Origin of the sequence: Mycobacterium sp. (assembly GCF_046091765.1) — a bacterium.
In the GTDB taxonomy this organism is placed as follows: domain Bacteria; phylum Actinomycetota; class Actinomycetes; order Mycobacteriales; family Mycobacteriaceae; genus Mycobacterium.
This window is the reverse complement of record NZ_JBJTCF010000135.1, coordinates 1-54,159: the sequence shown is the minus strand read 5'-3', so window position 1 is coordinate 54,159 and position 54,159 is coordinate 1. Positions and strand designations below refer to the sequence as shown.

At 69.3% G+C, this 54,159-nt stretch carries 65 protein-coding genes and 1 pseudogene (1 of these 66 only partly in view); 18 read left to right on the top strand and 48 right to left on the bottom strand.

The window, feature by feature from the left end; translation table 11 throughout:
• Positions 1-120: the 5' end (the start) of a hypothetical protein gene (locus ACKOB8_RS15660; RefSeq protein WP_526378899.1), read on the bottom strand. It extends 129 nt beyond the left edge of the window; 120 of the gene's 249 nt are visible here — the first part of the coding sequence; its start codon is at positions 118-120; its stop codon lies off the left edge, out of view.
• Positions 121-226: 106 nt separating this feature from the next.
• Positions 227-1,357 (bottom strand): nitronate monooxygenase, encoded by a 1,131-nt coding sequence (locus ACKOB8_RS15655; protein WP_526378897.1) that lies wholly within the window; start codon positions 1,355-1,357, stop codon positions 227-229.
• 134 nt (positions 1,358-1,491) lie between these two features.
• Here ACKOB8_RS15655 and ACKOB8_RS15650 point away from each other — a divergent pair, with 134 nt between their 5' ends.
• Both ACKOB8_RS15650 and ACKOB8_RS15645 read left to right on the top strand, forming a co-directional pair.
• Complete coding sequence (locus ACKOB8_RS15650; RefSeq protein ID WP_526378895.1) at positions 1,492-1,761, top strand: hypothetical protein; 270 nt, start codon at positions 1,492-1,494, stop codon at positions 1,759-1,761.
• A 29-nt stretch (positions 1,762-1,790) separates the two neighbouring features.
• Entirely contained in the window at positions 1,791-2,663 is an 873-nt protein-coding gene (locus tag ACKOB8_RS15645; RefSeq protein WP_526378893.1) for a 1,4-dihydroxy-2-naphthoate polyprenyltransferase, read from the top strand.
• On the opposite strand, the gene ACKOB8_RS15640 is transcribed toward ACKOB8_RS15645, so the two are convergent.
• On the bottom strand, positions 2,660-2,953 hold the full coding sequence (locus tag ACKOB8_RS15640) for a DUF4229 domain-containing protein (protein ID WP_526378935.1): 294 nt from the start codon (positions 2,951-2,953) through the stop codon (positions 2,660-2,662). The genes ACKOB8_RS15645 and ACKOB8_RS15640 overlap by 4 nt on opposite strands.
• A 99-nt stretch (positions 2,954-3,052) precedes the next feature.
• On the opposite strand from ACKOB8_RS15640, the gene ACKOB8_RS15635 reads away from it, so the two are divergent.
• The gene (locus ACKOB8_RS15635) at positions 3,053-3,211 is read left to right on the top strand and encodes a hypothetical protein (RefSeq protein WP_526378891.1); all 159 of its coding nucleotides are present in this window, start codon (positions 3,053-3,055) and stop codon (positions 3,209-3,211) included.
• A gap of 16 nt (positions 3,212-3,227) precedes the next feature.
• On the opposite strand, the gene ccsB is transcribed toward ACKOB8_RS15635, so the two are convergent.
• From ccsB to hemL, 6 genes are read right to left on the bottom strand one after another with little or no spacing between them, the layout of a single operon-like run.
• The gene (gene ccsB / locus ACKOB8_RS15630; protein ID WP_526378889.1) at positions 3,228-4,232 is read right to left on the bottom strand and encodes a c-type cytochrome biogenesis protein CcsB; all 1,005 of its coding nucleotides are present in this window, start codon (positions 4,230-4,232) and stop codon (positions 3,228-3,230) included.
• Positions 4,229-5,770, bottom strand: coding sequence for a cytochrome c biogenesis protein ResB (gene resB / locus ACKOB8_RS15625; protein ID WP_526378887.1), 1,542 nt, complete (start codon positions 5,768-5,770; stop codon positions 4,229-4,231). The genes ccsB and resB overlap by 4 nt, the downstream gene beginning before the upstream one ends.
• The gene (locus ACKOB8_RS15620; RefSeq protein WP_526378884.1) at positions 5,767-6,522 is read right to left on the bottom strand and encodes a cytochrome c biogenesis CcdA family protein; all 756 of its coding nucleotides are present in this window, start codon (positions 6,520-6,522) and stop codon (positions 5,767-5,769) included. Before ACKOB8_RS15620 ends, resB begins: the two co-directional genes overlap by 4 nt.
• Complete coding sequence (locus ACKOB8_RS15615; RefSeq protein WP_526378882.1) at positions 6,519-7,109, bottom strand: TlpA disulfide reductase family protein; 591 nt, start codon at positions 7,107-7,109, stop codon at positions 6,519-6,521. The genes ACKOB8_RS15620 and ACKOB8_RS15615 overlap by 4 nt, the downstream gene beginning before the upstream one ends.
• An 11-nt stretch (positions 7,110-7,120) precedes the next feature.
• On the bottom strand, positions 7,121-7,711 hold the full coding sequence (locus ACKOB8_RS15610) for a histidine phosphatase family protein (protein ID WP_526378933.1): 591 nt from the start codon (positions 7,709-7,711) through the stop codon (positions 7,121-7,123).
• Between the two features lie 35 nt (positions 7,712-7,746).
• Positions 7,747-9,054, bottom strand: a complete 1,308-nt coding sequence (gene hemL / locus ACKOB8_RS15605; RefSeq protein ID WP_526378880.1) for a glutamate-1-semialdehyde 2,1-aminomutase — start codon at positions 9,052-9,054, stop codon at positions 7,747-7,749.
• Positions 9,055-9,150: 96 nt separating this feature from the next.
• Here hemL and ACKOB8_RS15600 point away from each other — a divergent pair, with 96 nt between their 5' ends.
• The 3 genes from ACKOB8_RS15600 to ACKOB8_RS15590 are packed head-to-tail and all read left to right on the top strand — an operon-like array spanning position 9,151 to position 11,953.
• Positions 9,151-9,453, top strand: a complete 303-nt coding sequence (locus tag ACKOB8_RS15600; RefSeq protein ID WP_526378878.1) for a FeoA family protein — start codon at positions 9,151-9,153, stop codon at positions 9,451-9,453.
• Positions 9,450-11,408, top strand: coding sequence for a ferrous iron transporter B (feoB, locus tag ACKOB8_RS15595; protein ID WP_526378876.1), 1,959 nt, complete (start codon positions 9,450-9,452; stop codon positions 11,406-11,408). Before ACKOB8_RS15600 ends, feoB begins: the two co-directional genes overlap by 4 nt.
• A complete protein-coding gene (locus ACKOB8_RS15590) occupies positions 11,405-11,953 on the top strand; it encodes a NifU family protein (protein WP_526378874.1) in 549 nt (182 codons plus the stop codon). The genes feoB and ACKOB8_RS15590 overlap by 4 nt, the downstream gene beginning before the upstream one ends.
• Positions 11,954-11,957: 4 nt before the next feature.
• Here ACKOB8_RS15590 and ACKOB8_RS15585 read toward each other — a convergent pair whose 3' ends face one another.
• From ACKOB8_RS15585 to ACKOB8_RS15540, 10 genes are all read right to left on the bottom strand, one after another.
• The gene (locus tag ACKOB8_RS15585) at positions 11,958-14,087 is read right to left on the bottom strand and encodes a heavy metal translocating P-type ATPase (protein ID WP_526378872.1); all 2,130 of its coding nucleotides are present in this window, start codon (positions 14,085-14,087) and stop codon (positions 11,958-11,960) included.
• 16 nt (positions 14,088-14,103) lie between these two features.
• A complete protein-coding gene (locus ACKOB8_RS15580; protein WP_526378870.1) occupies positions 14,104-14,361 on the bottom strand; it encodes a hypothetical protein in 258 nt (85 codons plus the stop codon).
• A 4-nt stretch (positions 14,362-14,365) separates the two neighbouring features.
• Complete coding sequence (gene mce1N, locus ACKOB8_RS15575) at positions 14,366-14,851, bottom strand: transport-regulating membrane protein Mce1N (protein WP_526378868.1); 486 nt, start codon at positions 14,849-14,851, stop codon at positions 14,366-14,368.
• Positions 14,844-15,302 (bottom strand): hypothetical protein, encoded by a 459-nt coding sequence (locus ACKOB8_RS15570; RefSeq protein ID WP_526378866.1) that lies wholly within the window; start codon positions 15,300-15,302, stop codon positions 14,844-14,846. The genes mce1N and ACKOB8_RS15570 overlap by 8 nt, the downstream gene beginning before the upstream one ends.
• 19 nt (positions 15,303-15,321) lie before the next feature.
• A complete protein-coding gene (locus ACKOB8_RS15565; protein WP_526378864.1) occupies positions 15,322-15,741 on the bottom strand; it encodes a hypothetical protein in 420 nt (139 codons plus the stop codon).
• Positions 15,738-16,715 (bottom strand): porphobilinogen synthase, encoded by a 978-nt coding sequence (gene hemB, locus ACKOB8_RS15560; RefSeq protein WP_526378862.1) that lies wholly within the window; start codon positions 16,713-16,715, stop codon positions 15,738-15,740. Before hemB ends, ACKOB8_RS15565 begins: the two co-directional genes overlap by 4 nt.
• 6 nt (positions 16,716-16,721) lie before the next feature.
• A complete protein-coding gene (locus tag ACKOB8_RS15555; protein WP_526378931.1) occupies positions 16,722-18,362 on the bottom strand; it encodes a bifunctional uroporphyrinogen-III C-methyltransferase/uroporphyrinogen-III synthase in 1,641 nt (546 codons plus the stop codon).
• Between the two features lie 13 nt (positions 18,363-18,375).
• A complete protein-coding gene (gene hemC / locus ACKOB8_RS15550; protein ID WP_526378860.1) occupies positions 18,376-19,335 on the bottom strand; it encodes a hydroxymethylbilane synthase in 960 nt (319 codons plus the stop codon).
• Positions 19,336-19,340: 5 nt separating this feature from the next.
• Positions 19,341-20,702 (bottom strand): glutamyl-tRNA reductase, encoded by a 1,362-nt coding sequence (locus ACKOB8_RS15545; protein WP_526378858.1) that lies wholly within the window; start codon positions 20,700-20,702, stop codon positions 19,341-19,343.
• Positions 20,703-20,800: 98 nt separating this feature from the next.
• Positions 20,801-21,061 (bottom strand): glutaredoxin family protein, encoded by a 261-nt coding sequence (locus tag ACKOB8_RS15540; RefSeq protein WP_526378856.1) that lies wholly within the window; start codon positions 21,059-21,061, stop codon positions 20,801-20,803.
• A gap of 38 nt (positions 21,062-21,099) precedes the next feature.
• On the opposite strand from ACKOB8_RS15540, the gene ACKOB8_RS15535 reads away from it, so the two are divergent.
• Both ACKOB8_RS15535 and ACKOB8_RS15530 read left to right on the top strand, forming a co-directional pair.
• Positions 21,100-22,035 carry an HAD family hydrolase gene (locus ACKOB8_RS15535; RefSeq protein WP_526378854.1) on the top strand — a complete coding sequence of 312 codons (936 nt, stop codon included), beginning with the start codon at positions 21,100-21,102 and terminating at the stop codon, positions 22,033-22,035.
• Positions 22,036-22,078: 43 nt separating this feature from the next.
• On the top strand, positions 22,079-22,594 hold the full coding sequence (locus tag ACKOB8_RS15530; protein ID WP_526378852.1) for an FAS1-like dehydratase domain-containing protein: 516 nt from the start codon (positions 22,079-22,081) through the stop codon (positions 22,592-22,594).
• Between the two features lie 11 nt (positions 22,595-22,605).
• Here the strand turns inward: ACKOB8_RS15530 and ACKOB8_RS15525 are convergent, their stop codons facing one another.
• The 9 genes from ACKOB8_RS15525 to ACKOB8_RS15485 form a co-directional block, all read right to left on the bottom strand.
• Complete coding sequence (locus tag ACKOB8_RS15525; protein ID WP_526378850.1) at positions 22,606-23,664, bottom strand: lysophospholipid acyltransferase family protein; 1,059 nt, start codon at positions 23,662-23,664, stop codon at positions 22,606-22,608.
• Positions 23,654-24,772 (bottom strand): SDR family oxidoreductase, encoded by a 1,119-nt coding sequence (locus ACKOB8_RS15520; protein ID WP_526378848.1) that lies wholly within the window; start codon positions 24,770-24,772, stop codon positions 23,654-23,656. The genes ACKOB8_RS15525 and ACKOB8_RS15520 overlap by 11 nt, the downstream gene beginning before the upstream one ends.
• An 87-nt stretch (positions 24,773-24,859) precedes the next feature.
• Complete coding sequence (locus tag ACKOB8_RS15515) at positions 24,860-24,961, bottom strand: 30S ribosomal protein bS22 (protein WP_003402602.1); 102 nt, start codon at positions 24,959-24,961, stop codon at positions 24,860-24,862.
• A gap of 113 nt (positions 24,962-25,074) precedes the next feature.
• On the bottom strand, positions 25,075-25,338 hold the full coding sequence (locus tag ACKOB8_RS15510; protein ID WP_526378846.1) for a helix-turn-helix domain-containing protein: 264 nt from the start codon (positions 25,336-25,338) through the stop codon (positions 25,075-25,077).
• A gap of 139 nt (positions 25,339-25,477) precedes the next feature.
• Positions 25,478-26,347 carry a pyrroline-5-carboxylate reductase gene (gene proC, locus ACKOB8_RS15505; RefSeq protein WP_526378844.1) on the bottom strand — a complete coding sequence of 290 codons (870 nt, stop codon included), beginning with the start codon at positions 26,345-26,347 and terminating at the stop codon, positions 25,478-25,480.
• Positions 26,348-26,356: 9 nt separating this feature from the next.
• Positions 26,357-27,181: an acyl-CoA thioesterase gene (locus ACKOB8_RS15500; RefSeq protein WP_526378929.1), complete on the bottom strand. Its 825-nt coding sequence runs from the start codon at positions 27,179-27,181 to the stop codon at positions 26,357-26,359.
• A gap of 5 nt (positions 27,182-27,186) precedes the next feature.
• On the bottom strand, positions 27,187-28,032 hold the full coding sequence (locus ACKOB8_RS15495) for a sugar phosphate isomerase/epimerase family protein (RefSeq protein WP_526378841.1): 846 nt from the start codon (positions 28,030-28,032) through the stop codon (positions 27,187-27,189).
• Between the two features lie 15 nt (positions 28,033-28,047).
• Entirely contained in the window at positions 28,048-29,286 is a 1,239-nt protein-coding gene (locus ACKOB8_RS15490) for an Rv0497 family membrane protein (protein WP_526378839.1), read from the bottom strand.
• Positions 29,283-30,290: a Ppx/GppA family phosphatase gene (locus ACKOB8_RS15485; RefSeq protein WP_526378837.1), complete on the bottom strand. Its 1,008-nt coding sequence runs from the start codon at positions 30,288-30,290 to the stop codon at positions 29,283-29,285. The genes ACKOB8_RS15490 and ACKOB8_RS15485 overlap by 4 nt, the downstream gene beginning before the upstream one ends.
• A 33-nt stretch (positions 30,291-30,323) precedes the next feature.
• Between ACKOB8_RS15485 and ACKOB8_RS15480 the strand changes: the two genes are divergently transcribed.
• Positions 30,324-31,103: a DUF3109 family protein gene (locus ACKOB8_RS15480; RefSeq protein ID WP_526378835.1), complete on the top strand. Its 780-nt coding sequence runs from the start codon at positions 30,324-30,326 to the stop codon at positions 31,101-31,103.
• A gap of 33 nt (positions 31,104-31,136) precedes the next feature.
• Here ACKOB8_RS15480 and ACKOB8_RS15475 read toward each other — a convergent pair whose 3' ends face one another.
• From ACKOB8_RS15475 to mshA, 5 genes are all read right to left on the bottom strand, one after another.
• Complete coding sequence (locus ACKOB8_RS15475; RefSeq protein WP_526378833.1) at positions 31,137-31,820, bottom strand: winged helix-turn-helix domain-containing protein; 684 nt, start codon at positions 31,818-31,820, stop codon at positions 31,137-31,139.
• Entirely contained in the window at positions 31,817-33,010 is a 1,194-nt protein-coding gene (locus ACKOB8_RS15470) for a sensor histidine kinase (RefSeq protein ID WP_526378831.1), read from the bottom strand. Before ACKOB8_RS15470 ends, ACKOB8_RS15475 begins: the two co-directional genes overlap by 4 nt.
• A 131-nt stretch (positions 33,011-33,141) precedes the next feature.
• Positions 33,142-33,906, bottom strand: a complete 765-nt coding sequence (locus ACKOB8_RS15465; RefSeq protein ID WP_526378829.1) for a phosphoglyceromutase — start codon at positions 33,904-33,906, stop codon at positions 33,142-33,144.
• A gap of 12 nt (positions 33,907-33,918) precedes the next feature.
• Positions 33,919-34,503 carry a YbjN domain-containing protein gene (locus ACKOB8_RS15460; RefSeq protein ID WP_526378827.1) on the bottom strand — a complete coding sequence of 195 codons (585 nt, stop codon included), beginning with the start codon at positions 34,501-34,503 and terminating at the stop codon, positions 33,919-33,921.
• Positions 34,500-35,846: a D-inositol-3-phosphate glycosyltransferase gene (gene mshA, locus ACKOB8_RS15455; RefSeq protein ID WP_526378825.1), complete on the bottom strand. Its 1,347-nt coding sequence runs from the start codon at positions 35,844-35,846 to the stop codon at positions 34,500-34,502. Before mshA ends, ACKOB8_RS15460 begins: the two co-directional genes overlap by 4 nt.
• 37 nt (positions 35,847-35,883) lie before the next feature.
• Between mshA and ACKOB8_RS15450 the strand changes: the two genes are divergently transcribed.
• Positions 35,884-36,642 (top strand): SDR family NAD(P)-dependent oxidoreductase, encoded by a 759-nt coding sequence (locus ACKOB8_RS15450; RefSeq protein WP_526378823.1) that lies wholly within the window; start codon positions 35,884-35,886, stop codon positions 36,640-36,642.
• A gap of 19 nt (positions 36,643-36,661) precedes the next feature.
• Here the strand turns inward: ACKOB8_RS15450 and ACKOB8_RS15445 are convergent, their stop codons facing one another.
• The gene (locus ACKOB8_RS15445; RefSeq protein ID WP_526378821.1) at positions 36,662-37,738 is read right to left on the bottom strand and encodes a UDP-N-acetylmuramate dehydrogenase; all 1,077 of its coding nucleotides are present in this window, start codon (positions 37,736-37,738) and stop codon (positions 36,662-36,664) included.
• Between the two features lie 5 nt (positions 37,739-37,743).
• Here ACKOB8_RS15445 and ACKOB8_RS15440 point away from each other — a divergent pair, with 5 nt between their 5' ends.
• From ACKOB8_RS15440 to ACKOB8_RS15420, 5 genes and pseudogenes are all read left to right on the top strand, one after another.
• Positions 37,744-38,250 (top strand): DUF2505 family protein, encoded by a 507-nt coding sequence (locus tag ACKOB8_RS15440; protein WP_526378819.1) that lies wholly within the window; start codon positions 37,744-37,746, stop codon positions 38,248-38,250.
• Positions 38,251-38,271: 21 nt separating this feature from the next.
• Positions 38,272-38,787 carry a DUF2505 family protein gene (locus tag ACKOB8_RS15435; protein ID WP_526378817.1) on the top strand — a complete coding sequence of 172 codons (516 nt, stop codon included), beginning with the start codon at positions 38,272-38,274 and terminating at the stop codon, positions 38,785-38,787.
• Positions 38,788-38,818: 31 nt separating this feature from the next.
• A pseudogene (locus ACKOB8_RS15430) lies at positions 38,819-39,581 on the top strand (class I SAM-dependent methyltransferase).
• 10 nt (positions 39,582-39,591) lie between these two features.
• Entirely contained in the window at positions 39,592-40,419 is an 828-nt protein-coding gene (locus ACKOB8_RS15425; protein WP_526378814.1) for a carbon-nitrogen hydrolase family protein, read from the top strand.
• Positions 40,416-41,195, top strand: coding sequence for an LmeA family phospholipid-binding protein (locus ACKOB8_RS15420; RefSeq protein WP_526378812.1), 780 nt, complete (start codon positions 40,416-40,418; stop codon positions 41,193-41,195). Before ACKOB8_RS15425 ends, ACKOB8_RS15420 begins: the two co-directional genes overlap by 4 nt.
• 20 nt (positions 41,196-41,215) lie before the next feature.
• Here ACKOB8_RS15420 and ACKOB8_RS15415 read toward each other — a convergent pair whose 3' ends face one another.
• The 5 genes from ACKOB8_RS15415 to ACKOB8_RS15395 all read right to left on the bottom strand — a co-directional run bounded on the left by ACKOB8_RS15415 (position 41,216) and on the right by ACKOB8_RS15395 (position 44,511).
• The gene (locus ACKOB8_RS15415) at positions 41,216-41,608 is read right to left on the bottom strand and encodes a DUF2599 domain-containing protein (RefSeq protein ID WP_526378810.1); all 393 of its coding nucleotides are present in this window, start codon (positions 41,606-41,608) and stop codon (positions 41,216-41,218) included.
• A gap of 20 nt (positions 41,609-41,628) precedes the next feature.
• The gene (locus tag ACKOB8_RS15410; RefSeq protein ID WP_526378808.1) at positions 41,629-41,910 is read right to left on the bottom strand and encodes a DUF2516 family protein; all 282 of its coding nucleotides are present in this window, start codon (positions 41,908-41,910) and stop codon (positions 41,629-41,631) included.
• Positions 41,911-42,115: 205 nt separating this feature from the next.
• Positions 42,116-42,643 (bottom strand): heparin-binding hemagglutinin, encoded by a 528-nt coding sequence (locus ACKOB8_RS15405; protein WP_526378806.1) that lies wholly within the window; start codon positions 42,641-42,643, stop codon positions 42,116-42,118.
• A 73-nt stretch (positions 42,644-42,716) separates the two neighbouring features.
• Positions 42,717-43,109, bottom strand: coding sequence for a helix-turn-helix domain-containing protein (locus ACKOB8_RS15400; protein WP_526378804.1), 393 nt, complete (start codon positions 43,107-43,109; stop codon positions 42,717-42,719).
• Between the two features lie 52 nt (positions 43,110-43,161).
• On the bottom strand, positions 43,162-44,511 hold the full coding sequence (locus ACKOB8_RS15395) for a DUF445 domain-containing protein (RefSeq protein WP_526378802.1): 1,350 nt from the start codon (positions 44,509-44,511) through the stop codon (positions 43,162-43,164).
• 80 nt (positions 44,512-44,591) lie between these two features.
• Here ACKOB8_RS15395 and ACKOB8_RS15390 point away from each other — a divergent pair, with 80 nt between their 5' ends.
• A complete protein-coding gene (locus ACKOB8_RS15390) occupies positions 44,592-45,293 on the top strand; it encodes a TetR/AcrR family transcriptional regulator (protein ID WP_526378927.1) in 702 nt (233 codons plus the stop codon).
• 23 nt (positions 45,294-45,316) lie between these two features.
• Positions 45,317-46,174 (top strand): polyphosphate kinase 2 family protein, encoded by an 858-nt coding sequence (locus ACKOB8_RS15385; RefSeq protein ID WP_526378800.1) that lies wholly within the window; start codon positions 45,317-45,319, stop codon positions 46,172-46,174.
• A 15-nt stretch (positions 46,175-46,189) separates the two neighbouring features.
• Here ACKOB8_RS15385 and ACKOB8_RS15380 read toward each other — a convergent pair whose 3' ends face one another.
• The 3 genes from ACKOB8_RS15380 to ACKOB8_RS15370 form a co-directional block, all read right to left on the bottom strand.
• On the bottom strand, positions 46,190-47,065 hold the full coding sequence (locus ACKOB8_RS15380) for a cyclopropane mycolic acid synthase family methyltransferase (RefSeq protein ID WP_526378798.1): 876 nt from the start codon (positions 47,063-47,065) through the stop codon (positions 46,190-46,192).
• A 70-nt stretch (positions 47,066-47,135) separates the two neighbouring features.
• A complete protein-coding gene (locus tag ACKOB8_RS15375) occupies positions 47,136-47,993 on the bottom strand; it encodes a 3-hydroxyacyl-CoA dehydrogenase family protein (protein WP_526378796.1) in 858 nt (285 codons plus the stop codon).
• An 11-nt stretch (positions 47,994-48,004) separates the two neighbouring features.
• Positions 48,005-48,823 carry an acyl-[acyl-carrier-protein] thioesterase gene (locus tag ACKOB8_RS15370; RefSeq protein ID WP_526378794.1) on the bottom strand — a complete coding sequence of 273 codons (819 nt, stop codon included), beginning with the start codon at positions 48,821-48,823 and terminating at the stop codon, positions 48,005-48,007.
• 75 nt (positions 48,824-48,898) lie between these two features.
• Here ACKOB8_RS15370 and ACKOB8_RS15365 point away from each other — a divergent pair, with 75 nt between their 5' ends.
• Positions 48,899-49,441: a carboxymuconolactone decarboxylase family protein gene (locus ACKOB8_RS15365; RefSeq protein WP_526378791.1), complete on the top strand. Its 543-nt coding sequence runs from the start codon at positions 48,899-48,901 to the stop codon at positions 49,439-49,441.
• A gap of 15 nt (positions 49,442-49,456) precedes the next feature.
• Here ACKOB8_RS15365 and ACKOB8_RS15360 read toward each other — a convergent pair whose 3' ends face one another.
• From ACKOB8_RS15360 to exaC, 6 genes are all read right to left on the bottom strand, one after another.
• The gene (locus ACKOB8_RS15360) at positions 49,457-49,732 is read right to left on the bottom strand and encodes a hypothetical protein (protein WP_526378789.1); all 276 of its coding nucleotides are present in this window, start codon (positions 49,730-49,732) and stop codon (positions 49,457-49,459) included.
• Between the two features lie 16 nt (positions 49,733-49,748).
• The gene (gene lpdA / locus ACKOB8_RS15355) at positions 49,749-51,143 is read right to left on the bottom strand and encodes a dihydrolipoyl dehydrogenase (RefSeq protein WP_526378787.1); all 1,395 of its coding nucleotides are present in this window, start codon (positions 51,141-51,143) and stop codon (positions 49,749-49,751) included.
• Between the two features lie 14 nt (positions 51,144-51,157).
• Positions 51,158-51,724, bottom strand: coding sequence for a hypothetical protein (locus ACKOB8_RS15350; protein WP_526378785.1), 567 nt, complete (start codon positions 51,722-51,724; stop codon positions 51,158-51,160).
• Positions 51,717-51,995, bottom strand: coding sequence for a putative holin (locus tag ACKOB8_RS15345; RefSeq protein ID WP_526378783.1), 279 nt, complete (start codon positions 51,993-51,995; stop codon positions 51,717-51,719). Before ACKOB8_RS15345 ends, ACKOB8_RS15350 begins: the two co-directional genes overlap by 8 nt.
• 103 nt (positions 51,996-52,098) lie before the next feature.
• The gene (locus ACKOB8_RS15340) at positions 52,099-52,524 is read right to left on the bottom strand and encodes a DUF779 domain-containing protein (protein ID WP_526378781.1); all 426 of its coding nucleotides are present in this window, start codon (positions 52,522-52,524) and stop codon (positions 52,099-52,101) included.
• Between the two features lie 5 nt (positions 52,525-52,529).
• Positions 52,530-54,053 carry an acetaldehyde dehydrogenase ExaC gene (gene exaC, locus ACKOB8_RS15335; protein ID WP_526378779.1) on the bottom strand — a complete coding sequence of 508 codons (1,524 nt, stop codon included), beginning with the start codon at positions 54,051-54,053 and terminating at the stop codon, positions 52,530-52,532.
• Between the last annotated feature and the right edge of the window lie 106 nt (positions 54,054-54,159).

Below are 54,159 nucleotides of genomic sequence, written 5' to 3'. Positions count from 1 at the left end.
GTTGCCGTCGACCTGCACTGAGTCGGCGGCGGCGATGCCGATTCCCGGGCCGATTCCCAGGCCTAAACCCGACGCCAGCAGTGCGCCCAGTAGACCGGTGCCCGCGATTGATTTGCGCATGAAGAACTCCTTTCCACAGCCTGTGTCCGCCCAGTAGTAGCGAAACGCGACTGACTGCATTGCCGAATGGGGAAATCGTTATCTCGGGGCCGGGGCCCGCGACCATTCAGTCTTCGAGTGTTCGGCACAGCCGTTCGGCCGCGGCGACGTAGTCCTCGATGAATTCCAGGACGACGTCGCGCGCGGGCTTGATCTTGTTCATCAGGCCGACGCCCTGGCCGACGAAATAGGTGGACAGCGCCTGGGCACCGGGGTGTCCGCCCTGGGCGAGTTTGTCGATGCGCCGCAGCGCCGGTTCGGCGACCATGGCCTGCAGCGGGAGCGGAAGGGGCTGGCGTCCGCCGGGGCTGGGCGCCCACGCGTCGGTCCAGTCCGAGCGCAGCTGGCGTGACGGTTTGCCGGTGCGACCCGCCGAGCGCACCGTGTCGCGCGAGGAGGCGGCCAGCATCTTCTGCTTGGTGTGCGGGGCGGTCTCGGCCTCCTCGGTCGTCAGCCACACCGAACCCGTCCAGGCGCCTGCCGCTCCCATCGCGACCGCGGCCGCCATCTGGCGTCCGGTCACGATTCCGCCGGCCGCCAACACCGGCACCTCACTGCCGCCGGGGATCTGTGCAATCGCGTCCAGCACCTCGGGAATCAGGACCAGGGTGGTGACCTCACCACAGTGCCCACCCGCCTCGGTACCCTGCGCGACGATGAGGTCGACACCGGCGTGCACCTGTTTGATCGCATGCTCTTTGGCGCCCACCAGGGCCGCAACCGGGATACCGCGTTGCTTGCCGGCCTCGATCATGTAGTCCGGCGGGACACCCAGCGCGTTGGCCATCAGCGCGATCGGATGATTCAGCGAGACCTCCAGCAGGCTCTCGCCGGTGTCGCCGGCCAGCGCCGAGGAGCCGACCCGAATCTCCTCGGTCTCGATGTCGTGGTCGGCCAGCAGGGCGTTGATGAAGTCCCGATGCTCTCCGGGTATGCGGTCAGCGAGCTGGTCGAAGGTCAGGTTCTCCCCCTTCCCCTCGTACTTCGCGGGCACGATGATGTCGACCCCGTACGGCCTCCCGTTGACGTGGTCGTCGATCCAGCTCAACTCCTGCTCGAGTTGGTCGGGCCGGAAGGCCACGCCGCCGAGCACGCCGAATCCACCGGCATTGGTCACCGCGGCGACGACGTCGCGGCAGTGGCTGAAGGCGAACAGGGGAAACTCGATGCCGAAGCGCTCGCAGATCTCTGTTTTCACCCCGCCAGTATGCGCCGTTGGCGGCTGGCCCTCACCGTCCGCTCCCACCGCCTGGTAACAGCCGGGAACCGGCCGGCGATAGCACCCTAGGATCGGTATCAGCCGGGGGCAGACCGGCGGGAAAGGAACCCACAATGAGCATGACGATCGTACGACGAAGCGCCCCGGCTGTCGCGGGCGCAGCCCTCGGGCTGATGGCCCTGATCGGGCTGACTCCCGCCGGGACAGCGGATAGCGGGTTCACCCCGCTCACGCCGCCGACTACCAGCGGTGCGCCCAGTTACGCGCCGGCGAACCCGGTGGACTGCACCGACCCCAACAATGCGGTCAACTGCCAGTCTCCCCCGATCGACTCGCCGCTGGTCGTCGGGACCGCCGAACCCGGCTCCCCCTACCGGGACTGACGCCGGTCGGCCTGACCGGCCCCGCCACCATGGCCAGCTTCGCCCAATGGATGGAAGGCGCACGCCCGCGCACCCTTCCCACCGCGCTCGCCCCGGTGATCGCCGGGACCGGGGCAGCGGCGTGGCTGCACGCGGCCGTCTGGTGGAAGGCGTTGCTGGCTCTGGTTGTGGCGTCGGCCCTGGTGGTCGGGGTCAATTACGCCAACGACTACTCCGACGGCATCCGCGGCACCGACGACGTGCGAGCCGGTCCGGTGCGACTCGTGGGCGCCCGCCTGGCCGCCCCGCGCGCCGTGCTGGCCGCGGCGGTGATCAGCTTCGGAATCGGATCGGTTGCCGGCCTGGTACTGGCCCTGGCCAGCGCACCGTGGTTGATCGGGGTCGGGGCGCTGTGCATCGCGGCGGCATGGCTGTACACCGGGGGTTCGCGTCCGTACGGCTACGCCGGTTTCGGCGAGGTCGCGGTGTTCTGGTTCTTCGGACCGCTCGCGGTGCTGGGCACGCAGTTCACCCAGGCGCTGCGTGTCGACTGGGTGGGGGCGGCGCTGGCGGTCGCCGTCGGCGCGATGTCGACGGCGGTGCTGGTGGCCAACAACCTGCGGGACATCCCGACCGATGAGTCGGCGGGCAAGATCACCCTGGCGGTGCGGCTCGGCGACGGCCGGACCCGGGTGCTCTACCGGACACTGTTGGCGCTGGCCGCAGTCGTCACCGCGGTCGTGTCGGCCGCGACGCCCTGGTGTGCGGCGGGCTTTCTTGCCGCACCGCTCGCCCTCCGGGCAGCGGGTCCGGTGCGGCGCGGCCTCGGCGGTCCCGACCTGATACCGGTGCTGCGCGACACCGGCCTGACCCTGCTGGTGTGGTCGGTGGCCGTCGCGGCCGGCCTGACGTTGGGCGCCTAGCGGCCGGCCGACTGCCCGGGTGGGTCTTCGCCGCTCAGCCTGGCCCGCAGTTGTTCGCGTTCACGGCGGCGGCGCTGATCGACCTCGGCGATACCCGTGGAGGCGCGACGGCGCAGCGGGGCCAGCAGCCACACCCCCAGCGGCAGCGAGATCACGATGCCGAACAGCAGGGCGACCACCAGGGGCATCTCGCCGACCCCGATGAGCCGGGCCACCAGCAGGATCGCCACGGTCAGCACAGCCACCATCACCAGCCGGGCAAGGGTGTAGAGCGCGATGTCGCGCAGCATCCGGCCGACGGATGCGCCGTCGGCGCCGGGACCCTGCTCGACCACGGAACCGAGCCTACCGACACGCGCGTATATTCGATCTGTAGGAGGTTTGTTCCCGTGCTCTACCTGCTGATCATCGTGTTCTTCGTCGCGCTGGCCTACGTCGGCTGGCGGCTGGTGCGCACCCAGAACGAGCAGCCCTCCCGTCGGGTGATCGGGCCGGACGACGACCCGGACTTCCTTCGTCGGCTCGGCCGCGGCGACAAGCCGCGCTAGCCGCTCTTCCCGGTCCTCAGCCGACTCCGGCGTAGGAGTGCAGACCCACCGTCACCAGGTTGATGAAGAACAGGTTGAACACCATCGCGACGAACCCGACGACGTTGATCCACGCCGCCCTGCGATCGCGCCAGCCTGCTGTCGACCGCGCGTGCAGGTAGGCGGCGTAGATCACCCAGGCCACGAAGGACACCGTCTCCTTGGGGTCCCACCCCCAGTAGCGGCCCCAGGCCTCCTCGGCCCAGATCGCGCCGAAGATGACCCCGAAGCCGAAGACCGGGAACGCGAAGATCGTCGTGCGGTAGGCGATCCGGTCCAACGTCTGAGCGTCCGGAAGCCGGGCGGCGATCCGCGCCAGCGGACCGGTCGCCTCGGAGCCGGGATCGCCGGCGCGCATCTTGATCAGGAACAGGATGCTGGCCACCCCCGAAACCAGGAACACCCCTGATCCCAGGCTGACGACTGAGACGTGGATGGGGAGCCAGTAGGACTGCAGGGCGGGCATCACCGGAGCGGCGTGGGTGTAGAGCCAGCGGCCCGAAACCGTCAGCAGGATGAGCACCGGTACCAGCACGAAGACCCACAGGCTGCGGAACTGCTCCTTGCGCAGCACGACGGCGGCGGCGACCAGGCCGCAGAAACTCGTCAGGTTGATGAACTCGTACATGTTGCCCCAGGGCACTCGGCTGGTGGCCAGCCCACGCAGCACGATGCAGGCGAACAGCAGCGCGATGCCGACGTACACCAGCGCCAGGCCGGCTCGCCCGATGCGCTGCACGAGCGGGGTCGCCGGGGTCTCGACGACGACACCCGGCCGGTCACCGTCGGTCCTCACTGCCTCGGTCGCCGCCCCGGTCGCTGAGCCGGCCGCGACGAGTTGACGCCGTTCGGATCGCCGCACGCGGCTGGACGCCAACTCCACCGACAGCAGGACCAGCGCCAGCACGAGCACGATGACCGAGGCGGTGAAGGTCGCGTCGGAGTACCGGGCCAGGCCGATATCGATGTGCTCGGTGTTCATTCGACCTCCGCGACTCGCCGGGCCAACCGGTCGAACTCGCCCCCCCAACCGGAGTTGTCGGTGCGGGCCAGCCCACCCAGTTCAACCTTCACCGTACCGGGCTGGCCGGGGGCGATCCGAGCCCACACCCGACGGCGGCGAACGGTCAGCGACACCAGCAGACCGCCCATCATCGTCAGCGCCGACACCAGCACCCAGACCTGAGCCGGATCGTGGGAGACCTGAATGTTGACGAACGGCGTGGCGCCGTCGAAGCGCACGACGGTGCCGTCGTCGAGTCGCACCTGCTGACCGAGTGCGAGGTTGATCCGCTTGACCTTGTTGAGCCGCTTCTGCTCGATGAGCCGGTGGTCCAGGGCGAACAGCGACTGCGGGCGACCGGTGTCCAGACCCGCGTCGCCGCGGTAGATGTCGATGGCGACGGCAGGGTCGCGCAGTTCGGGAAAGCTCGACGAGAGCAGCGTGCCGTCGAGCTGCTGGGTCGGCGCGAGCAGCCCGGTGACGGCGATCTGGTGTTTGCGGCGCTGGTCTGCGGGATAGAGACCGGGCGGCGGATCGAAACGAACCACCCCCGACGACAGCAGTGTCTGGGCGTCTTCGGGCTGCCACTGGACGGTCTGCGTCCGGGTTTCGCCATTGGGGAAAACCACGGTGAACGACGGCGCGTAGCCGTGGCCCTGCAGATAAACCCGGTCTCCACCGACGCGCAGCGGCCGATTCACCTCCAGCCGGTAGGGACGCCAGGTCGCCGACGCGAGATCCGCTCCTGCCTGGTAGTCGATGTCGGCCGCGAACGAGGTCGCCTGGCCGGTCGGCAGATAGCGGGCCGCAAAGTCGTTGACGCGCACACAGATCGGATAGAGGTTGGTCCCGTCGACGGTGTTGCCGGCCCGAAACGAGTCGAAGGCCGCCGGAGATGCCGAACAGAAGCCGGGGCCGCTGTTGGCGATCACGACGACATTGCCCTCGTAACCGAACAGCTTGCCCGCGGCGACCGCGACGAGCAGGCCCAGCAGCGAGAAGTGGAAGACGATATTGCCGAATTCACGGAGGTAGCCCCGCTCGGCGGAGATCTCGGTGACACCGTCAGTGGTGCGAACGGCCTGCCGCCAGCCGCGCAGATCGGTCACCACCCGCGCTGACACTGTCTGCACCGAGCCGGCCACCTCGGCGTGTGCGTGTTTGGGCATCCGGCCCAGGTTGCGCGGCGCCGGCACCGGACTGGCCCGCAGACTGCGCAGGTGCTCAATCGTGCGCGGAGTCAGGCAGCCGACCAGGGATATGAAGAGTAAGACGTAGATCGCGGTGAACCAGCTACTGGAAAACACGTCGAAGAACTGCAGGCGGTCCAGCCACGGGCCGAGGACCGGGTGCTCGGCGAGGTAGGCGGCCACCTTGGTCTCGTTGAGACTGCGCTGGGGCAGCAGCGCTCCCGGCACCGCGGCCAGCGCCAGCAGGAACAGCAGCGCCAGTGCGGTCCCCATCGACGTCAGGGCGCGCCAGGCGGTACGCGCCCGGGCCACCACGGCGTTCGTCATATCGGCAGCCTGACATCACTGACGAAGGCGTCGCGCACCCAGGAGAGGAAATCACCCCATAACCCGGTCAGCAACGCCGCACCGACAGCGACCAGCAGCACACCGCCGGTGACCTGGATCGCCCGGCTGTGGCGGCGCAGCCAGTCCAGTGCCCCGACCGCCCAGCCCGAGCCGATCGCCAACAGCACGAACGGGATGCCCAGCCCCAGGCAGTAGGCGACGACCAGGGCGACTCCGCGCGCGACACTGGCGCCGTCGGTCGCGGATGCCACGGCGATCACCCCGGTCAGAGTCGGGCCCAGGCACGGCGTCCATCCCAGCGCGAACACCGCGCCGAGCAGCGGGGCACCGGCCAAGCCCGCGATCCGCACCGGCGCGAAGCGGGCCTGGCGCTGCAGTGCCGGGACGAAACCGATGAACACCACACCCATCAGAATTGTCAGCACACCCCCGACTCGCTGCAAGACCAGCTGGTTGGTGATCAGCGACGTGGTCATACCGAGCACCGCCACGGTACCGAGCAGGAAGACGACGGTGAAGCCGGTCACGAACAGAATCGCCGAACCGGCGACGCGCCACCGGCGGCGCGTTTCGCCTCCGGAGTCACCGACGACCGCCGCCAGATAGGACAGGTAGCCCGGCACCAGCGGGACGACGCAGGGCGACGCGAAGGACACCAGTCCCGCCAATGCGCACAGGCCGAGCGCCAGCAGCATCGGACCGGCGGCGGCGGTCTCGGCGAAGCCGGTCACGTCGGTTGCGGCTTCGGCGCCGGCTCGGCCGCCAGGCGTCGAACCAGCGGCAGCAGATCCTCGGCGAGCAGTTCGCGCAGGAACACGGCCGCCACCCGGTGTTCGCGATCGAGCACCACCGTCGAGGGGATGACGGTGGTCGGGTACTTACCGCCGAAGGCGATCATGGTGCGCATCGCGGGGTCGTAGAGCGAGGGAAAGCTGATCCCGCGATCGGTGACGAAGTCACGCGGGGCGTCAATATCGTTGTCGCGCACATTGATTCCGAGAAATGCGACGCCGGAGTCGCGGGTCTCGTCGTACGCCTTCTGCAGCTGGATCATCTCCGAACGGCATGGCCCGCACCACTGCCCCCAGATGTTGATGACCACGACCTGATCAGTGAAGTTCTCGAGTGAGATCGTGCGCCCGGTATCCATCAGGTCGGGTCCGGACAGCGGACCCGGCCTGCCTCGATCGGCCGGCGGGTCGTAGACGATGTCGGTCCTGCCGCCGGGAGAGACGAATTCGAAGGTGCCCCCCTGCGCCACGGCGTCGTCACCGGTGGAGCAGCCGGCAAGCAGCACCGCCGTAACGGCCAGCAGCACTGAATATGACCTCACCGCCCGGCGAGCTCCGCGTATCCCCAGCCGACGTACTGGTCGCCCTCGTCGCCGCCGAAGTAGAACGACGTCAGCGAGGCCAGGTTGCACATTCTTCTGGTCGGGAAGTGATGCAGCGGCTCAGCGTTCATCGCACGCCGCAAAGTCTCGACCGGCAACTGGTGGCTGACGCAGACCGCCTCGCGACCGGCGGCCTTGACCCGGGCCCGCTCCAGGGCGGCCGACATGCGTGCGGCGACCTCCCGGTAGGGCTCCCCCCACGACGGGGCGCGCGGATTCCGCAAATGCCACCAGTTGCGAGGGTCGCGCAGGGCGCCGTCGCCCGGTGAGATCCGCTCGCCCTGGAAAACGTTGTGGGATTCGATCAGTGACTCGTCGGTGTCGATCGCCAGGCCGTGGCGGGCGGCGATCGGGGCTGCGGTCTCCTGGGCCCGCTCCAGCGGAGAGGCGACCACGTAGGCCACATCGCGCTTGGCCAGCCAGTCTGCGACCGCTTCCGCCTGGGCGAGGCCCCGCTCGGAGAGGTGGTAGTCGGGCAGTCGCCCGTAGAGGATCCCCTCGGGGTTGTGCACCTCGCCGTGGCGCATCACATGGACGACGGTCCGCAGGTCTGGGCGATCCGTCACGACGGCCTCGCCTGCGCCGCCGCCCGTGCGGCACCGGGCAGCGCGGTCGCGATCCGATCGAAGGCGGCATCATCGAGCACCGCCGAGACGAACCAGGTCTCGAAGGCACTCGGGGGCGGGTACACCCCGGCATCCAGCAGGGCGTGGAAGAACGCCGGGAAACGCCACGTTTCGCTCGCGCGTGCCGCGGAGAAGTCGGTGACCGGTTCGTCGGCGAAGAACACCGACAGGAAGTTTCCGGCGCGGGGAACCTGGTGCGGCACACCGGCTCCGGTGAGCGCTTCGGTCAGCAGCGCGGCGAGGCGTTCGGCGTTGGCGTCGAGGGCGGCGTAGATCGCGTCGTCGGCGTGGCGCAGGGTGGCCAGCCCGGCCGCCACCGCCACCGGGTTACCGGACAGCGTCCCGGCCTGATACACCGGTCCGAGCGGGGCCAGTCGCTCCATGACCTCGGCGCGGCCGCCGAATGCCGCGGCCGGCAAGCCGCCGCTCATCACCTTGCCGAAGGTGAACAGGTCGGCATCCACCGGATCGAGTCCGTACCAGCCCGACCTGCTGACCCGGAATCCGGTCATCACCTCGTCGATGATCAGCAGCGCCCCGTGGTCGGCGGTGATCCGCCGCAGCGCGGCGTTGAATCCGGGCGCCGGCGCCACCGTGCCCATGTTCCCCGGGCAGGATTCGGTGATCACCGCCGCGATGGACTCGCCGAAGCGGCTGAAGGACTCCTCGACCGCGGCGACGTCGTTGTAGCCCAGGACGATCGTGTCGGCGGCGGTGGCACCGGTCACGCCTGGCGAGGACGGCAGACCCAGGGTGGCCACTCCCGAGCCGGCGTCGGCCAGCAGGGCGTCGACGTGGCCGTGGTAGCACCCGGAGAATTTCACGATTTTGGACCGGCCGGTGAAACCGCGGGCCAACCGCACCGCGCTCATCGTCGCCTCGGTTCCGGAGTTCACCAGGCGCACCCGCTGCACCGGCGCGACGCGGTCGACGATTTCTGCAGCCAGGTCGGTCTCGCCGGCGGTGGGGGCTCCGAACGACAGTCCCTCCGCGGCGGCCCGCTGGACCGCGTCGACCACCGCCGGGTGTGCGTGGCCGAGAATCATCGGGCCCCACGAGCAGATCAGATCGACGTAGCGGTTGCCGTCGGCGTCGGTGAGCCAGTAGCCCTTCGCCGAGGTGATGTAGCGGGGCGTCCCGCCCACCGCGGAGAAGGCCCGCACCGGTGAGTTCACTCCGCCGGGGATCACCGCTGCCGCCTCGGCGAAAAGTTTGGCGGAGACGGAGGGGGTGGTTGCGGCCATGGTCCCCATACTTCCAGTCGCGTTCGCGCCGCCGATCGCGGTGCGGCGGGGAAGGCTCCCCGAGATCGGTTAGTGAGGGTAGGCTAATCTTACCCAATGTCGTCGATCTCCGAGCGGATGCGCCGCCGTCGCCTGCCGGCGGGCGTGACCGACGGCACGAGCTGCCCGACGATGGCCGGACTTGCCCGCGGTCAGCGCGCCACCGTGGTCGGCTACGGCAACGAGGTCGAGCCCAGCACCGCGCGGCGATTCTTCGACCTGGGCATCGTCCCCGGCGTCACGGTCACGGTGGTGCGCCGGGCGCCGTTGGGCGACCCGGTGATCTATCGCATCGGGGAGGCCGAGTTCGCGTTGCGCGACTCCCAGTCGCGCGCCATCTACGTGGAACCGGCCCGGTGAGCGGGCATCACCACCACCATCAGGGCGGCGGTGCACCGGCGAACCTCGGACTCACCCGCTTCGTCATGGTGGGGAGCCCCAACTCGGGCAAGACCACCCTGTTCAACTCCCTGACCGGGCTGCACGCCAAGACCGGCAACTACCCCGGAGTGACCGTGGCGAGGTTCGAGGGACGGACCCAACTCGCCGACGCCGCCGAGGTCGTCGTCGAGGATCTGCCCGGCGCCTACAGCCTGGACCCGATCAGTCCCGACGAGCAGATCGTGGTCGACGTGCTCGACACCGACGGCAGCAACCCGGACCTCGACAACCCCGACGCGATGCTGGTCCTGCTCAACGCAACCACGCTGCGCCGTTCGCTGGGCCTGCTGGCCCAGGTGCTGCAGACCGGTCTGCCCGCCTGCGTCGTGCTGACCTTCACCGACGACCTGGCGCGGCGAAACGGGCACCTCGACGTCGCCGCACTGAGTCGCGCACTGGGGGTGCCGGTCGTGCCGGTCGTGGCCGGGCACCGCAGCGGCGTGGAGACGCTGCGCGCGACGATGGCCGAGTACCGGTCCTGGAGTGCGCCGGTGATTCCCCCGCCGACCGATGCCGCGGAGTTGGCGGGCTGGATCGACTCGGTGCTCACCGCGGGGAGCTACCGGCTGCCCGTGGTCGACACGCGCACCCGCACCATCGACTCCGTATTGCTGCAGCCGGTGCTGGGGACCGTGGTCTTCCTGCTGACGATGTTCGTGTTCTTCCAGACGATCTTCACCGTGGCCGCTCCGCTGCAGGGTTACGTGGAAAGTTTCTTCGGCTGGCTGGGCGAGTCAGCGGCCACGCGGATACCGGTCCCCTGGCTGGCGGCGTTCCTGTCCCAGGCGATCATCGGCGGGGTGGGCTCGGTGCTGGTGTTCCTGCCGCAGATCGTGCTGCTGTTCATTCTCATCGCGATTCTCGAGGGCACCGGGTACCTCGCCCGGGCCGCGTTCCTGATGGACCGGGTGATGGGCCGGGTCGGCCTGGAGGGCCGCGCGTTCGTCGCGCTGCTGTCCTCGGTGGCCTGCGCGATCCCCGGGATCATGGCCACCCGCTCGCTCCCGTCGGCGCGCGATCGCCTCGCCACCATGATGGGTGCACCGCTGATGACCTGCTCGGCGCGCCTGCCGGTCTACATCCTGCTGGTGAGCATGCTGCTACCGGCGGAGGCCAGGATCGGACCCGTCAACGCCCGCGGTGCGGTGATGTTCGTTCTCTATCTCCTGGGGGCGATCTCGGCGATGCTCACCGCGGCGCTGTTCAAGAGATTCGCCTCCCGCTCCGGCCCGATGCTGCCGTTCTACCTGGAGATGCCGCCCTACCAGGTGCCGCGGTTGCGCACGGTCGTCGCGGAGGTGTCCACCGCGGCGATGGCCTTCCTGCGCAAGGTCACCACGATCATCATGGCGGCGACGGTGGTGCTGTGGGTGCTGCTGAACCTGCCGTTGCGCAGCGAGCAGGAGTTGACGGCGGCCGGCGTGGACACCGGCGACGAAGCAGCCGTCGCCAGCTACGTGCTGGAGAACTCCTACGCCGCCGCCGTGGGCCACGCCGTCGCGCCGGTCTTCGAACCGCTCGGCTTCGACTGGCGGATCAACATCGGAATCCTGTCCTCGCTGGCCGCCCGGGAGGTCTTCGTCGCAACGATGGGCCAGGTTGCCGCCGCCGAGGACGTGGAGAACCCGGAAGCGGCGCTCGCCGCGATGCGCATGGAGACCGGCCCGCAGGCGGGCCGGCCGTTGTTCGACGCGCCGACTATCGCTGCGCTGCTGGTGTTCTTCGCCTACGCGCTGCAGTGCATGTCCACGGTGGCGGTGCTGCGCAGGGAGAGCGGTTCGTGGAAGTGGCCTGCGCTGGCGTTCGGCTATATGTTCGCCCTCGCGTGGGGGCTGGCCCTGACGGCCCGCACGATTGTGGCCGCACTCTGGTGATCGCCGTTCACCCCGAGAGGGTGGCCGGCGACCCCGACGTCGTGCGCTGGGTGGTGCCGCCGGGGATACTCCCGGTCGGCCGGTTGCGCCGGGCGCCGGGACGGCTCGGCGAGATGCTGGCCGACGGAACCCTCACCGGCGGTCTGGTCGAGCACACCGCGGTCTGGCTGTGGGCGGGCGCGGACCGGTCCTGGTCAACCCTCGGCGCACCGGTTCGCTCGGCCCTGCTCGACGCGCTCGGCGCGCCCGGGCCGGGGTGGGACGTGGAGCCGGCGGCGGGCGAGGTCCTGCAGCGGGTCATCGCGGACGTGCTCGACGGCTCGGTCGGTGATTTCGTGCGCTCGCACGGTGGCTCGGTGTCCGCGCGGCGCTCCGGCGACACGGTCGCCCTCGAGCTCGGCGGCGCCTGCGAGCACTGCCCCGCCGCCACCCACACCCTGCGGTTGCGGCTGCAGACCGCGCTGCGCCTGCGCTGCCCCGACCTTGTCGAGGTCGGGTCCGGTGGCGGGCATCTGGTCCTGGCGCTGCGGTCGGGTCTTCGCTGACCGGTCACCGGAATCGCTTGAGCCGCAGACTGTTGGCGACCACGAACAGCGACGACAGGGCCATGGCGGCCCCGGCGATCATCGGGTTGAGCAACCCCAGCGCGGCCAACGGGATCGCCGCGACGTTGTAGCCGAAGGCCCAGACGAGATTCTGCTTGATGACGCGCAGGGTGCGCGCCGACAGCCGAAGCGCGACCGGCACCGTCCGCAGATCACCGCGGACCAGCGTGATGTCGCCGGCCTCGATCGCCGCGTCGGTACCCGTGCCCATCGCCAGACCGATGTCCGCGGTGGCCAGGGCCACCGAGTCGTTGACGCCGTCGCCGACCATCGCCACCCGGCGTCCGCCGGCCTGCAACTCCTCGACCGCGTCGGCCTTCTGTGCGGGCAACACCCCGGCGATGACGTCGTGCGGGGCGATACCGACCTCGGAGGCCACCCGGGCGGCCACCGCCTGGTTGTCACCGGTGAGCAGGATCGGCGTGATGCCCAGCGCCTTGAGTTCGGCGATCGCGTCGGCACTGCTCGGCTTGACCGCATCGGACAGCCGGATCACCCCGCGGCGGCGGCCCGCCCAACTCACCGCCACCGAGGTGCTTCCGTCGCTGTCCGGCGCCCGGGCCACCTGCACCGCCACGCCGTCGACCACACCGCGCACCCCGGTCCCGGGTTCGTTGACGAAGTCGGCGACCGGCGCGAGGGGAAGCCCCCGCTCACGGGCGAGAGCCACGATCGCGGCGGCCACCGGATGCTCAGACGCCGCCTCCACCGCTGCCGCCCGAGCGAGCACGTCCTCGGCGACTTCACCCGGTTCGGGCACCACGTCCTGCACTCCCATGTCACCGGTGGTGACGGTGCCGGTCTTGTCCAGCACGACGGTGTCGATCCCGGATACCGTCTCGAGCACCTGGGGTTTCTTGATCAGCACGCCAAGTTGGGCACCGCGGCCGGTACCCACCAGGATGGCCGTCGGGGTGGCCAGGCCGAGTGCGCACGGGCAGGCGATGATCAGCACCGCGACCGCAGCGGTGAAGGCGGCGGCGGCCGAATGGCCGGTCAGCAGCCACCCGGCCAGGGTCAATCCCGCGATCACCAGGACCGTCGGCACGAATACCGCCGACACGCGGTCGGCGAGCCGCTCGATCGAGGCCTTGCCGCTCTGCGCGGCGGCCACCATCGCGGCCATCCGGGACAGTTGGGTGTCGGCGCCGACCCGCTTGGCGCGCACCAGGATTCGGCCGAAGGTGTTGACCGAGCCGCCGAGCACCTCGTCGCCGGCGCGGACGTCGACGGGCATCGATTCACCGGTCATCGCCGAGGTGTCCAGCGCGGAGGTGCCGTCGATGACGACGCCGTCGGTGGCCAGCCGTTCACCGGGGCGCACCACCAGAACGTCGCCGACTGTCAGCGAGTCCGCCGCCACGCGAACCTCCGCACCGTCACGGAGCACGACGGCGTCCTTGGCCGCCAGCGACAGCAGGGCCCGCAGCGCCGCACCGGCGGAGCGCTTCGCGGCGCTCTCCGACCAGCGTCCGGCGAGCAGGAACACCGTCACCACCGCGGCGACTTCGAAGTAGACATGCCCGCCGAACCCGCCGACGAGCACCACCACCGACCACAGGTAGGCGGCCAGCGTTCCCAGCGACACCAGGGTGTCCATCGTCGAGGTGCCGTGCCGGGCACCGTTGAGGGCGGCCGCATGGAACGGATACCCGCCCCAGAACACGATCGGCGTCGCCAGCGCCAGCGCCAGCCACTGCCAGCCGGGGAACTGCCAGGGCATCACCATCGACAGCGCGACCACCGGCAGGGCCAGCGCTGCGGAGACGATCAGCCGCGGACGCAGCTGTTCGGTCGGCAGGTCGTGGTCCATGTGGTTATGACCGGCACCGTGGTTATGACCGGCACCGTGGTCATGACCGGCACCGCCCAGAACCTCGGCCCGGTATCCGGCGGCCGCCACGGCGCGAAGGAGATCCTCGGGGGCGACCTGCGGGTCGTGCTCGACGTGAGCCTGTTCGAGGACGAAGTTCACCGAGGCGTGCACCCCGTCGAGTTTGTTCAGACCACGCTCGACGTGTCCGGCGCAGGAGGCGCAGGTCACCCCGATGAGACGCAGATCCGTTGCCGTCATGCCGCCCAATATACCCCTAGGGGGTATATCTGCCAAGCCGGGCCCGGCGCACCAGCCCGGCCAGCCCCAGGACGACCAGCACCCCGGCCGCCGTGCCGCACACCAGGGCCAGGAACATCATCGGCGGGTCGTAGACCACCGAGACGGTCGCGGGTTCGCCCTCGGTGACCGGCGCGACGTCGACCAGGCTGCTCACCTGCGCCCAGCACAGCGCCGCCGCGCCGGCACACAGCGCCGCCAGCACCAGCTGCACGACGTGGCGCGCCGATCCCACCCGCTCAGGCCCTCGACTCGATCAGCTCGGTGAGCGCCGAGCGCAGGCCCGCGGCGTCGCGGGCCCAGGCCTGCACGTAGCGGTCCTGGGTCAGCTTCAAACCGATCGCGGTGCGGCCCTTGGGCAACTCGCTCAATTCCCCGAGGGTTCTGCCCTCCTGCCACTTCTGCGGGGCCGCGCGTTTGCCCTCGGGTTCCGGGCACACCGCCACGATCTGGTCGACCGGGAGGATCTCGGTGCCCTCGCGCAGGGACTCGGGGGTGAGCTCGACGACCGTGTGAATGCGTGCGGCCTTGACCTGGATTCCCAGGAAACCGGTCACCAGAACAAAGAACATCAGCGGGATCAGCGGCTGGAACCCCGCACCGGTGTAGAACCCGATGAACACCATGATCAGCGCCGACACCGGCCCGAACAACAGCCACGACCAGCTCGCGCCGGGTTCGTAGAACAGCGGCCCGGGTGACGCGGGCTCCGGATGCTCAGACATCGCCGACCGCCGGATCGGCCAGCCGGTCGGCACTGCCGAACCACGCCACGACGGCCGGGCGGCTCAGCAGCAGGGCGCCGACCATGATCGGCAGCAGCCCCAGCAGCACCAGCACGTGCGTGCCACCCACCACCGCGGCGATCCCGACCACCACCACGAGCGCCAGGCCCAGCGCGACGGCCGCGCGCCGCGAGCGCGGGTCGCCCCGGCCGACCCGGACGACGAGCATCGTCAAGCCGGCCCCGGCCACGGTGAACACGATCCCGATGCCGCGGTAGAGCCGCAGAATGTCGCGGACGGACTGGTCGGACACCGACGCCGGCGCGGCTTGGCGGAGGGTGCCGAAACCGACCGTCGCCGTCAGCAGACCGCCGAGCACCAGCATCGCCGCCCCGGCGAGCATCAGCCAGAACGCGACGCTGACCGCCGTGGGCCGATCGGTCGACATCATGATCGGCCAGCCTAGCGTTTCACCGGGTGAAGAACCGATTCGGCTCCGGGCGATGCAGCAGGTAGATGCCGCCGCCGATGAGCACCGACCCGACGATGCCGGTGACCGCGAACACCACCGCCGATGCGGTGGGCCGGGGTACTGACAGCAGGCTGGCCGCGGTGTAGACCATGGTCGCCAAACCTCCACCGGTCAGCAGGGTGCGACTCCACCGGTACCCCGACCGCAGCAGCAACAGCAGCGTCAGGGTCACCGCGCCCACCACCGCCAGGATGAGGGTGGCCCCGCCGACCACCACCGCCGAACGGCTCGCGGCCGCACCGCTCGCCGGGTTGGTGAAGACGTCGAAGACCTGCCCGGCCAGCAGCAGCACCAGCGCCACCAGCCACAGCCAGAACCCGGTGTCGACGTCGGCCGGGCGGCGCGGACCCGCGTTCACGCCAGCCACGCTGCCGCCTCCGCCGCCCAGTACGACAGCACGATGTCGGCTCCGGCCCGCCGGATGCTGCGCAGCGACTCCGTGATCGCCGCGCGCCGGTCCAGCCAGCCGTTGGCCGCTGCCGCGCTGATCATCGAGTACTCCCCTGACACCTGATAAGCCGCGACCGGCACCCGGGCGATGTCGGCAGCCGCGCGCACCACGTCGAGATAGCCCAGTGCGGGCTTGACCATCACGATGTCGGCCCCCTCGTCGAGGTCGGCGATGATCTCGCGGACGGCCTCGCGACCGTTGCGGACGTCCTGCTGATAGGTGCGCCGGTCACCGGTGAGCGAGGAGGACACCGCTTCGCGGAAGGGTCCGTAGAACGCGGAGGCGAATTTGGCGGCGTACGCCAGGATCGCGACGTCGGCGAAACCCGCGGTGTCGAGCCCGTCGCGGATCGCGGCGACCTGACCGTCCATCATCCCGCTGGGTCCGACGATGTGCGCCCCGGCTCGCGCCTGCGCGACGGCGAGTTCGACGTACCGGGCGTTGGTGGCGTCGTTGTCGACCCGGCCCCGCGAGTCCAGAACGCCGCAGTGACCGTGATCGGTGAACTCGTCGAGACAGGTATCGGCCATCAGCACGGTGGCGTCACCGAGGTCGGCGGCCAGGTCCTGCAGGGCAACGTTGAGTATCCCCTCGGGACGGATGCCGGCCGAACCCGTGGCGTCCTTGTCCTCGGCTCGCGGCACCCCGAAGAGCATCAGCCCGCCGACGCCGGCGGCGACCGCCTCGGCCGCCGACGCACGCAGTGAGTCCCGGGTGTGCTGAACGACCCCGGGCATGGCGGCGATCGGTCGCGGTTCGGCGGCGTCGGCGACGAACATCGGCAGCACGAGGTGCCGCGGCTCCAAGGAGGTCTCGGCCACCAGCCGGCGCATGGCCGGTGTGGCGCGCAACCGACGGGGGCGGTGCCGGGGGAAGGTCATCGCAGGCTAACGGCGACGGCTCTTCTTGCGCGGCGGGGGTAGTGCGCCCTCGGCGCGCAGTCGCGCGGCGTGTTCGGCCAGCGCGTCGACCAGCGGGCCGACCGCGGCGGTCTCGGGCTGCACGTCGACCCGCAGACCGAATTCCGCCGCGGTCTCGGCGGTCTTCGGGCCGATGCAGGCGACGATGGTGCGGGTGTGCGGCTTGCCGGCGATGCCGACCAGGTTGCGCACGGTCGAGCTGGAGGTGAAGCACACCGCGTCGAAGCCCCCGGTCTTGATCATCTCCCGGGTCTCCGCCGGCGGCGGCGCGGCCCGCACGGTGCGGTAGGCGGTCACGTCCTCGATTTCCCAGCCGCGTTCGCGCAGCCCCTCGGCGAGGGTCTCGGTGGCGATGTCGGCGCGCGGCAGCAGCACCCGGTTCACCGGGTCGAAGACGCTGTCGTAATCCGGGAACTCGTCGAGCAGGCCCAGCGAGGACTGCTCGCCGGCGGGCACCAGTTCGGGGTGGATGCCGAACGCGCGGACCCGGTCGGCGGTCGACTCGCCGACGCAGGCGATCTTGACCCCGGAGAACGCGCGGGCGTCGAGACCGAACTCGGTGAACTTCTCCCAGACCGCCCGCACGGCGTTGGTCGAGGTGAACACCACCCACTGGTAGCGACCGTCGACGAGGCCCTTGACCGCGCGTTCCATCTGCGCCGGGCTGCGGGGCGGCTCCACGGCGATGGTCGGCACCTCGATGGGCAGCGCGCCGTGCCCGATCAGCTTCTCGCTCATCTCGCCGGCCTGCTCCTTGGTCCTGGGGACCAGCACCGTCCAGCCGTAGAGCGAACGGCTCTCCCACCAGTTCAGCTTGGCGCGCTGAAGCACCGCGCGACCGATGGTGACCACCAGCGGCCCGGCCAGCGGGCCGGCGGGGTTGCTGGCCCCGAGGGTGGCCCGGTCGGTCAGCCCGAGCAGCGTCGAGTCCACCGAGCGCTGCGCGCAGGTGGTGCCGCCGGCGGTCACCACGCACGGGGTCGACTCGGCCAGGCCGTACTCGATGAGGGTTCGCGCCGCCTCCGGCAGGTGCGCCGCACCGGCGGTCAGGATCAGCGGGCCCGGGGCGGCGGCCAGCGCCGCCCAGTCGACCGAGCCGCGCACGTCGGCGACGGTGTGGGTCGAGCCCAGCGGCAACCCGGCGTAGGTCGGCACCGCCACGGTGGGCGGCAGGCCCGGCACGATCTCGAACGTCACCTGGGTCCGCGCGATCGCGGTGACCTCGGCGATCAGCGCGTCGACCGACAGCGGGTCACCGGCGACCAGGCGGACCACGTCGATCCCGGTCTTGGCCTCGGCGACCAGGGTCTTGGCCACTTCCGCGGGTTCCCCGAGCGCGGGCCGGATGTCGGGGACACCGTGCTCCGCGGCGGGCTCAGCGGTTGCCGGATCGACCGCCGGAGCCAGGTCGGAGCCGACCAGGTCCAGCACCGCCTGCGGCACGTCCGGGTCGGTGAACACCACCGCGGCCCGAGCCAGCACGGAACGCGCGCGTGTCGTCAGCAGACCGGGGTCCCCCGGACCCGAGCCGACGAACGTGATGCGCCCCGGCTTGACCTTGCGCCCTCTGCCCGTCGCCTGACCAGCCTGGCCAGCCTGACCCTTCATCCCCACTCCCGCTCTACCGCTCATCGCGGAGTCGCTTGGACATGACCTCCCGCGCCCCGAGCTCGAACAACTCCGCGGCGACCGCGAGCCCGAGCTCAGCGGACCGGCCGGGCGTCCCGACTCCGGACGCGCGGATCACGTCGGATCCGTCCTCCGCCGCCACACATGCGCGCAGCGACAGTTCCTCGAAGACGTTGCCGTCCTCATCGATGGACTCGACCACCTCGGCGATCGCGCCCACCGGTGCGGAGCAACCCGCCTCCAGGTCGGCGAGCAGGACCCGCTCGGCGGTCACCGCGGCGCGGGTGTCGGAGTCGTCCAACTCCGCCAACAGCGCCGCGAGCCCGGTGTCATCCGCGCGGCATTCCACTGCGAGAGCTCCTTGAGCCGGTGCCGGCACCATCTGGACCGGCTCCAACGTCTCGGTGACGACGTCGAGTCGCCCGAGGCGGATCAGGCCCGCCCGGGCCACCACGATGGCGTCGATCTCGCTGTTGCTCACCTTGTTCAACCTCGTGTCAAGGTTGCCTCGTAGGGGGCGGATTTCCAAACCGAGACCCAGTGCTCTAAGCTGCGCGGCCCGGCGGACCGATGAGGTCCCGACGACCGACCCCGAGGGCAGCTGTCCGAGGACCAGTCCGTCCCGGGCGACCAGGGCGTCGCGCGGGTCCTCGCGGCGGGGTACGGCGGCCAGGACGAACCGCTCGTCGGGCGCCGTCGGCAGATCCTTGTAGGAGTGCACGGCCATGTCGACCCGGCCGGCGGCGATGGCTTCCCGCAGGGCGGCGCTGAAGACTCCCACCCCGATCTCGGCGACCGGGTCCCCGGAGCGGTCGCCCTCGGTGCTGACGATGACCAGCTCCGCCGGGTGGCCACGTCCGATGAGGAAGTCCCGGACGGTCGCGGCCTGCGTCGTGGCGAGCAGGCTGCCGCGGGTGCCGATCCGGATGACCGGATCGCTGGTGTCCCGCAAGGGGCCTACTCGGGGCTATCGGGCAGACCGTCGGCGGGTTCCGCGGACGGCGGAATCTCACTGGCGGCGAGGGCGTGGACGACCTGCGGATCGAGTTCGAACAGTTCCCGCAGCGCCTCGGCGTAGCTGTGCGCGCCGGGTTCGTCGATGAGTTGCTTGACCCGCACGGTCGGGGCGTGCAGCAGCTTGTCGACCACCCGGCGCACCATCCGGGCGATCTCCTGGCGCTGGTCGTCCTGCAGGCCCGGCAACCGGTTCTCCAAGCGCAGCAGCTCCGCTCCCACCACGTCGGCGGCCCGCTGCCGCAACGCGGTCACGGTGGGGATCACCTCGGCCACCCGCTGGCTGGCGAGGTACTCGGCGACCTCGACTCCCACGATCCGGCGGGCCGTGTCGGCGTCGGCCACCGCGGCCTGCGCCGAGGGATCGCGCTGCACGAGGTCCATGTCGATGACGGCGACGCCGGGCAACCCCGCCACGGCCGGATCGATGTCGCGGGGCATCCCCAGGTCGCACAGCACCAGCGAGTCCGGGCGCCGTTGCTCCGCGAGTGCGCGGTGCACGTCGGCAAGCGAGACCACCGGACGCACCGAGCCGGTGCAGCTGATCACGACGTCCGCTTCAGCCAGCGCGGTCGGCAGCTCGTCGAGCGTCGCGACCCGGGCCCCAACGCCGTGCACACCGATGTTGTGCGCCAGCCGCGCAGCGCGGGGCAGTGACCGGTTGACGACGATGATCTGCCGCACGCCCGCGCGGACCAGGTGCCCGGCAGCCAGGGCGCCCATCGAGCCGGCGCCGATCACCGTGGCGGTCCGTCCCGCGAGGGCGTCGGCGCCGAGGCGCTGCGCGGCGATGTTCAGGGCGACCGAGACCACGCTGGCGCCCGCGGCGTCGATCGCGGTCTCGGCGTGCACCCGCTTGCCGACGGCCAGCGCGCGCTGGACGAGGTCGTGCAGCACGCGCCCGACCGACCGGTTGGACTCCGCGCCGCCGTAGGCGCGCCGGACCTGTCCGAGGACCTGCTGCTCGCCGATGACCGCGCTGTCGAGACCGCTGGCCACACTGAAGAGGTGCTCGATGGCGGCGTCGCTGTAGCGGACATAGGCGTGGCGGGTGAGCTCGCCCATCGACAGCCCGGAATGCTCGGCGAGGACCTGCCCGATCGCCGACAGGCCACCGTGGAATGCCTCGACGACGGCATACACCTCGACCCGGTTGCAGGTGGACAGCAGCATCGCCTCAGTCACCAGCGGCGACTCCAGCACCCGCGCGACGAGCTTGGCCTGATCGGACTCCTCAGCCGTGAGCTGCTCAAGCACCGACACCGGTGCGCTGCGGTGAGACACCCCGAAGACCAGGACGCTCACCCAATCACCCCATCCACGGCTGTCACCGGCACCGGCTCGAAAATCTACCCCTCACGCTAAGCCGTCCGCAGCGGAGTGGCCAAATTCCAGCGGCGCGGTCACCGCTTCGTGATATCCGAGCGCAGCCGTTCCTCGTCGAGCTCCCAGTAGCTGTGTTCCCGGCCGTCCAGCAGGACCACCGGCAGGCGGTCCCCGTACTGGGCCCGCAGTCCCGGATCCCCCGCGGCGGCGGCGGCGTCGACATCGGTGCACGCCAGGTCGAAGTCCAGTTCAGCGGCCAGCTCGGCCAGGCGGTCATACATCGAGGTGCACACCGCGCACCCCTGGCGGGTCAGCAGATCGACATGGGCCCTGCTCATGACAGGTCAGTCTGTCACTGCCCGATAGGCTGGGCGGCGTGGCTTCCCGCGACGACCAGGAGCTGGCCGGGCAGGCCAGCGCGGAGCGCGCCATCGACGGCCTGCTGGCCGAACAGGCCGGATCGGTCGCCCGAGATGCCAGTATCGCCGCCTACCGGGAGCCCCATCCGCCACCGCAGGAGCAACCCGCTCCGCCGCCGGCAGACCTGACCGCCGCGGCCTTCTTCGACGTCGACAACACCCTGGTCCAGGGTTCCTCGCTGGTGCACTTCGGCCGCGGTCTGGCCGCGCGCAAGTACTTTCGTTACGCCGACATGGTGCGGTTCGTCTACGCCCAGGCGAAGTTCCAGCTGACCGGCCGGGAGAACAGTGCCGACGTTGCCGCGGGCCGGCGCAAGGCGCTCGCCTTCATCGAAGGCCGCACCACCGCCGAGCTGTCCGCGGTCGGCGAGGAGATCTACGACGAACTCATCGCAGCCCGCATCTGGCCGGGCACCCGCGCACTGGCGCAGATGCACCTCGATGCCGGCCAGCAGGTGTGGCTGGTCACGGCCGCGCCCTACGAGCTCGCCGAGATCATCGCCCGCCGCCTCGGCCTGACTGGAGCTTTGGGGACCGTCGCCGAGTCGGTCGACGGGGTGTTCACCGGACGGCTGGTGGGCGACATCCTGCACGGCCTCGGCAAGGCCTACGCGGTGCGCGCCCTGGCCGTCCGCGAGGGACTCAACCTCAGACGGTGCACGGCCTACTCCGACAGCTACAACGACGTGCCGATGCTGTCGCTGGTCGGCACGGCGGTCGCGATCAACCCGGATGCCGACCTGCGCGAGCTCGCACGCGAACGGGGTTGGGAGATCAGGGATTTCCGGACCGCGCGCAAGGCCGCCCGCATCGGGGTGCCCTCCGCCCTTGCGCTCGGGGCGGTGGGCGGCGCTCTCGCTGCCGCCGTCTCACACCGCCGCGGCGAGGCCTGACGAGCCACCCCGACACGCCAACCGGGATTGGTAGGCTCCGCAGGTGTCCATCGCCAGCGAGATCATCGGGACCCGCTACCGGTATCACGACTATTTCCTTGTCGGCCGGGAGAAGATCCGCGAGTACGCCAAGGCGGTTCAGTCCGACAACCCGTTGCACTTCAGTGTCGAAGCGGCCAGAGCCGCGGGTTACCCCGACGTCGTCGCCCCGCTGACCTTTATCGCGATCGCCGGCCGGCAGGTGCAGCTGGAGATCTTCAAGCAGTTCGACGTCGGGATCAATCTGGCCCGGGTGATCCACCGCGACCAGAAGATTCGCTTCCACCGGCCGGTGTTCGCCGGGGATAAGTTGTTCTTCGAATCGAGCCTGGACTCCGTACTCGAATCGCACGGCACGGTGATCAGCGAGCTTCGCAGCGAGGTCACCGACGCCGAGGGCAAACCTCTGCTGACCGCGATCGTGACGATGATCGGCGAGGCACCCGGCGCTGCCGAGACCAACGCCCAGGTGGCGGCGATCGCGGCGCGCGCCCTGCAGCGCCAGACCGCGAAGGATTAACCGAAGAAGACTTAACCGAAGAAGACGTTGCGTCGCTGTCCCAGCAGCTGATAGAGCGTCTGCTGAATGGTCTCGCGCACCTGATCGGTCAGCTCGAAGGTCACCATCGGATCCTCGGCCGCCGAGTCGCCGTAGCCGGACGTCTCGATCGGCGCGCCGAAGGCGATGTGCCACTTCGACGGCAGCGGCACCAGCCCCGCCGGACCGGCCAGCGGGAACAGCGGCGTGATCGGGAAGTACGGCACCCCCAGCACCCGCGCGAGCACCTTGACGTCGGCGAGCATCGGATAGATCTCCTCCGAACCCACGATCGAGCAGGGGATGATCGGCGCGCCGGTGCGCAGGGCCGCCGAGACGAACCCGCCGCGACCGAAGCGCTGCAGCTTGTAGCGATCGCGGAAATTCTTGCCCAGTCCCTTGTACCCCTCGGGGAAGACCGCGGTGAGCTCGCCGGCGGCCAGCAGGCGATTCGCGTCGGCATTGCAGGCCATGGTGTTGCCCGCACGCCGGGCCATCGGGCCGACGAGGGGCATGTCGAACACGATGTCGGCGGCGAGCAGTCGCAGATCTCGGTGGGCGGGGTGATGGTCGCGCACCGCCACCGCGAGCATCGGACCGTCGAACGGAAGCGTTCCGGCGTGGTTGGCCACGACCAGACCGGCACCGGTGTCCGGCAGATTCTCGACACCGCTGACCTCGACGCGGAACCATTTCTCGAAGAAGAACCGCAGCACCGGCAGGATCACCGCGTCGTTGTACTGCGGATCGAAGCCGAACTCGTCGACGGTGTAGTCACCGGTCAGCCGTTTGCGCAGGAAGTCCGCCAGACCGGCGATGCGCCGGGTGAGATCGCTGTCGCCGGTGTCGCTGGCACGGGCCTGTTCGAAGGCGTGAATGACGGCCTCGGCGGCTTCGGCCGCCGCACCGCCGTCGGCGGCCCCGGGCCGAGCGCCCCGCTGGGCGGGACCCGGCTGGGGACGCGGCCCGCCGCCGCGTTGGGCGGTTCGGGTGCGTGCCCGGCGCGGATCTCCGCGCAGGGGAATGACCTTCGCCTTGGGCTCACCCGCCACGCGTTATCCCCCCCGCCTTGGTGCCCGCCAGGGCATCTGGAGCCCAACGACGTGCTACGCCCACCGCCCGGGCTTCGGCTGAGCGTACCCACTCGGGGTTGATGATCGGCGTGAGGCCCCGCCCGCGGACGAAGTCGTCGAAGGCCTCCAGGGTCGTCCACTTGGGCTCAAAGCCCAGTTCAGAACGCATCCGGGTGGTGTCCATCACCCTGCCGTAGCTCAGGTAGGCCAGCTGCTCGCGGTTGATTTCGCTGTTCAGCGTCGCCTTGCGCAGCGAGTCGACGGCCCGCATGCCGAAGGTCGGGACGGCCAGCGCCAGCCTGCCCGCGCGGCGAATCGCCTGCGACATCATCACGATCCCGTCGGCGCCGATGTTGAAGGTGCCCGACCGGCCGGCCATGGTGGCCCGCTCGAGGGCTCCCAGTGCGTCCTGCTCGTGCAGCAGTTGCAGCCGGGCGTCGTGACCGAAGACGGTGGGCACCACCGGAGCGGCCAGGTAGCGGGCCAGCGCGGTGTCCATGCTGGGCCCGATCATGTTGGCCAGCCGCAGGATGGTGACCGCGATATCGGGCCGCCGCCGCCCGAGTCCGCGGGCGTAGCTCTCGATGTCCATGCTGTCGCGGGCGAACCCCTCGCTGGGCGGGCGGCGGCTGGTGCTGTCCTCGGTGTGCATCACCGGATCGTGCGGGTGCGATCCGTACACCTCCGAGGTCGACTTCAACACCACCCGGCGTACCGAGGGGGCCTTCTGGCATGCCGCGAACAGCTGCATGGCACCCATCACGTTGAGTTCTTTGAGGGTCGCTCGTCCGCCCGAACGAGGTGCGTAGGAGGCTGCCGCGGCGTGCACGACAGTGTCCACATCGCTGTTGCGGATGACCTTGGCGATGAACGGATTTCGAATGTCCGCCCGGACGAACTCCGCACGGCCCATCCGGCGCTTGAGATCCTTGCTGGGCGAGATCGCGTCCACCGCGATGACTTTGTCGATCGCCGCGTTCTGCGCCAGACGCGCGGTGAGGTAGGCACCGAGGAAGCGGCAGGCGCCAGTCACCAGGACGACTTTCGGCGGGTTCGACGCCGCTGCGATGGCGTCGCCGGATTCCATACGCTAAAGACTATCGGTGCGCATGCGGACAGGCATCTCGGCGCGTCGGGCGCGACACGACCAATCGTGGGCGACGATCAGCACCGACTATTTGCCGAGTTTTCTGCGCTGGACCCGGGTCCGGCGGAGCAGCTTGCGGTGCTTCTTCTTGGACATGCGCTTGCGCCGCTTCTTGATGACTGAACCCATGAACTCCGTTACCTGCGTCTCAACGCCCGCGTGCCGCCGGGCGTACCGATGATCCCGGTCACCATACCCAAGCCGGGCGGCGCAACGGAAAACGGCGTCGGCCGGGGGTGGGTCTACCCGGCGTCGAAGTAGGACGTCTGGAGCAGATCGTGGACCGCCTTGGCGTGCACGCGGAAGGACCGGCCGACGCGCACGGCCGGCAACTCGCCGTTGTGCACCAGCCGGTACACCGTCATCTTGCTGACCCGCATCAGCGCGGCCACCTCGGCGACAGTGAGGAACTGCGTCCTGGTGATCTGCCCGTCGGCTGGTCCGGCGTCGCGCGCCGCCTTACCGCCGCCGGAGTCTCGCTCCGACTGCCCGCTCGTAGACGTCATCGCAACCCAATCCGTCGGGCACGGGCAGTTCCAGCGGCTTCCCCACCGCTGGCACCGACCCGCGCATACCAGAGGAGAATAGCGTGGCCAATGGGGTTACTGCGACGGATGTTGGTTATTCAATCCGAAATCATCCAAATTACTCGGATGTAACTCCAAGCTGCTCAGAGCGTGTTTTTGCGGCGTCCACAGCGGCCGCGACGGTGGCCCGCAGGCCCCCGCGTTCTAGTTCGCGCAGGCCAGCCGCCGTCGTGCCGCCGGGGGAGGTGATGACGGCGCGCAGTTCGGCCGTCGTGGTGTCCGGCCGGGCCGGGCCGGAGGCGGACTGCTGGAGCCGGGCGTCCATGCGCTCGAGCAGCATCTCGGCGGTGCCTGCCATGGTCTGCACCGCCAGCGTGGTGGCCACCGAACGGCTCAGCCCGCCGGCGACGGCGGCATCCACCAATGCCTCCACGAAGAGCAGGAAGTAGGCCGGACCCGAGCCGGAGACCGCGGTGACGGCGTCGAGTTGCTGCTCGGAGACCCTGAGCACGGTCCCCACCCGCTCGAAGAGCCCGGCCACCTCGGCCAGCTGCTCCTCGGTCGCGAAACGCCCCCCGGCCAGTGCGGTGGCACCGGCACCGACCAGGGCCGGCGCATTGGGCATCGCCCGGATGACCGGGAATCCGGCCGGCATCCGCGCCTCGTAGAACGCGGTCGTGACGCCGGCGGCAACGCTCACCAGCACCTGTTCGACCGCACTGCTCTCGGCCCGGCTGGCGGCCTGCGCGATCTCGGCGACGACCGACTCCACGTCGGCGGGCTTGACCGCGACGACGATGTAGGACGCGTTCTCCACCGCGTCGGCGACCGGGGCCACCAGCACCGAGTACGTCTGGGCCAGGTACTCGGCGCGTTTGGGCATCCGCTCGGCCACCACCAGATCCTTGACCTGGCGGCCACCTCGGAGCAGCCCGGCGAGGAGCGCCTCTCCCATTCCGCCGCCGCCGACGATCGCGATTCTGACCACAGACGAACCCTACCGACCGGGCAGCAGGGCGAGTTGGCGGGTTTGGACGACCACGCGTCCGGCGCTGTCGATGACCGTGTGGTCCTCGTCGAACCAGTCCGGACCGATCTGGGTGGCCCCGCACAGGACCCGCAGCCAGCCGTCGACCGGCACGCCGCGCAGGTAGGCGGTCAGCTGCACGGTGGGCGCCCAGCCTCGACGGCCCACCGCGTAGCTGACCGGTACGGAGATGTCTCCGCACATCAGCGCGAAGTACTCGTCGACCTGGCCGACACGGGGACGCACCCAGATGGAGAAGAGCGCCTGCGGATCGGTCCCGGCCGCGGCCGGGTGGATGTGACAGCCGCGGGCGAGATTGTTGATGTCGGCCCCGGCGTGACCCGGGCCGATCGGGGGGATGTCCGCGGGGGGTTCGGCACTCATCGCCACGGCGGGCGGCGCGATCAGCAGCGGCTCACCGTGACCGAGGCTGCCCAGGGTGACCGCGGCGTGGACGCACGTCCGTCCCGCCGCGACGAGCTCGACGTCGACCGTGCCGATGCGTCTGCCCCGCTTGCGGACGTCGGCGAGGACGCGAACCTCGCCGGGTTCGGGCGCCGACAGGAAGTTCACCGAGACCGCGACCGGAGCGACCGCCGGCCCGCCCGCATCGGGTTCGCCGTCCTGATAGGCCCGGGCCGCCGCTTTCGCGCACAGCGCAACCATCACGCCGCCGTGGACCTTGGGTCCGATGGTCCAGTGTTCGTTGAGGACGGCGGCGAAGGTACGCGGGCGGCCGTGCGCGGGACCGTCGACGGGATCGAGGAGCATCGCGTCGGCGAACCACGGAGTCATCGTGCTCATCGCAACAGGTGGGAGCGGGCGAAGTCCAGCGACTCGCTCAGCAGCCCGTCGCGCTCGGCCTTGTTGCGGGCGAAGGACGTGGTGACCTCGAGGATGACGTGGCCGGTGAACTCTCCCCCGGCCAGCATCTGACACATCTCCACGGCGGGTTGGGTACCACGGCCGGGTACCAGGTGCTCGTCGGTCGACGCTCCGTTTCCGTCGCACAGATGCAGATGCACCAGTCCCTCGCCCATCCGGCGGGCCATGTCCATCGCGTCGGTTCCCGCCGTCGCGGTGTGGGAGAGGTCCAGCGTGTAGTGGGCATGGTTGCCGTCGAGCGGGTCGTAGGACGGGGCGAAGGCGGAGATCGCCGGTCCGGGGCGTCCGCCACGCCGTCGCATGCGCTCGATGGACGGCTGCCCGGATCCAAAGAACCGGTCGGCCCGAAACGGGAACATGTTCTCCACCGCGACCAACACGTCACTGCGCTGCTCGAGCCAGGCCACCTGATCGGCGAAGCCCTCGGCGTAGCGGCGCTGCCAGCGGAAGGGCGGGTGGACCACGACGGTCTGCGCGCCCAGCCGCTCGGCGGCCTGAACGCTGCGATTCAACTTGAGAATGGGGTCGGCACCCCACACGCGCTGGGAGATCAGTAGGCACGGCGCATGGATCGACAGGACGGGAACCCGGTAGCGGCGGGACAACCTGGAGACCGCGCCGATGTCCTGGCTGACCGGCTCCGCCCACACCATCAGCTCGACCCCGTCGTAACCCAACTCCGCAGCGCACTCGAAGGCCGCTTCGGTCCGAAGCGGATAGACCGAAGCCGTGGAAAGTCCTACTTTGATCGCCGGGCGCACGGACGCATCGGAGGATCAGGTCGACTGCAGCAGGGCGAGTGGTCCGAGTGTCACCAAGGCTCCGACCGCGACCGCGATGAGGGTGCTGGCGATGTCCTCGGTCCTGCGAACGACCCGCACTCCGATCACCAGGCCGAGGATCACGAGCACCGAGAGCACCAGCGCGACGATCGTGTTCCACCGCCAGAGCTGATCGAATCCGATGAAGAGCCCGGCGCCGAACGCGACGGCGCCGATCGACTGCAACACGGCGACGGCGCCGTGGCGGACGGCGGCCAGCCTGGTCTCGATCCGGCGCGCCGGGGGAACCTCGCGTTCGGCTACCGCGACCCCGCCGCGAGCGATGTCGTCCGCGACGGTGTCGCCGCTGAACAGCGGCCCGCCGGTGGCGGTGAGGTACGACCGCAACTCACCGGCCTCGGCGAGCTCTCCGGCGACGGCCTGCTCCCCGATCAACTCCGCCAGATCAACGGACTCGTCGACGGGGTCGAAGGCCATCTGCTCGGCGTCGGAGGGCCTGCGCTGAGGCCGGGGGTCGTCGCTGAGTTCGGGGCCGGTGCCGCGACGCGGACGTGGGTCGTTGGCCAGGGGCGGCGTCGCCGGGACAGGGGCCACCGGCTCGGGGATCTCCTCGACGGTCTCCTCAGCGGTCTCCTCGAGGATTTCGGGAGCCTCATCCTCGGCCTCAGACTCGAGAACCTCCTCGACCGACTCCGCTTCGGCATCGGGCTCGACGGGCTCGGCCTCTTCGGCCGCTTCGGCCTCTTCGGCGATTTCGGCCTCTTCAGCCTCGTCGACTTTTTCAACCTCGTCGACCGCAGCGATATCGTCGTCCTCAGCGATCTCGTCGACGTCAGCGATCTCGTCGACGTCATCGATCGCAGCGATCTCGTCGACCGCATCGACGTCGGCTTCAACCTCAGCCTCGGCGTCTTCGGCTTCGGCGATCTGTTCGACCTGCTCGGCCGCGACCTCATCGACCTCATCGACCTCATCGATCTGGTCGACCTCATCGATCTGGTCGACCTCGTCGATTTGTTCGACCTCGTCGACCTCGTCAACCTGATCGACCGGCTCCTCCGCCGGGATAACAGGGATCTCCCCGGTCAGCTCCGACACCGGGACGCCGCCCGCGCGGCGGCCCCAGCGCCGGCGACGGTGGCCGCCGACCGGCGGCGAGCCGATGATTCCGTTCCGGGCCAGCAACTCGGCGACCGAGATCGGCCGTGAGTCGTCCTCGTCTGATGCAGTCATGTGTCGCCTCTCGATCGGCGGCGATCAGGTCCTTGACCCTTAGCATCCTCCACCGGCGACTCCACGAAGGCGGTTCCGTCCGCTTCGCTGTCGAGTCGGCGCAGGATAATGCCCTCGCGCAGGGCCCATGGACAGATGTCCACCCACTCCAACGACAGTGCCCTCATCGTCGCCTCCGCCACCAGAGCACCGGCCACGATCTGTGGCGCGCGCTCCGCACTGACCCCTTCCAGCTCGGCCCGGTCTGTCGTGGTCATCCTAGAGATGAAGGCGATGAGCTGCCGCAGCCCGTTGGCGGTGAGGGTTCTCTTGACCCGCGGGCCGGCCGCCGACGGCGCCGCCCCGGTCAGTCGCGCCAGCGACCGGAACGTCTTGGAAGTCCCCACCGCGAGGTCCGGTGGGCCGACCTCGCGGACCGCCTTGCTGGCATCGGCCAGCTCGGTGTCGAGCCAGTCACGCAGCATCGCCACCCTGCGCCGGCCCGGAGGATCGTCGGGCAACCACTCCCGCGTCAGCCGGCCGGCCCCTAGTGGCAGCGACAGCGCGACATCGGGTGCCTCGTCGACCCCGGTGGACAATTCCAGCGAGCCGCCGCCGATATCGAGGTTGGTGATCCGGCCCGCACTCCAGCCGTACCACCGCCGGACGGCCAGGAAGGTCAGCCTCGACTCGTCGGTGCCGGAGAGCACCTGAACGTCCACGCCGGTCTCCGAGCGCACCCTGGCCAGCACGTCCTCGGAGTTCTTCGCGTCCCGCACCGCCGAGGTGGCGAAGGCCATCACATCGGCGCAGCCGGAGCTCGCCGCGATCTTGGCGAACTCGTCGACGGTCTCGATCAGCTTCCCGGCGCCACGGCGGGTGAGTTTCCCTGACTCGTCGATCGCCTCGGCAAGCCGCAGGGAAGCCTTCGTCGAACTCATCGGCGTCGGGTGGCCACCGCGATGGGCGTCGACCACCAGAAGATGGACCGTGTTGCTTCCCACGTCGAGTACGCCCAATCGCACGGATTACAACCTAATGCGTCTACCGTTAACGCCGTGACGCAAAGGCACCATGGCGAGGTCGAACTCGATTTTCCGCGCGAGTGGGTGGAGTTCTACGACCCGGCTGATCCCGAACACCTCATCGCGGCGGACCTGACCTGGCTGATGTCCCACTGGACCTGCGTGTACGGCACACCGGCCTGCCAGGGAACCGTCGCCGGCCGCCCGGACGACGGGTGCTGCTCACACGGAGCCTTCATCTCCGACAAGGACGACCAGGCTCGGCTCGACGACGCGGTGAAGAAGCTGACCGAGGCAGATTGGCAGTTCTACGGCAAGGGCCACGGTCGCAAGGGCTACCTGGAGATGGACGAGTATGACGGCGAGCCCAACCTGAGAACCCGAAAGTACAAGGGCGCCTGCATCTTCCTCAACCGGTCGGACTTTCCCGGCGGGATCGGCTGCGCGCTGCACAGCAAGGCACTCGAACTCGGGGTCGAACCGCTGACGATGAAGCCGGAGGTGTGCTGGCAGCTTCCGGTCCGACGCAGCCAGGAGTGGGTCACCCGGGCGGACGGGACCGAGATCCTCAAGACCACCATCACCGAATACGACCGGCGGGCATGGGGCGAGGGTGGTGAAGACCTGCACTGGTACTGCAGCGGTGATCCGGCGGCACACGTCGGGCGCGACCCGGTCTGGAAGTCCTACGCCGCCGAACTGACTGAGCTCATCGGTGAGAAGGCGTACGCCGAACTGGCGGCGATGTGCGAGCGACGCGGCGGCTTTCCGCTGATCGCGGTGCACCCGGCGACCCGCGCGGCCGGCCACTGACCCGGGCCCTGACCCGGCCGGCGGCCGGTCGGATCAGCCTTCCAGCTTGTAGCCGAGTCCACGCACCGTGACGATATGCACGGGATTGGCGGGGTCGGCCTCGATCTTGGACCGCAGCCGCTTGACGTGGACGTCGAGGGTCTTGGTGTCACCGACGTAGTCGGCCCCCCACACCCGATCGATCAGCTGACCGCGGGTCAGCACCCGACCCTTGTTGCGCATCAGGTACTCGAGCAGGTCGAACTCTTTGAGCGGGAGCGGAACCTGCTTGCCCGCGACGCTGACCACGTGACGTTCCACGTCCATGCGCACCGGTCCGGCCTCCAGCGTGGAGTCGCCGAGTCCGTCGTCGCCCTCCCCGAGCCGGCGCAGCACCGCGCGGATGCGAGCGATCAGCTCACGGGCCGAGTAGGGCTTGGTGACATAGTCGTCGGCGCCGAGTTCCAGGCCGAGCACCTTGTCGATCTCGCTGTCACGGGCGGTCACCATGATCACCGGAACACCCGACCGGGCCCGAAGTTGGCGGCAGACGTCGGTTCCGCTCATGCCCGGCAGCATCAGGTCCAGCAGCACGATGTCGGCCCCGGAACGGTCGTACTCGGCCAGCGCGGAGGGGCCGTCCATGGCGACTGTCGCCTCGAACCCCTCCTTGCGAAGCAGGAATGCCAACGGGTCGGCCAGCGACTCCTCGTCCTCGACGATCAATACCCTCGTCATGCCACCTCGTCTCCGACCGAGTCGTCCGCATCGCCGCCGGGATAGGCCGGGATGGACAGGGTGAAGGTCGATCCGGTACCCGGCCGGCTCCACAACCGGATGCTGCCGTTGTGATTGGCGGCGACATGTTTGACGATCGCCAGCCCCAGACCCGTTCCGCCGGTCGCGCGCGAGCGCGCCTTGTCGACCCGGAAGAACCGCTCGAAAACACGGCGCTGATCGGCCAGCGCGATGCCGATACCGCGGTCGGTGACGGCGATTTCGATCACCTCTCCGCGCCGGCGGCGACTGATCGACACCGTCGAGGCGTCCGGTGAGTAGGCGATCGCATTGGAAATCAGATTGGCCACCGCGGTGACGAGCAGCGGTTGATCCCCCAGCACCTGCAGTCCGCTCGGGGCATCGGTGTTGATGGTGATCTTGGCGCTGTCGGCGGCGACCTTGTGGCGCGAAATCGCCTCCTGGACGATGGTGTCGACGTCCACGGACACCAGGTCGGGCAGCCGTTCGGCGCCCTGGAGCCGGGACAGTTCGATCAGCTCGCCGACCATGTCGGCCAGACGCTGCGACTCGGTGTGCAGCTTGCGGCCGAAACGCCGCACCGTCTCGGGGTCGTCGGCCGACTCCAGTAGCGCCTCGGCGAGGACGCCCATCGCCCCGACCGGGGTCTTGAGTTCGTGGCTGACGTTGGCGACGAAGTCGCGGCGGCTGGCCTCCATCCGGGCCAGTTCGGACTGGTCGTCGAGATAGACCACGGCAAATCGGGGCGGCTCGGTGCTGAGCAGCCGGACGTGCCCGCGCACCGACAGACCGGAGCGCCCGCCGGGCGCACCGCGCGGCGCCGAGAGGTCGACCTCGACGTCCTCGCCGGTAGCCAGCGTGCGCTGAGCGGCCGCCCAGACCCGTTCGTCGAGCAGCCGATCCCGGACCAGTCCCAGTTCGGCGGCCCGTTCGTTGCTGACCAGGACGTCGCGCAGACTGTCGACCACGACCACGCCCACCGGCGCCAGCGCGACGGTGCGCTGCAGGATCTCAGAGACGGTCATGACACCGCCCCCGCCCGCGCGGGACCCGGCCCGGCGCCAGCGCCCGGTCAACCGGGCCGAGGCCACCGTGGCGGTGAAGTAGCCGATCGCAGCACCCGCCAGGGCCGCGACGACGGCCCACAGGGCCGCCGCTGCAACGCTCACGCCGAAAGCGTACGCACGGAGCCAACGCCACGGAAACACGGTGCGGCCCGCGGCGAGAACATCACATTCGGGGCTCGCGGAGTTCGGTCGTTGTTTACCTGATGTTCTCCTCGGCTAGCCGAGAAAACCCCCTACCGGTTGCCTTGGCCGGCCACCGCCGCCGCGCCGGCGGCCGCCGCCTCGGGGTCGAGGTAGGTGCCGCCGGCCACCAGTGGCCTCAGGTCCGCTCCCAGGTCGTAGCGCAGCGGGACGCCGGTCGGAATGTTCAACGCGACGACGGCGTCGTCGGACATCCCGTCGAGGTATTTAACCAGCGCTCGCAGCGAGTTGCCGTGCGCGGCGATCAGCACCGTCTTGCCGGCCTGCAGGTCGGGCACGATCTGCTGCTCGTAGTACGGGACGAACCGGGCGACCACATCGGCCAGGCACTCCGTGAGCGGGCCGCCGTCGATCTCGGCGTAGCGGGGGTCGGCGTCCTGGCTGTAGGTGGAGCCCTTCTCGATCGGCGGCGGCGGGGTGTCGTAGCTGCGCCGCCACTTCATGAACTGCTCTTCGCCGTACTTGGCCTTCGTCTCGGCCTTGTCCAGGCCCTGCAGGGCGCCGTAGTGGCGCTCGTTGAGTCGCCAGCTGCGGCGCACCGGAATCCAGTGCCGGTCGGCCGTGTCCAGCGCGAGGTTCGCCGTCGTGATCGCCCGGCGCAGCAGGGATGTGTAGACGACATCAGGCTGGGTCTCCAGCGCGGCGATCAGTTCCCCCGCGCGGGTGGCCTCAGCCCGGCCCTTGTCGGTGAGGTCGATGTCGACCCACCCGGTGAACAGATTCAGCGCGTTCCACTGGCTCTCGCCGTGTCGCAGCAGGATCAACGTGGCCGGTGTGGATGCGCCGGATGCAGCCATGTCGAAAGTGTCTCACGTGCCGGTGGCGTCCGGGTCAGCGTCGGCCGACCCGTCCCCGCTGCAGTCCCCCCTGCCGTCCCCCCGACCATCGGTGCCCTCGATGAGGTGGCGGAACGCCGACAGATTCTGCAGCGACTCACCGCGCGCCACCCGCCAGGCCCACTCCTTGCGGATCGAGGTGGCGAACCCGAGTTCGAGCAGGGTGTTGAAGTCGTTGTTGACCGCCTCCAGAACCTGGCCGAGGACGCGGTCGATCTCCTCGGCGCTGACGGCTTCCAGGGCGATCCGGCCGATCAGGTAGATGTCGCCGATGTTGTCCAGCGTGTAGGCCACCCCGTAGAGCCGTCGATTCCGCTTGAGCAGGAAGCGGTAGACGCCCTCGTGGTTCTCGTCGGGCTTGCGACAGACGAAGGCCTCCACCCGGACCGAGTGCTCGCCGATGGTCAGCAGGGTGTTGGTCTTCAGCTTGCGCTCGCCGGGAAGCTCGACGATCAGACCGGGCAGCCCGCCGTGCGCGCCCTGGTAGCGGGTGTAGGGCAGGTCGTGCTCGGTGAGGACGTCGGTGATCACCTGTTCGGCGCGGGCCCCGGGAGTCACGCCCGCACCCCGCGGCGCATCGCCCAGCGCCGCCCGCCGCGGCGGGCGACCAGGTCACGCGCCGCGCTGCGCCGGTGGGCGCTGCCGTAGTCGGCGATCGCCCGGCGGTAGCTGGCCAGCAGCGCGTCGACGGTGCTGTCCCAGGAGAAGCGCCGCGCGTGGTCGCGGGCCGCCCGGCTGAGCCGCCGGGGATCGGCCTCGAGGAGCTCGGCGATGGCCGTCGCCCAGTCGGCCGGTTCGTGGCCCTCCACCAGGGCCCCGCTGCGCCCGTCGGCTACCGCCACCGGCAGGCCGCCGACGGCCGCCGCCACCACCGGGGTGCCGCAGGCCTGCGCCTCCACGGCGACCAAGCCGAAGGACTCCGAATAGCTCGGGACGGCGACGAGGTCTGCCGCACGGTAGACGTCGACCAGACGATCACGCGACTGCGGCGGCAGGAAGTCGACCCGCTCGGCGATCCCCAGTTGTGCGGCCAGCTCGCGCAGACCCTCCGTACCCAGGCCCCGACCGGACGGCCCACCGGCCACGAGCACCCGCACCGGGGCGGTGTGACCCGACAGCAGGGCGGCGGCGCGCAGTAGGACATCAGGTGCCTTCAGGGGCTGAATACGACCGACGAAGGCGACGATCGGTCCGGTCGCCGGCAGCCCGAGCGCGGCCCGGGCGGTGCCCCGGTCGCCGGGCGTGAAGAAACCCAGATCGACGCCGGGATGCACCACATCGACCCGGTCCGGGTCGGCGTGGTGGAGCGAAACGATCTGGCGCGCTTCGACTTCGGTGTTGACGATCAACCGGTCCGCCTCGTCGACGACCTGCTGCTCGCCGACCGCGCGCAGCGGCGGCTCGGGCGCGTCGCCCTCGGCCAGTGCGGCGTTCTTCACCGCTGCCAGGGTGTGGGCGGTGTGGACCAGTGGCACCGCCCATCGGTCACGCGCCAACCATCCCACCTGACCCGACAACCAGTAGTGCGAGTGCACCACGTCATAGTGGCCCGGGTCATGGTTGGCCTCCGCGCGCAACACCCCGGCGGTGAACGCACACAGCTGGGTCGGCAGATCGTTCTTGTCCAGACCCTCGAATGGTCCCGCCACGACGTTGCGCACCAGCACCCCGGGACCGACGGAAACGACGGGCGGATCCGCCGAGGAGGTCGCCCGGGTGAAGATCTCGACCTCGACCCCACGCCGAGCCATCCCCAGCGCGGTCTGCAGCACATAGACGTTCATCCCGCCCGCGTCGCCGGTGCCGGGCTGGGCCAGCGGCGAGGTGTGCACGGAGAGCACCGCCACGCGCCGGGGGATCGAGGGATCCCGGGCGTCGGTCACCTCTCGCGGATTCCGCACTTCTCCATCTTTACACTGCGCGCTTTAGAGTGGTCCGATGACGCAGAACTCCGAGGCCCATGCCCGGGTGGCCGTCGTCACCGGAGCGAGCTCCGGAATCGGCGAGGCTACCGCGAGAACACTTGCGGCTCAGGGTTTTCACGTCGTCGCGGTCGCGCGCCGCGCGGAACGGATCGAACATTTGGCGCGGGAAATCGGCGGCTCGGCGATCGTCGCCGACGTCACGGACGGCACCGCCGTGGCGGAGATGGCCACCGGACTCGGCCGGGTCGACGTTCTGGTGAACAACGCCGGGGGCGCCAAGGGTCTGGAACCGGTTGCCGAGGCGAACCTCGATGACTGGCGCTGGATGTGGGAGACCAACGTGGTGGGGACACTGCGGGTCACCCGAGCGCTGCTGCCCCGGCTGATCGAATCGGGTGACGGCCTGATCGTCACGGTCACCTCGATCGCCGCCCTGGAGGTCTACGACGGCGGGGCAGGCTACTGCGCGGCCAAACACGCTCAGGCCGCCCTGCACAGAACGCTCCGGGGCGAGCTGCTGGGCCAGCCGGTGCGTCTGACCGAGGTCGCACCGGGCGCGGTGCGCACCGAGTTCTCACTCGTGCGATTCGGCGGCGACGAACAGCGCGCCGACGCGGTCTACGCCGGCATCACCCCGCTGACCGCCGAGGACGTCGCCGAGGTGATCGGTTTCGTCGCGTCCCGTCCCCCGCACGTCAACATCGACCAGATCGTGGTGAGACCGCGCGATCAGGCCAGCGCAAGCCGCTACCATCGCCGGGCTCAGTCCTAGAGCCCCGGGGTTCCCCGGCTCACAGCGCGCAGCCCACCAGGACCGGTTCGGGCAGCAGGGTGACCCCGAAGGCGGCCTGGACGCCGTCGCGGATGGCGCGCGCCAGGTGGAGCACGTCCGTCGTGCTCGCCCCACCCCGATTGGTCACTGCCAAGGCGTGTTTGGTGGACAGCCGGCACGGCCCGCTGCCGGGGTACCCCTTGCTGAATCCGGCTCGCTCGACCAACCAGCCTGCCGCGATCTTCACGCCACCGGATGCGGCGAAGTGCGGTACGTCGGCACCGGCGGCGGCCCGGATGTCCTCGAGCCGCTCGGGCGCCACGACAGGGTTGGTGAAAAACGACCCCACGCTCCAGGTGTCGTGATCGTTCGCGTCGAGGACCATCCCCTTGGCGGCGCGCAGGGCGAGAACCGCCGCGCGCACCGCAGCCGGCTCGGCGGCCGCGCCGACCGGCACGCGCAGCGCATCGGCGAGTTCGGCGTAGCGGATCGGCGCCGAACGCGCCGGTTCGAGTGCGAACTCCACCTCCAGTACCACCTCGGCGTCGGAGTGCCGCAGCGCGCTGTGCCGGTATCCGAAGTCGAGTTCGGCGGCGGCGACCCAGCGCTCCTCACCGCTGTGCCGGTGCAGCAGACGGATGCGGGTCAACCGGTCGGCGACCTCCACGCCGTAGGCTCCAACGTTCTGCACCGGGGTCGCGCCCGCGGAGCCCGGGATGCCCGAGAGACATTCGAGCCCAGCGAGATTGGCCGCCAGCGCCCGCTGCACGACGGCGTCCCAGTCCGCTCCGGCCTCCGCGCGCAGCAGCGGCGGGTCGACCGCGATCCCCGCGGTCGCCAGCCGCACCACGGTCAGGTCAACCAGATCGTCGGCGACCACCACATTGGATCCGCCGGCGAGCACCAGGACCGGGCCCTCGGCGCGGTCGAGACTTCGCAGCGTCGCCACGATCTGGGCGCTGGTCCGGCAGGTGATGACCCGCCGCGCCACGGGACCGACCCGCAGCGTCGTCAGCGACGCCAGCGGCACGTTCTGGTCGACACGCGCACCGCCGAAATCCGCCCCAGTGGCCACGCCCGGTAACGGTAGCCTCACCAGCTATGCCGCGCTCATTCGACATGGCCACCGACTACGAGACCACCGTCGAGCAGATGTTGCAGGCCTTTCGCGACGAGCAGTACTGGCTGGACCGGCTGGCCGAATCGGGTTGCGATGAGGCGCGCCTGGAGACGCTGAAAACCGGCACCGACGGGGGTGTGGCGGTGGCCACGATTCAGGTGTTGCGCGCCGACCGGCTGCCGGCGGTGGTGTCCCAGTTCCACCGGGGCGACCTGGAGGTCCGGCGCGACGAAAGCTGGACCGGCCTGATCGACGGCAAGGCGACAGCAGCGGTGGCGGGCAGCATCGCCGCTGCTCCGGTGGCCCTGACCGGCGCGGCCGAGCTGGCGCCGTCGGACAGCAGCTCCCGGTTGTCTCTTCGGGCCACGATCGACGTCGACATTCCGCTGGTGGGGCGCAAGCTGGAGAACTTCATCGGCAACCAGCTGATGACGCTGCTGATCGCCGAACAGCGCTTCACCACCGCCTGGATCGCCGGGAACCGTTGAGCCCGGCGGTAGCGTGATCGCATGCCCCGCAGCATGGTCTACACCGTGGACATCGACGCCCCGGCCGAACAGGTGTATCAGGACTTCACCACCATCGGCTACTGGCAGGACCTGGTCGATTTCTATCAGCAGAATTCGACCCGCACCGAGATCGTGCGCTTCGAGTCCGATGAGAACGGCACCGAGGTCGCCTTCGCGCACATCATGACCCCGGAGGATCTGCCCGCCATCGCCCGGCCGGTGGTTCCGGCCAAGCTGACGATCACCCGCGAGCAGCGCTTCGAGCCGTTCCGGCCGGAGGCGGACGAGGCCGTCGGCCGCTACCAGGCGACGACGAGCTCGGTTCCCTTCGAGATCACCGGCGACTATCTGCTGCGGGGTTCCGGAGCGGGCAGCCAGATGCGCATCCAGACGTTGTGCTCGGTCAAGGTGCCGCTCATCGGCGGGCAGATCGAGAAGCTGATCATCAACGGTCTCAGTAGTTTGTTCACCAACGAGGGCGAATTCACCGCCCAATGGGTCGCCGGCCATCGCTAGACCGCCGCACGGCCGGCGCAACCCGATCGGGATGCCGACCCGGGGAACGACCGGGGCCAACCGGCTGCGCCGGGTAGATCGCTGGCTGGCGAACTCGCCGGCGGTACGGGCGGCGCTGCAGTCTCAGACCCCGGCGATCGCCGTCGATCTGGGCTTCGGGCGGCTGCCGATCACCACCGTCGAGTTCGCGACGCGGATTCGCGCGCTGCGGCCCGACGCGCGGGTGATCGGGATCGAGATCGACCCCGACCGGGTGGCTGCGGCGCGGGCCTCGGCACCGTCGGCCGAATTCGAGGTCGGCGGATTCGAGCTGGCCCGGACTGACTCCGGTGCTCGTACGCGCGTTCAACGTGCTGCGGCAGTATCCGCTGGAGGCCGTCGCCTCGGCGTGGCGGGAGATGCGTTCTCGGCTGGCTCCGGACGGGGTCATCCTCGAGGGCACCTGCGACGAGCTGGGCCGGCACTGCAGTTGGGTGCTGCTGGACCGCGACGGTCCGGTGAGCCTGACCCTCGCCTGCGATCCGCGCCACCTCGATCGCCCCTCGGACCTGGCGGAGCGGCTGCCCAAGGCGCTCATCCACCACAACGTCGCGGGCCAGCCCATCCACGCCCTGCTCGTCGCGGCCGACCGGGCGTGGGCGGCAGCGGCCGGGCAGTCGGTGTTCGGTCCGCGCGCGCGGTGGCGGGCGATGCTTGCCGCCCTGCGCGCCGACGGGCTGCCCGTCGAGCAGCAGCGGCGCAGCCTTCGCGACGCCGTGCTCACCGTGCCGTGGGCACTGGTCGCGCCGCCGTAGGCTGGGCGCCATGCGGATCGGTGTGGCGCAGATGCAGTCGTCGGCCGATCCTGCCGCGAACCTCGGGATCGTGCTGGACTACACCCGCCGGGCGGCCGACGCCGGCGCACGGCTGGTCGTCTTCCCCGAAGCCGCCATGTGCCGGCTGGGGGTTGCGCTGGGGCCGATCGCCGAGCCGCTCGACGGACCGTGGGCGGACGCGGTGCGGGCCGGCGCCGACAGCGCGGGAATCACCGTGATTGCCGGCATGTTCTGTCCCGCACCTGACGGCCGCATCACCAACACCCTGCTGATCACCGGCGCGGGGGTCGAGGGCCGCTACGACAAGATTCATCTCTACGACGCCTTCGGTTTCACCGAGTCGACGACCGTCGCCGCCGGACGCCAGCCCGTGGTCGTCCGCGTCGACGGGGTCGGTGTCGGGCTGACGCTGTGCTACGACATCCGGTTCTCCGGTCTCTACACCGAGCTGGCCGACCGGGGAGCGGAACTGATCACGGTCAGCGCATCCTGGGGCGCCGGACCCGGAAAACTCGACCAGTGGACGCTGCTGGCCCGGGCCCGGGCACTGGACTCGGGCTGTTTCGTCGCCGCCGCCGGGCAGGCCCACCCGGGCCCGACGACCGGGACCGCGCCGCGGGGGACGGGCGGCAGCCTGGTGGCGTCGCCGCTCGGCGAGGTGCTCACCGCGGCCGGCGGTGACCCCGAACTTCTGATCTGCGACATCGACACCGGCGGGCTGGACGCGGTCCGCGAGACGATCGGGGTGTTGCGCAACCGCGCCGACTTCGCGCGTATTGATGGCGCACCAGCCGATAGGGCACAATCGCCCCGGTGACGACGCCGCCCCCGGGGAGTCCCCCGATTTCGCCGCCGTCGGCCCGCCGTCGTCTTTCCGACCCGCTGTCGGTGGTCCTGGTGGTGATCATCGTGCTGGCGTTGGCCCTGGCCGGCCTGCTCGGCGGGGAGCTGTATGCCCGCAATGTTGCGAACTCGGTCGTGGCGCGGGCCGTCAGCTGTGTGGTCGGGGACAGTGCCACCGCGTCGTTCGGCTTGCGGCCGTTCCTGGTTCAGCATTTCACCCACTCCTACCGCGACGTGGCGGTGGAGACCGCGGGCAATCAGATCCGCGAGGCCAAGGGGATGAAGCTCAAGCTGCGCCTCGACGATGTACGGATCGCGCCGACCGCCGATTCATCCGGGACGCTGGGCGCGCTGGACGCCGACGTGACGTGGTCCTCCGACGGCATCAAAGAGACGGTCGCGGGAATCGTCCCGATCTTCGGCGGTCTGGTCAGCGGTGTGGCCACCGAGCCGGCGGCGGGCACGATCGAGTTGCAGGGCGCGCTGGGCACGGTGACGGTGCGGCCGCAGGTTGCCGACGGCGGGCTGGCGCTCACGGTGGTCGGGCTGACCGGACTGGGCTTCACCCTGCCCAGCGAGACGGTCCAGCCGGCGCTGGACGCGTTCACCACGACGCTGACCAAGAACCTCCCGATGGGCATCCACGCCGATTCCGTCGCGGTCACCCAGGACGGCGTCACCGCGCGCTTCGTGACCCGCGACGCGACGATCCCCACCGCCCAGCAGGATCCCTGCTTCGCGGGGCTGTGACGGCCGCAGTCGTCGGCGGGTCAGAGTTCGTGTTCGGGTCCACCCGGATTGCATCCGGCGAGCACCATCGCATTGTCGGAGACCACCGGCCGCCACGATTCCAGATCCCAGCTGTCCTTGCCGGGTTCGGCGAACTCGGCGAAGCGCCAGTGACAGACGAACTGGGCGTACATTCCCGGACGCTCGGCGTCCGGGGCGAGGTTGAGGACCTCGCGCCAGGCCTGATCCGCTGCGGCCGAGGGTTTCCCGAGTTCGCCCGCCAGCTGCCGCCCGGACGGGGTCGGGACCACCCGCAGCGTGTCGCCTGCCCAGGCGGCCAGGCCGATGTAGGGAACCCCGGGGCGAGGATCGGAGGTGCCGGCACCGTCAGCGGCCGCGCTCGGAGCCCCGGCCAGCACGACGAGGAACGGCACGAACAGCGCGACCGCGGTCCTCAGCGCGACTTCCCCTGGACGTCGAGCAGTTTGGGCCGCACGTCCACGAGGTAGACGCCGGCGGCCACCGCCGCGATCACCACTCCCATGATGCCGAGCAACAGCGCCAGCAGCCCGCTGACGCCGAGGATGGCCAGCCAGGCCGGCTTGGTCAACTTGTCCGCGGCGGGGTAGGCGTCGGGCCGCTGCAGTGCCGCGTTGACGAACGCGTAGCCGGTGGCCACGAACACAGCCCAATGGACGACATATAGAACGGCACCCGCCACACCCTGAAGCTCCACAGCTTCCAGGGTAGGCGGGTGCCGTCGCGGCGTCGAACCGCTGTTACTTCTGGGTGACGCGCTTGGCCGGAGCCTTGCGGGCCGGGGCCTTCTTCGCGGCCTTCTTGACCGTCTTGCGGACCGCCTTGGCGGGAGCCTTCTTCACGGCCTTCTTAGCGGCCTTGCGGGCCGGAGCCTTGCGGGGCGGGGCCGTCTTGTCAGCCTTCTAGGCAGTCTTGCGGGCCGGGGCCTTCTTGGCAGCCTTCTTGGCCGTCTTCTTGGCGGCCTTCTTGGCGGGCAGTTCAACGCCGACCAGCTTGGCGGCACGCTCACCGACGGCCCGAGTCTGCGCCGACACGGTGCCCAGCGCCTCCTGGGTCAGCTCGACGTAGCCCTCGACGCGGCCGGCGGCCTGCTTGAACTCAGGCTGGCCCATCAACCGCTCGAGCACGGCCTCGCCGCGCGCGATCAGGTTGCTGTAGGTCTCGGCGGCGTCCACCCGGAACTCCTCGGCAGCCTTGCGCAGCTCGTCGCTGGTGAGCTTGCCGCGCAGTTCGCCGGTGCGCTTGGGCAGGCGCTCCTGCAAGCGGGTCAGAGCGGCGCGCCGGTCGTCGATCCGGTCGCCGGTGCCCTCGGCCCGCTCGCGCAGGGTGTTGAGGATCTCGTTGAAGGTCTCCAGGGCGAGATCGGCGGCGCCGACCGCGGCCAGAAGGGGGGCCTTCAGGTCCTCGATGGTGTTGGTGTTGTCAGCCATGGCAATGGCTCCTTTCCTTGTTTTACAGCGTTTTACAGCGTTTTACAGCGTTTTAGAGCGTTTTCAAGCGGGGCTAGTTCGCCGTCAACTCCCCCGGCTGTTGATCGTTCTGCTGGCGGAACGAGGTGTAGATGTCGAGCAGCACCTGCTTCTGCCGCTCGGAGATCGAGGTGTCGGCGATGACGGCGTCATGGACCTTGGTGGTGTACCCGGGCTCGAGAATTCCGGCCCTGACGTAAAACACCTCGGCCGACAGCCGCAGCGCCTTGGCGATCTGGCTCAGCACCTGCGCGGAAGGCTTCCGCAGGCCCCGCTCGATCTGACTCAGGTAGGGATTGCTCACACCGGAGCGCTCGGCCAGTTGCCGCACCGACACCTGTGCGGCTTCACGTTGCGTCCTGATGAACGTCCCGACGTCCTGGGCGGCATTGCTCATCACCGCAGCCAGATCCGATTCCTGGGCCATAACCCCACGGTACCCTGCAGTGCTAACTTTTGCAAGCACCTGCTAGCGCAGCTCAGAACAGTATTTGCGCGACCGTGTAGATCACCAGACCGGCCAGGGCGCCCACCACGGTGCCGTTGATCCGGATGAACTGCAGATCGCGGCCGACATGCAGTTCGATCCGCCGACTGGCCTCGTCGGCGTCCCAGCTCTCGATCGTGTCGGTGATGATCGTGGTCGCCTCGGCGCCGTATTCGTCCACCAGATGCCGGGCGCCGCGCACGATCCAGCCGTCGACCTTGTCGCGCAGTTCGGCGTCGTCACGCAGCGCCTCACCGATCTGCACGACCGAGTCCGCGATGCGGGCTCGCAGCGGGCTCGACGGGTCATCCACGCCGTCGAACACCAGCCGCTTGAGGGTCTTCCATGCCGTCTCAGCGGCCCTGGTGACCTCGTCACGGGCCATCAGCTGTTCCTTGACCGCCTCGGCGCGGGTGATCGTCGCCGGATCGTTCTGCAGGTCGTTGGCGAATTCGAACAGGAAACGGTTCGCCGACTGGCGCAACTCGTGGTGCGGATTGCGGCGGACCTTGTCGGTGAAGTCCACCAGCTCGCGGTGGATGCGCTCACCCACCAGCAGGTCGACGAAGCGCGGAGACCAGCTGGGCGAGTCCCGGGTGACCACCCTCTCGATGGTGTCACCGGCGTTGAGTGACCACTCGAACGCCCGATCGCACAGCAATTGGATGAGGGCTTCCTGGCGGTTCTCGGCCAGCAGCTGGGCCAGCAGCCTTCCCGTCGGCGGACCCCACTGCGGTTCGGCGATGCGCCGGACGATCGTCCGGTCGATGGCGTGCTGGATGTCCTCGTCGTTGAGCAGCTCCACCCCGACCCGCAGCACGGTTGCGGTCTCAGCCGCGACCCGCGCCGCGTGCTCGGGTTCGGCCAGCCATTTACCCAGCCGGCTGGCCACCTCGGCGTCACGCAGCTTGGTTTCGATCACGTCCGGGGACAGGAAGTTCTCCCGGACGAAGTTACCCAGGCCTTCCCCGAGTTGGTCCTTCTTGCGTTTGACGATGGCCGTGTGCGGGATCTTGAGGCCCAGCGGGTGGCGGAACAGGGCGGTCACCGCAAACCAGTCGGCCAGCGCACCCACCATCCCGGCCTCGGCCGCCGCCGCCACATACCCCAGCCAGCCCGGTCCGCCCTGGGACTGGCCCCACCGGCAGGCCAGGAACAATGCCGTCGCGCCGAGCAGGAAACTCAGCGCCACCGCCTTCATCTTGCGCAGGCTGCGCAGCCGCTCGGCGTCGGCCGCCGCGTCAGCACCGGCGAACGACTCCGCGACCGACCTGGCAAATCCGCCGGGCTTGCGCACCGGGGGCGCCGGAAGGCGATGTTTGGCAACCACGCCTTCCATCATCCGCTATTCGGCGCGCGGGCAGCCCGTAGAATCCGATCCAGATAGGGGAACGAAGCGTGACACAGCAGATCAGCCCCGGCATCACCGACTCAGACGAGCACGCCGGGACCGCGGCCAAGACCGATGGCCGGAAACGCCGCTGGCACCAGCACAAAGTGGAGCGGCGGACCGAGCTGGTGGATGGGGCGCTGGACGCCATCCGCCGCCGGGGCCGCGACGTCAGCATGGACGAGATCGCCACCGAGATCGGCGTCTCCAAGACGGTGCTCTACCGGTACTTCGTGGACAAGAACGACCTGACCACCGCGGTCATGATGCGGTTCGCCCAGACCACGCTGATCCCCAACATGGCGGCCGCGCTGTCCTCTGACCTCGACGGTTTCGAACTGACCCGCGATCTGGTCCGGGTCTACGTCGAGACCGTGGCCGCCGAACCCGAGCCGTACCGCTTCGTCATGGCGAACAGCTCGGCCAGCAAGAACAAGGTCATCGCCGACTCCGAGCGCATCATCGCCCGGATGCTGGCGGTGATGCTGCGCCGGCGCATGCAGCGGGCCGGCATGGACACCGGCGGGGTGGAGCCCTGGGCGTACCTGATCGTCGGGGGCGTGCAACTGGCCACCCACTCCTGGATGTCACACCCGCGGATGTCCAGCGACGAGCTCATCGACTACCTGACCATGCTCTGCTGGAGCGCGCTGTGCGGCATTGTCGAGGTGGGGGGATCGCTGGAGAAGTTCAACGCCGGACCGCACCCCTCCCCGGTCCTGCCCCCGGACTAGCTCGGACGAACTAGGGTTCGGCCATGGCCGATCTGCCGTCACAGTGGTCGCACGAGCCCGCCACGATCCTCCGGTTCAGCCCGGGCGAGAAGATCGCCGACATCGACACCAACGCGACCCCGGGATATCAGGGCGACCGCAACGGAGCGGACCGGATCCAGGCGCAACGCAACGAGCGCTTCGCCGGACTGCAGGAGATGCTCTACGCCAACGGCAAGGAAGGCGACCGGCGATCGCTGCTGCTGGTGTTGCAGGGGATGGACACCGCCGGCAAGGGCAGCATCGTCAAGAACGTCGTCGGGGCCGGTAATCCGATGGGTATCCGGTACGCCAGTTTCGGTAAACCGACCGAAGAGGAACGCGCGCACCACTACCTGTGGCGTTTCACCCGGGCGTTGCCACCCGCCGGGCACATCGGGGTCTTCGACCGCTCGCACTACGAGGACGTGCTGGTCGTCCGGGTGCATGAACTGGTTCCCCGAGACGAGGTGGAATCGCGTTACGAGGAGATCAACGCCTTCGAATCCGATCTGGTCGAGGCGGGCACCACGCTGGTCAAGGTCGCGATGTTCGTTTCCCTCGACGAACAGAAAAGGCGGTTGGCTGAACGACTCGAGCGGCCCGACCGGTACTGGAAGTACAACCCGGGCGACCTCGAGGAGCGCAAGCTGTGGCCGGCCTACCAGGAGGCCTATCAGATCGCGCTGGACCGCACCTCCACCGAGCATGCTCCCTGGTACACCGTCCCCAGCGACAAGAAGTGGTACAGCAGGCTGGCGATCACCGAGCTGCTCATCGAGGCCCTCAAGGGGATGAACCTGTCCTGGCCGGCACCGGATTTCGACGTCGAGGCGGAGAAGCGCAAACTGGCCGAGGCCTGACCGGCCGCCGAGGGACTAACCGCTTTTGGCCAACGTGAACTGGCCGACGTTGGTGATGCCGCGCCGGAAGAAGTCCGCGCAGCCGGTGAGGTACTTCATGTACCGGTCGTACACCTGCTCGGAGGTGATCTCGATCGCCCGCTGGCGATTCGCCGCCAGATTCGCAGCCCAGATGTCGAGGGTTCGCGCGTAGTGCGGCTGCAGCAGTTGGATGCGTTCAAGCTCAAAGCCCGACTGGTCGGCGAGTTCCTCGATGTCCTCGACCGCGGGCAGCTGGCCACCGGGGAAGATCTCGGTGCCGATGAAGCGCATGAACTTCAGATCGCTGATGGTGAGTTTGATTCCGTTGTCGCGGAAGAACTTCTGCGTGTGGGCGAGGATGGTGTGCAAGAGCATCCGCCCGCCGCGGGGCAAGATCTTGTGGGCCCGCTCGAAGAACAGCGGGTAGCGCTCGGCCTTGAAGGCCTCGAAAGCACCGATGCTCACGATGCGGTCTACCGGCTCGTCGAACTCCTCCCAGCCCTGCAGCCGCACCTCGACGGAACGTTCGGTTGCGACCTTGGCCAGCCGCTCCCGTGCGTATTGGCATTGGTTCTTGCTCAGTGTCAGTCCGATGACGTTCACGTCGTATTTCTGAACCGCCAGTTCGAGTGCCCCACCCCAGCCGCAGCCGACATCGAGAAGTGTCATCCCGGGCTCGAGGTGGAGCTTGCCGAGCGCCAGGTCGAACTTCGCGACCTGGGCCTCGTCCAGGGTCATGTCCTCGCGTTCGAAATACGAGCAGGTGTACCCCATGGTGGGTCCGAGGAACAGCGCGAAGAACTCGTTGGACAGATCATAGATGGATTGCGACTCCTCGTAGTAGGGAGTCAGTCCCTCGTCAACCGCCATCACTCTCGTTCCTTCAGGACCTGCGGGTCAGCTAAGCCTAACCAATGTGGCCGGAGCACCGTCACGGGAATCAGTACGAGTAGAAACCGTGCCCGGACTTCTTCCCCAGCCGGCCCGCCTCGACCATCCGAAGCAGCAGCGGGGGCGGGGCGAAGAGCGGCTCCTTGAACTCCTCGAACATCTTGTCGGCGATCAGCTTGACGGTGTCCAGGCCGATGAGGTCGGACAGTCGCAACGGTCCCATCGGGTGCGAGAGGCCCCCGACCACCGCGGTGTCCACGTCCTCGACGGTGGCGAAGCCGGACTCCACCATCCGGACGGCGGCGAGCAGATAGGGAACCAGCAGCGCGTTCACCACGAAGCCGCAGCGATCGCTACAGCGGACGACCTGCTTGCCGAGCACGGTGCCGGCGAAGCGCTCGGTCCGCTCGGCGGCCGCCTCGCTGGTGGCCAGGCTGGTGACCAGCTCGACCAGCGGGAGCACCGGAACCGGGTTGAAAAAGTGCAGCCCCAGCACCCGGTCGGGATTGCGGGTCGCCGCGCCCAGCTTCATGATCGGGATGCTCGAGGTGTTCGACGCCAGCACCGCGTCGGCCGGGACGATCCGATCGAGTTCGGCGAAGATTCCGGCCTTGACGTTCTCGTCCTCGACGACCGCCTCGATCACCAGCTGGCGGTCGGAGAGATCCGACAGATCGGTGGTGAAGCGCAACCGGCCGACGGCGTTGCCGCGATCCTCGTCGCTGATCTTCCCGGCGCTGACCGCCCGGTCGAGCGACTTCAGGATTCGGTTTCGTCCCGCATCGATCAGTCCCTCGCCGGTGTCGAAGACCACGACATCGACTCCGGCCCGGGCGCACACCTCGGCGATCCCGCCTCCCATCTGCCCGGCACCCACGACTCCGACACGCTCGATTTCGGTTGTCACTCGACTCCTTGTCAGATCGGGAAGATCGCCGCGACCGCCTTGGCCTCGTCACCCACCACGTAGGTGAGGGTCCGGACAGTGCGATCGGATAACGCAGGACCGAATTTGTCGGTCGAACCCGGCGGGTACACGTGCGCGAGGATCTCCAGCTTGTCGCCGTAGGCGACCGGAGCGTCGTGTTCGATCGTCACGCGCAGCGGTGATTCCAGAAGCTCGGGATGGGGGGTGAGGAACTCCTCGACCACCTTCCAGTACACCGAGTTGTTGACGTGATCGAACAGGTCGATGTCGCTCGCCCGGATCGGGAACTGCCTGATCTGGTCGGCGTCCTCCCGCGAACCGGCAGTCAGGTAGGGCTTCCAGCGCAGCCGGTCCACGTCGGTGGTTCGCAGCAGCGCCTCCATGAAGTCGTCGCCGATGCGCGCCGGACTCTGGGTCTCGCGGTTGAAGTTGATCCAAAACGCCTCGGACTCGACCAGGCCCCCTTTGCGGCTGTCGATACGAACCCGCATCTCGCACCACCGGGTCGAGGCGCCGGCGCACCACCGGCGCAGGCGCAGCATGTCCTGGAACTCGATCGGGCCGACCATGTCGACCATGGTGCGTCGGACGATCCACAGCGGGTGGGAGTCGTTGTGACCCATCTCCCGCAGGTGATCCTGGCCGATGTCCTGGATGTGCCGGACGGCGGCGTCCATCCGGAGCCGGCCGAGCCGGTCGATGTCGGCCACCCGCAGCGGCCACTGCCGGTCGAACACGTCGGGATGCGGATCGGGCACGGGCATCAGCGTCTTGGCCAGACCGGTGTCCACCGACGCGTCGCTGCTCATCTCTCACCCCTTCCAGCCAGGCGATCCCGTCTCCGCCGCGACCATGCTAGACAGCACCCCGGATAGGCTGTCGCAATGGGCGCAGTGGAACGCGTACCGGTCGGGGGCCGCCGTGAACTGGGCCTGGTCAACTGGATCATCTCCCGACTGGCCGCACGCTCGATCCGGGCACCGCAGATGCATCTGTTCACCGTCCTGGGTCAGCACCGCCGGCTGTTCCTGTCCTTCCTGCCCTACTCGGGCATGCTGCTGAACTGGGGCAAGCTGCCCAAGGCGGACAAGGAGCTGGTCATCCTGCGGGTCGGGCACCTGCGGGGATCGCGGTACGAACTCCAGCAGCACCGTCGCCTGGCCCGCTCGCGCGGCGTGGATCCGGCCACGCAGGAGCGGATCTTCGCCGGCCCGGATACCGAGGGCCTCAGCGAACGACAGCGCGCCCTGCTACGCGCCACCGATGAATTCATCGGCGACCGGGACCTGTCCGACGCCACCTTCGCGGCTCTCACGCGCCACCTGAGCAGGCTGCAGATCATCGAGTTCTGCGCCCTGGCGGGCCACTACGACGCGATCGCCGGAATCCTGGCGTCACTGCGGGTGCCGATGGACTTTCCCGACTAACCAGACCCGGAGGGCTCACAGGTAGGTGACGCCGAGCACGATGATGGTGAAGATCACCGGTGAGATCGGCAGGCAGGCCAGGAACACCGCCCAGGTGAGTTGTTTGTTCTGATACTTCTGCCAGGCCAGGTATCCGGACGCCAGCGCGGCGAAAAAGAAGACCGCGGAGACGACCAGAACCAGGGTGCTGACCGAGGACGAGCGGGTCGCGATCGAGATCCCGGCCAGCCACAGGATGTGGCCGAGGATGAACCCGCCGACACCGGCGATGATCAGAGACCTGCGCTGCAAGGGGTCGGCCGCTGGCTCAAAAGTTGATCATGTGGCCGGCCAGGCCGTGGAAGCACTCCTGCAACGCCTCCGACAGTGTCGGGTGGGTGTGGACGTTGCGGGCAAGTTCGTTGACGGTGAGGTCCCAGCGCTGCGCCAGGGTCAGTTCGGGCAGCAACTCCGACACATCCGGTCCGATCAGGTGTCCGCCCAGCAGTTCGCCGTACTTCGCATCGGCGATCACCTTGGCGAACCCGGTGGGATCGGCAAGGCCGTGGGCCTTCCCGTTGGCGCTGAACGGGAACTTGGCCACCTTGACGTCGTAACCCTCGGCTCGCGCCTGCTCCTCGGTCAGCCCGAAGCTGGCCACCTGCGGCTGGCAGAACGTGGCCCGCGGCATCATCCGGTAGTCGCCCAGCGGCATTGTCTCCGCACCGCCGATGGTCTCCGCGGCCACCACTGCCATCGCCTCGGCGACGTGGGCGAGTTGCAGCTTCGCCGTGACATCGCCGATGGCGTAGATGTGCGGCACGTTGGTGCGCATGTAGTCGTCGATCGCGATGGCGCCGCGTTCGGTCAGGGCGACCCCGGTGGTCTCCAGGCCGTAGCCGTCGATGTTGGGAGCGAAGCCGATCGCCTGCATGACCTTGTCGGCCTTGAGTTCCTCCGTCGTGCCGTCTTTGCTCACCATGACGGTGACCACCGAGCCGTCGTCGGTGATCGACTCCACCTTGGTGCCGGTTCGGATCTCCACGCCAAGCTTCTTGTACTGCTTCTCGATCTCCTTGGAGACCTCGGCGTCCTCGTTGGGCAGCGCGCGGGGCAGAAACTCGACGATCGTGACGTTGACCCCGTAATTGGCCATCACATAGGCGAATTCCATCCCGATCGCTCCCGCGCCGGCGATGATGATCGACCCGGGCAGCTCCCGGTCGAGAATCTGCTCCTCGTAGGTCACGACATTGGCCGACAACGACGTACCGGGAATCAACCGGGTGCTGCTGCCGGTGGCGATGATCGCGTTGGCGAAGGTCACCGTCTCGGTACCACCCTGATTGAGGTCGACCACGATGGTGTTGGCGTCGGTGAATCTGCCGTACCCGTGGATCTCGGTGATCTTGTTCTTCTTCATCAGGAAGTGCACGCCCGCCACGCGGCCGTCGGCGACCTTGCGGCTGCGGTCGAAGGCGGCCCCGAAGTCGGCGCTGATCTGCCCGGTGAACCCGAAGGCCGCGGCCTCCTTGGTCAGGATGTGGGTCAGCTCAGCATTGCGCAGCAACGCCTTCGAGGGAATACACCCGACGTTGAGGCACACCCCGCCCCAGTACTTGGGCTCGATGATGGCGGTGTTGAGGCCCAGTTGCGCGCTGCGGATCGCCGCGACGTACCCGCCGGGGCCGGCGCCGAGGACGACGACGTCAAAGTGGCTCACGACCGCTACCCTAGCTATCCCAGCGTCGGGCGGGCGATCCATTCGAAGTAATAGGCGCCGTGCAGCAGGGCGGCCGCCGCCGTCGAGGCCAGGGGGGCCGACATCACGGCGATGGCCAGGGCCGTGATCCGGGGCCGGTCGGTGACCATCGAGACCAGCAGGCTGGCCACCATGCAGGCCACCAGGTAGAGCAGGACGGCGAACACCGGAGCGGTCTTGTACAGCGCGGAGTACCACCAGAAGTAGAGGCCCGCCCCGGCGGCCGCACCCGCCGCCCACACCCCGAGGGTGATGAGCAGGAAATGCCAGCGTTTGACGACCGCCCGCGATCCGGGAACCGTCACCGGCGCGGCGTTGATCGCCACCGGACCTGCGGCGGCTGCCGGGGGCGCGGTGTCCGCGGGCAGCAACGCATCGCCCGGGGACTGCGACCGCAGCGGGTCGGGATGCGGGCCGGTGTCGAAGATCGGCGCCGGGGTCGGGTCGGTCATCGGCCCCGCCGAGGGCAGCGGGCCGGTGTCGAACATCGGCGTGAGGTGGGGTCCGGTGGCCGGACTTGTCGCCGCACTGGTATCAGTCACCCGACACCGCCTGCAGCAGAACCAGTACCGAGAGCCACCCCGGTGCCATCGCCAGGACGAAGGCGCCCAGCGCGGTCACCCAGCTTCGCCGGGAGAACAGTACAGCGGCCACCCCGACCAGGCTGGGGACCCCGGCCACCAGCAGCACCACCAGATCGGGCCGAACGGGAGCGTCGACCAGTAACTTCGCCACGACGGCGGCGATCTGGCCGGCGACGCAACCCAGTAGCAGCGCGGCGGTGAGAAGCCATGCCCGGGGCAGGGGTATCACGCAAACGACGATACGTCCGGTCAGTGCGACTGCGTCGCAGCGCTGTCGGCGCGCCGACCAGGTAACGAACCGGCATCGCCCGCGGTGAACCCGGTCCCGCCGATCACTCGTGCCGCACCGGCGGCCTGGCCCCGTTCGCGTAGTCGGCCCCGGTCAGCGGCGCGATGGCCGCCAGCGACGCGTTCTCCTCGGGGGTGAACGCGCGACCGCGACTGAGGAACCGGACGCCCTCGGGTGCCTCCAGGCTGAATCCCCCGCCGCGGCCGGGTACGACGTCGATGACGAGCTGGGTGTGCTTCCAGGTCTCGAACTGGGGACCCGAAATCCACACCGGGGTGTCGCCGAGGATCCCGAGCAGCACGTCGCGGTCACCGACGAGGAACTCCCCGTCCGGGTAGCACATCGGCGATGATCCGTCGCAGCAGCCGCCGGACTGGTGGAACATCACCGGCCCGTGCTGATCCCGTAGGCGGCCGAGCAGCTCGGCCGCGGCCTCGGTGATCAGCACCCGCGGCGGTTCGGGCGACACCGGCATCAGAAGAACCCGGCCGCCTTGTCGCTGTAGGACACCAGCAGGTTCTTGGTCTGCTGATAGTGATCGAGCATCATCTTGTGGTTCTCCCGGCCGATCCCGGACTGCTTGTAGCCGCCGAAAGCGGCGTGCGCCGGATAGGAGTGGTAGCAGTTGGTCCACACCCGTCCGGCCTTGATGTCGCGCCCGGCCCGGTAGGCCAGATTCCCGTTGCGGGTCCACACACCCGCGCCCAGCCCGTAGAGGGAGTCGTTGGCGATCCGGATGGCGTCGTCGTAGTCGGCGAAGGATGTCACCGACACCACCGGCCCGAAGATCTCCTCCTGGAAGACGCGCATCGAGTTGTCCCCGGCGAAGATGGTCGGCTGGACGTAGAACCCGCCGGCCAGATCGCCGCCGAGATCGGCGCGCTCGCCACCGGTGAGCACGCGCGCCCCCTCGCTCTTGCCGATCTCGATGTAGGACAGGATCTTCTCCAACTGGTCGTTGGAGGCCTGCGCGCCGATCATCGTCGCGGTGTCCAGCGGGTCACCCTGCCGGACCGCCTTGGTGCGGATGGCCGCCAGCGCAAGGAACTCGTCGTAGATGTCGGCCTGGATGAGGCTTCGCGACGGGCAGGTGCAGACCTCCCCCTGGTTGAGGGCGAACATGGTGAACCCCTCCAGGGCCTTGTCCTGGTAGTCGTCATTAGCCGCCATCACGTCGGAGAAGAAGATGTTGGGGCTCTTGCCGCCCAGTTCCAGGGTGACCGGGATCAGGTTCTGGCTGGCGTACTGCATGATCAGCCGCCCGGTGGTGGTCTCCCCGGTGAAGGCGATCTTGGCGATCCGGTCGCTGGAGGCCAGCGGCTTTCCCGCTTCCACCCCGAACCCGTTGACCACGTTGACCACCCCGGCCGGGAGCAGATCGGCGATCAGCGACATCACGTAGAGCACCGAGGCCGGTGTCTGCTCGGCCGGCTTGAGCACCACCGCATTGCCCGCCGCCAGCGCGGGGGCCAGCTTCCACACCGCCATCAGCACCGGAAAGTTCCACGGGATGATCTGACCGACGACTCCCAGTGGCTCGTGGAAGTGGTAGGCGACGGTGTCCTCGTCGATCTGCGAAAGCGACCCCTCCTGGGCGCGGATCGCCCCGGCGAAGTAGCGGAAGTGGTCGACGGCCAGCGGGACGTCGGCGTGCAGCGTCTCGCGCATCGGTTTGCCGTTGTCCCACGACTCGGCCAGCGCGACGGACTCCAGGTTCGCCTCGATCACATCGGCGATCTTGTTGAGGATCACCGCACGCTCGGCCACCGACGTCGTGCCCCAGGCCGGAGCGGCGGCATGCGCGGCGTCCAGTGCCCGGTCGATATCGGCCGCGGTCGAGCGGGCCACCTCACAGAAAACCTCGCCGGTCACCGGTGACGGGTTCTCGAAATACCCGCCGCCGGCCGGCGGCGTCCACTCGCCGCCGATGAAGTTCTCATACCGGCTCTGGAAGGACATCAGTGCTCCCGGCGCACCGGGACGTGCGTAAACGGTCATGGGCTGGAGACTACGCTGCGCGCATGCTCGAGGATCCGTTTCTGTGGCTGGAGGACATCGACGCCGACGCGGCCCTGGACTGGGTCCGCGGGCGCAACGACATCAC

What these genes read in the sequence shown, in the direction of transcription:
- ACKOB8_RS15650 (WP_526378895.1), top strand. Translation starts at nt 1,492, where the DNA reads ATGAGCATGACGATCGTACGACGAAGCGCCCCGGCTGTCGCGGGCGCA.
- ACKOB8_RS15645 (WP_526378893.1), top strand. Translation starts at nt 1,791, where the DNA reads ATGGCCAGCTTCGCCCAATGGATGGAAGGCGCACGCCCGCGCACCCTT.
- ACKOB8_RS15640 (WP_526378935.1), bottom strand. Translation starts at nt 2,953, where the DNA reads ATGCTGCGCGACATCGCGCTCTACACCCTTGCCCGGCTGGTGATGGTG.
- ccsB (WP_526378889.1), bottom strand. Translation starts at nt 4,232, where the DNA reads ATGAACACCGAGCACATCGATATCGGCCTGGCCCGGTACTCCGACGCG.
- resB (WP_526378887.1), bottom strand. Translation starts at nt 5,770, where the DNA reads ATGACGAACGCCGTGGTGGCCCGGGCGCGTACCGCCTGGCGCGCCCTG.
- ACKOB8_RS15610 (WP_526378933.1), bottom strand. Translation starts at nt 7,711, where the DNA reads ATGCGCCACGGCGAGGTGCACAACCCCGAGGGGATCCTCTACGGGCGA.
- hemL (WP_526378880.1), bottom strand. Translation starts at nt 9,054, where the DNA reads ATGGCCGCAACCACCCCCTCCGTCTCCGCCAAACTTTTCGCCGAGGCG.
- ACKOB8_RS15600 (WP_526378878.1), top strand. Translation starts at nt 9,151, where the DNA reads ATGTCGTCGATCTCCGAGCGGATGCGCCGCCGTCGCCTGCCGGCGGGC.
- ACKOB8_RS15585 (WP_526378872.1), bottom strand. Translation starts at nt 14,087, where the DNA reads ATGACGGCAACGGATCTGCGTCTCATCGGGGTGACCTGCGCCTCCTGC.
- mce1N (WP_526378868.1), bottom strand. Translation starts at nt 14,851, where the DNA reads ATGTCTGAGCATCCGGAGCCCGCGTCACCCGGGCCGCTGTTCTACGAA.
- ACKOB8_RS15570 (WP_526378866.1), bottom strand. Translation starts at nt 15,302, where the DNA reads ATGATGTCGACCGATCGGCCCACGGCGGTCAGCGTCGCGTTCTGGCTG.
- hemB (WP_526378862.1), bottom strand. Translation starts at nt 16,715, where the DNA reads ATGACCTTCCCCCGGCACCGCCCCCGTCGGTTGCGCGCCACACCGGCC.
- ACKOB8_RS15555 (WP_526378931.1), bottom strand. Translation starts at nt 18,362, where the DNA reads ATGAAGGGTCAGGCTGGCCAGGCTGGTCAGGCGACGGGCAGAGGGCGC.
- ACKOB8_RS15540 (WP_526378856.1), bottom strand. Translation starts at nt 21,061, where the DNA reads ATGAGCAGGGCCCATGTCGATCTGCTGACCCGCCAGGGGTGCGCGGTG.
- ACKOB8_RS15520 (WP_526378848.1), bottom strand. Translation starts at nt 24,772, where the DNA reads ATGGAATCCGGCGACGCCATCGCAGCGGCGTCGAACCCGCCGAAAGTC.
- ACKOB8_RS15515 (WP_003402602.1), bottom strand. Translation starts at nt 24,961, where the DNA reads ATGGGTTCAGTCATCAAGAAGCGGCGCAAGCGCATGTCCAAGAAGAAG.
- ACKOB8_RS15510 (WP_526378846.1), bottom strand. Translation starts at nt 25,338, where the DNA reads ATGACGTCTACGAGCGGGCAGTCGGAGCGAGACTCCGGCGGCGGTAAG.
- ACKOB8_RS15500 (WP_526378929.1), bottom strand. Translation starts at nt 27,181, where the DNA reads ATGACTCCGTGGTTCGCCGACGCGATGCTCCTCGATCCCGTCGACGGT.
- ACKOB8_RS15490 (WP_526378839.1), bottom strand. Translation starts at nt 29,286, where the DNA reads ATGACTGCATCAGACGAGGACGACTCACGGCCGATCTCGGTCGCCGAG.
- ACKOB8_RS15475 (WP_526378833.1), bottom strand. Translation starts at nt 31,820, where the DNA reads ATGACGAGGGTATTGATCGTCGAGGACGAGGAGTCGCTGGCCGACCCG.
- ACKOB8_RS15465 (WP_526378829.1), bottom strand. Translation starts at nt 33,906, where the DNA reads ATGGCTGCATCCGGCGCATCCACACCGGCCACGTTGATCCTGCTGCGA.
- ACKOB8_RS15450 (WP_526378823.1), top strand. Translation starts at nt 35,884, where the DNA reads ATGACGCAGAACTCCGAGGCCCATGCCCGGGTGGCCGTCGTCACCGGA.
- ACKOB8_RS15440 (WP_526378819.1), top strand. Translation starts at nt 37,744, where the DNA reads ATGCCGCGCTCATTCGACATGGCCACCGACTACGAGACCACCGTCGAG.
- ACKOB8_RS15435 (WP_526378817.1), top strand. Translation starts at nt 38,272, where the DNA reads ATGCCCCGCAGCATGGTCTACACCGTGGACATCGACGCCCCGGCCGAA.
- ACKOB8_RS15425 (WP_526378814.1), top strand. Translation starts at nt 39,592, where the DNA reads ATGCGGATCGGTGTGGCGCAGATGCAGTCGTCGGCCGATCCTGCCGCG.
- ACKOB8_RS15405 (WP_526378806.1), bottom strand. Translation starts at nt 42,643, where the DNA reads ATGGCTGACAACACCAACACCATCGAGGACCTGAAGGCCCCCCTTCTG.
- ACKOB8_RS15400 (WP_526378804.1), bottom strand. Translation starts at nt 43,109, where the DNA reads ATGGCCCAGGAATCGGATCTGGCTGCGGTGATGAGCAATGCCGCCCAG.
- ACKOB8_RS15395 (WP_526378802.1), bottom strand. Translation starts at nt 44,511, where the DNA reads ATGATGGAAGGCGTGGTTGCCAAACATCGCCTTCCGGCGCCCCCGGTG.
- ACKOB8_RS15385 (WP_526378800.1), top strand. Translation starts at nt 45,317, where the DNA reads ATGGCCGATCTGCCGTCACAGTGGTCGCACGAGCCCGCCACGATCCTC.
- ACKOB8_RS15380 (WP_526378798.1), bottom strand. Translation starts at nt 47,065, where the DNA reads ATGGCGGTTGACGAGGGACTGACTCCCTACTACGAGGAGTCGCAATCC.
- ACKOB8_RS15370 (WP_526378794.1), bottom strand. Translation starts at nt 48,823, where the DNA reads ATGAGCAGCGACGCGTCGGTGGACACCGGTCTGGCCAAGACGCTGATG.
- ACKOB8_RS15365 (WP_526378791.1), top strand. Translation starts at nt 48,899, where the DNA reads ATGGGCGCAGTGGAACGCGTACCGGTCGGGGGCCGCCGTGAACTGGGC.
- exaC (WP_526378779.1), bottom strand. Translation starts at nt 54,053, where the DNA reads ATGACCGTTTACGCACGTCCCGGTGCGCCGGGAGCACTGATGTCCTTC.